This is a genomic window from Streptomyces sp. NPDC048196, assembly GCF_040652715.1.
Lineage (GTDB): Bacteria > Actinomycetota > Actinomycetes > Streptomycetales > Streptomycetaceae > Streptomyces > Streptomyces siderophoricus.
This window is the reverse complement of the sequence record NZ_JBEZMM010000025.1, coordinates 1-57,671: the sequence shown is the minus strand read 5'-3', so window position 1 is coordinate 57,671 and position 57,671 is coordinate 1. Positions and strand designations below refer to the sequence as shown.

At 73.1% G+C, this 57,671-nt stretch carries 37 protein-coding genes and 1 other RNA gene (1 of these 38 running past the window's edge); 17 read left to right on the top strand and 21 right to left on the bottom strand.

The window, feature by feature from the left end:
* A protein-coding gene (murA, locus tag AB0E02_RS23320; protein WP_201807702.1) for a UDP-N-acetylglucosamine 1-carboxyvinyltransferase crosses the window boundary here: on the top strand, positions 1-25 show its 3' portion. It extends 1,322 nt beyond the left edge of the window; 25 of the gene's 1,347 nt are visible here — the last part of the coding sequence; the start codon falls outside the window, past its left edge; its stop codon occupies positions 23-25.
* A gap of 276 nt (positions 26-301) precedes the next feature.
* On the opposite strand, the gene AB0E02_RS23315 is transcribed toward murA, so the two are convergent.
* From AB0E02_RS23315 to AB0E02_RS23285, 7 genes are all read right to left on the bottom strand, one after another.
* A complete protein-coding gene (locus AB0E02_RS23315) occupies positions 302-583 on the bottom strand; it encodes an HU family DNA-binding protein (RefSeq protein ID WP_006605312.1) in 282 nt (93 codons plus the stop codon).
* A 331-nt stretch (positions 584-914) separates the two neighbouring features.
* A complete protein-coding gene (locus AB0E02_RS23310) occupies positions 915-2,348 on the bottom strand; it encodes an NAD-dependent malic enzyme (RefSeq protein WP_362142255.1) in 1,434 nt (477 codons plus the stop codon).
* A gap of 401 nt (positions 2,349-2,749) precedes the next feature.
* Positions 2,750-5,164, bottom strand: coding sequence for a UvrD-helicase domain-containing protein (locus AB0E02_RS23305; RefSeq protein WP_362142253.1), 2,415 nt, complete (start codon positions 5,162-5,164; stop codon positions 2,750-2,752).
* Between the two features lie 197 nt (positions 5,165-5,361).
* Complete coding sequence (locus AB0E02_RS23300; protein WP_362142251.1) at positions 5,362-6,111, bottom strand: zf-HC2 domain-containing protein; 750 nt, start codon at positions 6,109-6,111, stop codon at positions 5,362-5,364.
* On the bottom strand, positions 6,108-6,629 hold the full coding sequence (locus AB0E02_RS23295; RefSeq protein WP_362142249.1) for a sigma-70 family RNA polymerase sigma factor: 522 nt from the start codon (positions 6,627-6,629) through the stop codon (positions 6,108-6,110). Before AB0E02_RS23295 ends, AB0E02_RS23300 begins: the two co-directional genes overlap by 4 nt.
* Before the next feature lie 394 nt (positions 6,630-7,023).
* Positions 7,024-8,151: a uroporphyrinogen-III synthase gene (locus AB0E02_RS23290; RefSeq protein ID WP_362142247.1), complete on the bottom strand. Its 1,128-nt coding sequence runs from the start codon at positions 8,149-8,151 to the stop codon at positions 7,024-7,026.
* Between the two features lie 832 nt (positions 8,152-8,983).
* Positions 8,984-10,360, bottom strand: coding sequence for a nitrate/nitrite transporter (locus AB0E02_RS23285; protein ID WP_362142245.1), 1,377 nt, complete (start codon positions 10,358-10,360; stop codon positions 8,984-8,986).
* A gap of 522 nt (positions 10,361-10,882) precedes the next feature.
* On the opposite strand from AB0E02_RS23285, the gene AB0E02_RS23280 reads away from it, so the two are divergent.
* Positions 10,883-11,176, top strand: coding sequence for a hypothetical protein (locus AB0E02_RS23280; RefSeq protein WP_362142243.1), 294 nt, complete (start codon positions 10,883-10,885; stop codon positions 11,174-11,176).
* A complete protein-coding gene (locus tag AB0E02_RS23275) occupies positions 11,176-13,779 on the top strand; it encodes an asparagine synthase-related protein (RefSeq protein ID WP_362142241.1) in 2,604 nt (867 codons plus the stop codon). Before AB0E02_RS23280 ends, AB0E02_RS23275 begins: the two co-directional genes overlap by 1 nt.
* Positions 13,780-14,080: 301 nt before the next feature.
* Here the strand turns inward: AB0E02_RS23275 and AB0E02_RS23270 are convergent, their stop codons facing one another.
* Positions 14,081-15,067, bottom strand: a complete 987-nt coding sequence (locus tag AB0E02_RS23270; RefSeq protein WP_362142239.1) for a LysR family transcriptional regulator — start codon at positions 15,065-15,067, stop codon at positions 14,081-14,083.
* Positions 15,068-15,439: 372 nt separating this feature from the next.
* On the opposite strand from AB0E02_RS23270, the gene AB0E02_RS23265 reads away from it, so the two are divergent.
* A complete protein-coding gene (locus tag AB0E02_RS23265; protein ID WP_362142237.1) occupies positions 15,440-16,768 on the top strand; it encodes an MFS transporter in 1,329 nt (442 codons plus the stop codon).
* Between the two features lie 272 nt (positions 16,769-17,040).
* On the opposite strand, the gene ssrA is transcribed toward AB0E02_RS23265, so the two are convergent.
* The 5 genes from ssrA to ftsE all read right to left on the bottom strand — a co-directional run bounded on the left by ssrA (position 17,041) and on the right by ftsE (position 21,094).
* Positions 17,041-17,410: a transfer-messenger RNA gene (ssrA, locus tag AB0E02_RS23260) on the bottom strand.
* A 245-nt stretch (positions 17,411-17,655) separates the two neighbouring features.
* On the bottom strand, positions 17,656-18,153 hold the full coding sequence (smpB, locus tag AB0E02_RS23255) for an SsrA-binding protein SmpB (RefSeq protein WP_362142235.1): 498 nt from the start codon (positions 18,151-18,153) through the stop codon (positions 17,656-17,658).
* An 18-nt stretch (positions 18,154-18,171) separates the two neighbouring features.
* The gene (locus AB0E02_RS23250; protein WP_362142233.1) at positions 18,172-19,392 is read right to left on the bottom strand and encodes a S41 family peptidase; all 1,221 of its coding nucleotides are present in this window, start codon (positions 19,390-19,392) and stop codon (positions 18,172-18,174) included.
* Positions 19,393-19,460: 68 nt separating this feature from the next.
* Positions 19,461-20,372: a permease-like cell division protein FtsX gene (ftsX, locus tag AB0E02_RS23245; RefSeq protein ID WP_030414553.1), complete on the bottom strand. Its 912-nt coding sequence runs from the start codon at positions 20,370-20,372 to the stop codon at positions 19,461-19,463.
* 32 nt (positions 20,373-20,404) lie between these two features.
* On the bottom strand, positions 20,405-21,094 hold the full coding sequence (ftsE, locus tag AB0E02_RS23240; protein ID WP_030414554.1) for a cell division ATP-binding protein FtsE: 690 nt from the start codon (positions 21,092-21,094) through the stop codon (positions 20,405-20,407).
* 251 nt (positions 21,095-21,345) lie between these two features.
* Between ftsE and AB0E02_RS23235 the strand changes: the two genes are divergently transcribed.
* Positions 21,346-21,540 carry a hypothetical protein gene (locus AB0E02_RS23235; protein WP_030414555.1) on the top strand — a complete coding sequence of 65 codons (195 nt, stop codon included), beginning with the start codon at positions 21,346-21,348 and terminating at the stop codon, positions 21,538-21,540.
* 184 nt (positions 21,541-21,724) lie between these two features.
* Here AB0E02_RS23235 and AB0E02_RS23230 read toward each other — a convergent pair whose 3' ends face one another.
* From AB0E02_RS23230 to AB0E02_RS23215, 4 genes are all read right to left on the bottom strand, one after another.
* Positions 21,725-22,594, bottom strand: a complete 870-nt coding sequence (locus tag AB0E02_RS23230; RefSeq protein ID WP_362142230.1) for a hypothetical protein — start codon at positions 22,592-22,594, stop codon at positions 21,725-21,727.
* A gap of 330 nt (positions 22,595-22,924) precedes the next feature.
* Positions 22,925-24,031: a peptide chain release factor 2 gene (gene prfB / locus AB0E02_RS23225; protein WP_362142228.1), complete on the bottom strand. Its 1,107-nt coding sequence runs from the start codon at positions 24,029-24,031 to the stop codon at positions 22,925-22,927.
* A gap of 92 nt (positions 24,032-24,123) precedes the next feature.
* Positions 24,124-25,425 carry a serine/threonine-protein kinase gene (locus AB0E02_RS23220; protein WP_362142226.1) on the bottom strand — a complete coding sequence of 434 codons (1,302 nt, stop codon included), beginning with the start codon at positions 25,423-25,425 and terminating at the stop codon, positions 24,124-24,126.
* 210 nt (positions 25,426-25,635) lie between these two features.
* Positions 25,636-27,264 carry a serine/threonine-protein kinase gene (locus AB0E02_RS23215; protein WP_362142224.1) on the bottom strand — a complete coding sequence of 543 codons (1,629 nt, stop codon included), beginning with the start codon at positions 27,262-27,264 and terminating at the stop codon, positions 25,636-25,638.
* A 519-nt stretch (positions 27,265-27,783) separates the two neighbouring features.
* Here AB0E02_RS23215 and AB0E02_RS23210 point away from each other — a divergent pair.
* The 5 genes from AB0E02_RS23210 to AB0E02_RS23190 all read left to right on the top strand — a co-directional run bounded on the left by AB0E02_RS23210 (position 27,784) and on the right by AB0E02_RS23190 (position 38,383).
* Positions 27,784-31,875, top strand: coding sequence for an FHA domain-containing protein (locus tag AB0E02_RS23210; protein ID WP_362142336.1), 4,092 nt, complete (start codon positions 27,784-27,786; stop codon positions 31,873-31,875).
* Between the two features lie 1,372 nt (positions 31,876-33,247).
* Positions 33,248-34,612 carry an ABC transporter substrate-binding protein gene (locus AB0E02_RS23205; RefSeq protein WP_362142222.1) on the top strand — a complete coding sequence of 455 codons (1,365 nt, stop codon included), beginning with the start codon at positions 33,248-33,250 and terminating at the stop codon, positions 34,610-34,612.
* A gap of 174 nt (positions 34,613-34,786) precedes the next feature.
* On the top strand, positions 34,787-36,133 hold the full coding sequence (locus AB0E02_RS23200) for a sugar ABC transporter permease (protein WP_362142334.1): 1,347 nt from the start codon (positions 34,787-34,789) through the stop codon (positions 36,131-36,133).
* Complete coding sequence (locus AB0E02_RS23195; RefSeq protein ID WP_362142221.1) at positions 36,130-37,047, top strand: carbohydrate ABC transporter permease; 918 nt, start codon at positions 36,130-36,132, stop codon at positions 37,045-37,047. Before AB0E02_RS23200 ends, AB0E02_RS23195 begins: the two co-directional genes overlap by 4 nt.
* 367 nt (positions 37,048-37,414) lie before the next feature.
* Complete coding sequence (locus AB0E02_RS23190) at positions 37,415-38,383, top strand: class I SAM-dependent methyltransferase (protein WP_362142219.1); 969 nt, start codon at positions 37,415-37,417, stop codon at positions 38,381-38,383.
* A 118-nt stretch (positions 38,384-38,501) separates the two neighbouring features.
* Here the strand turns inward: AB0E02_RS23190 and AB0E02_RS23185 are convergent, their stop codons facing one another.
* Entirely contained in the window at positions 38,502-39,188 is a 687-nt protein-coding gene (locus AB0E02_RS23185) for a class I SAM-dependent methyltransferase (protein ID WP_362142217.1), read from the bottom strand.
* Positions 39,189-39,456: 268 nt separating this feature from the next.
* Here AB0E02_RS23185 and AB0E02_RS23180 point away from each other — a divergent pair, with 268 nt between their 5' ends.
* The 3 genes from AB0E02_RS23180 to galE all read left to right on the top strand — a co-directional run bounded on the left by AB0E02_RS23180 (position 39,457) and on the right by galE (position 45,993).
* Positions 39,457-43,008: a bifunctional glycosyltransferase family 2 protein/CDP-glycerol:glycerophosphate glycerophosphotransferase gene (locus AB0E02_RS23180; protein ID WP_362142215.1), complete on the top strand. Its 3,552-nt coding sequence runs from the start codon at positions 39,457-39,459 to the stop codon at positions 43,006-43,008.
* A 271-nt stretch (positions 43,009-43,279) separates the two neighbouring features.
* Positions 43,280-44,938 (top strand): glycosyltransferase family 2 protein, encoded by a 1,659-nt coding sequence (locus AB0E02_RS23175; protein ID WP_362142213.1) that lies wholly within the window; start codon positions 43,280-43,282, stop codon positions 44,936-44,938.
* Positions 44,939-45,015: 77 nt separating this feature from the next.
* On the top strand, positions 45,016-45,993 hold the full coding sequence (galE, locus tag AB0E02_RS23170; protein ID WP_362142211.1) for a UDP-glucose 4-epimerase GalE: 978 nt from the start codon (positions 45,016-45,018) through the stop codon (positions 45,991-45,993).
* A gap of 145 nt (positions 45,994-46,138) precedes the next feature.
* On the opposite strand, the gene AB0E02_RS23165 is transcribed toward galE, so the two are convergent.
* A complete protein-coding gene (locus tag AB0E02_RS23165; protein WP_310726127.1) occupies positions 46,139-46,417 on the bottom strand; it encodes a DUF1876 domain-containing protein in 279 nt (92 codons plus the stop codon).
* A gap of 68 nt (positions 46,418-46,485) precedes the next feature.
* Entirely contained in the window at positions 46,486-48,045 is a 1,560-nt protein-coding gene (locus tag AB0E02_RS23160) for a glycosyltransferase (protein ID WP_362142209.1), read from the bottom strand.
* 81 nt (positions 48,046-48,126) lie between these two features.
* Here AB0E02_RS23160 and AB0E02_RS23155 point away from each other — a divergent pair, with 81 nt between their 5' ends.
* Genes AB0E02_RS23155 through AB0E02_RS23145 form a run of 3 tightly spaced genes read left to right on the top strand, consistent with a single transcriptional unit; the run spans position 48,127 to position 52,300 of the window.
* Complete coding sequence (locus AB0E02_RS23155; protein WP_362142208.1) at positions 48,127-50,787, top strand: YfhO family protein; 2,661 nt, start codon at positions 48,127-48,129, stop codon at positions 50,785-50,787.
* A complete protein-coding gene (locus tag AB0E02_RS23150; RefSeq protein WP_362142206.1) occupies positions 50,784-51,770 on the top strand; it encodes a glycosyltransferase family 2 protein in 987 nt (328 codons plus the stop codon). Before AB0E02_RS23155 ends, AB0E02_RS23150 begins: the two co-directional genes overlap by 4 nt.
* Positions 51,770-52,300 (top strand): GtrA family protein, encoded by a 531-nt coding sequence (locus AB0E02_RS23145; protein ID WP_362142205.1) that lies wholly within the window; start codon positions 51,770-51,772, stop codon positions 52,298-52,300. The genes AB0E02_RS23150 and AB0E02_RS23145 overlap by 1 nt, the downstream gene beginning before the upstream one ends.
* Here the strand turns inward: AB0E02_RS23145 and AB0E02_RS23140 are convergent.
* Positions 52,258-54,465, bottom strand: a complete 2,208-nt coding sequence (locus AB0E02_RS23140; protein ID WP_362142203.1) for a PIG-L family deacetylase — start codon at positions 54,463-54,465, stop codon at positions 52,258-52,260. The genes AB0E02_RS23145 and AB0E02_RS23140 overlap by 43 nt on opposite strands.
* Before the next feature lie 247 nt (positions 54,466-54,712).
* Between AB0E02_RS23140 and AB0E02_RS23135 the strand changes: the two genes are divergently transcribed.
* Positions 54,713-57,088: a CDP-glycerol glycerophosphotransferase family protein gene (locus AB0E02_RS23135; RefSeq protein WP_362142201.1), complete on the top strand. Its 2,376-nt coding sequence runs from the start codon at positions 54,713-54,715 to the stop codon at positions 57,086-57,088.
* The last annotated feature ends 583 nt before the right edge of the window (positions 57,089-57,671 follow it).

The following is a 57,671-nucleotide window of genomic DNA, read 5'->3' as shown; positions in this document are numbered from 1 at the left end:
GCCCAACGGGGCGCTGAGCCACTGACGACGCCCGGGCCCCACGGCGCGCCGCGCCGACACCCGTAGGACCACGCCGCAAGGGGCGGCCACCAGCCGGTGGCCGCCCCTTGCGGCTGTCTGGGGCCGTCCGGCGCCACGGGGCGGCCCGGGAGGTGCCGGGCGCCCTTCCCGGCCCCGTACGGCCGTGGTGGCGGCGCGGGAGGGCCGTGAGGACGGGCGCGGCGGGGCCGTACGGTGAGCGGGTACGACGAAGGCGGCCGCCCCCGTCGGGGCGGCCGCCTCGTTACGCCGTTTCGGGGCCTTACTTGCCCTTGGCGGCTTCCTTGAGCTTGGAGCCCGCGGACACCTTCACGCTGTAGCCGGCCGGGATCTGGATCGGGTCGCCGGTCTGCGGGTTGCGCGCGGTGCGAGCGGCCCGGTGGGTGCGCTCGAAGGTCAGGAAGCCGGGGATGGTGACCTTCTCGTCGCCCTTGGCGACGACCTCGCCGGTCACCTCGGCGAGGGCGGCCAGAACGGCGTCGGCGTCCTTGCGGGTCACCTCGGCGCGATCGGCCAGAGCGGCCACCAGCTCACTGCGGTTCATGTTTGTACTCCCGTGTTCTTCTTGCCAATGAGGCGTGCCACGCGGCGGAGCCGCATGTTGGGCACAGCGAAGCCGATGCTGCCAGGGTCCTCGGACAGTCCCCGGACCCGGGTCTGCCTGCCAGACCCTCGCGCCCGAATACGCATCCTGCCCCTACCTGCGGCAGTAAAGCCAATCCGGCGCCCTGGCGGGTCACACGAAAAGCGCCACTGCCACATGGTGATGACGTTCCGCACCGTCCCGCTCCGGGCCGGAGCCACAGGATGGCGGCCATTGCTGCCCGCCACCCTATGGGGGCCGTCGTGACGGCGTGTCCCGCGACGCGCCGTGGTCAGACCGTCGTGGCCGTCGTCACAGCCGGGTCGCTGCCCTTGGCCGCGTCCCGCACCGCACCGGCCACCGCGCCCGCGACCTTCTCGTTGAAGACGCTGGGAATGATGTAGTTCGGGTTGACCTCGTCCTCCAGGACGACGTCCGCGAGGGCGCGGGCCGCGGCCAGCATCATCTCGGTGTTCACCGTACGGGAGTGGGCGTCCAGGAGGCCGCGGAATACCCCGGGGAACACCAGGACGTTGTTGATCTGGTTCGGGAAGTCGGAGCGGCCGGTGGCCACGACGGCGGCGGTCTGCCGGGCGATGGCCGGGTCGACCTCGGGGTCGGGGTTGGCGAGTGCGAACACGATCGCGCCCTCGGCCATCTTCGCCACGTCGTCGCCGTCGAGGACGTTGGGCGCCGAGACGCCGATGAAGACGTCCGCGCCGACCACGGCCTCCTTGAGGGTGCCGGTGACGCCCTCGGGGTTGGTGTTGTCGGCGATCCAGCGCAGCGCGGAGTCCGGGTCGGCGTCGACCAGGTCCGTGCGGCCGGCGTGCACCACACCGTGGATGTCGGCGACGACGGCGTGCCCGACGCCGGCGGCCAGCAGCAGCTTGAGGATGGCGGTGCCGGCCGCGCCGGCGCCGGACATCACGACCCGGACGTCCTCGATCTTCTTGCCGACGACGCGCAGCGCGTTGGTGAGCGCGGCGAGCACCACGATGGCGGTGCCGTGCTGGTCGTCGTGGAAGACCGGGATGTCCAGCGCCTCACGCAGCCGCGCCTCGATCTCGAAGCAGCGGGGCGCGGAGATGTCCTCCAGGTTGATGCCGGCGAAGCCGGGGGCGATGGCCTTGACGATCTCCACGATGGCGTCGGTGTCCTGGGTGTCCAGGCACAGCGGCCAGGCGTCGATGCCGGCGAAGCGCTTGAAGAGGGCCGCCTTGCCCTCCATGACGGGCAGCGCGGCCTTGGGGCCGATGTTGCCCAGGCCCAGGACCGCGGAGCCGTCCGTGACGACCGCGACGCTGTTGCGCTTGATCGTCAGCCGGCGGGCGTCCTCGGGGTTGTCGGCGATGGCCTGGCAGACCCGGGCGACGCCGGGGGTGTAGACCATGGAGAGGTCGTCGCGGTTGCGGATCGGGTGCTTCGACGACATCTCGATCTTGCCGCCGAGGTGCATCAGGAACGTACGGTCGGACACCTTGCCGAGCGAGACGCCCTCGATGTTGCGGAGCTGCGCGACGATCTCGTTGGCGTGCGCGGTCGAGGTGGCCGCGATCGTGACGTCGATGCGGAGCTTCTCGTGCCCGGACGCAGTGACGTCGAGGCCGGTCACCGAGCCTCCGTGGGACTCGACGGCCGTGGTGAGCTGGGAGACCGCGGTTCCGCTCGCGGGCACCTCCAGCCGGACCGTCATCGAGTAGGAGACGCTGGGCGCCGTTGCCATGGCCGACTTCCTCTGCTTTCACCGTTTCGCTGTGTATCGCTGCGTGTCACAGCGTTGTGCCGTCCGATCGTCGCACCTACCCCTGAGTACGCGGTAGCCGCCCGGGGTTCCGTGCGTTGTGTTCACCAGGAGGTGGCGACTTCGGAAACTTACTTCCACCATACGAGAAATGATCAGACAAGCAAAGAGGCCCACGTCACGTGGTGACGTGGGCCTCGAAGAGTTAGCGACACCGACCCGCCATGCTCGCCTCGCGGCAAGTGGTCGCTCGTAGCGACGATGGTTGGGCCCGGGGGCTTGGATCGAGCCGGTGCCGTCACCCAGGCTAACAAACCATCTCCGGAAGCGAATCCCGTCGCGGGGTACGGATTTCAGGTCCCCCCGGACGGGCCCGGCCGGGCTCAGTCCCGCAGCAGGTCGGGCACCCCGGCCGGGTCCGGCTGGTCGCGCTCGGCGGACAGCACGGTCAGCTGCTGGGTGGCCCGGGTCAGCGCCACGTACAGCACCCGCAGCCCGGCCGGGGACTCGTCGGCGATCTCGGCCGGCGACACCACCAGCGTGGCGTCGTACTCCAGCCCCTTCGCCTCCAGGGAGCCCAGCGCCACCACCCGGTCACCGAGCGGGGCCAGCCAGCGGCGGGCCTGCTCGCGGCGGTGCATCGCCACCACGACGCCGACCGTGCCGTCCACCTCGCCCAGCAGCCGCTCGGCCTCCGCCGCCGTGGCGGCGGCCAGCGCGGCCTCGCCGGCGGGTCCGGCACCGTCCCCGACGAGCGCGAAGCGCGGCGAAAGGCCCGTCGAACGGACCGCCTTCGGGGACTGCATCCCGGGCATCGCCAGCGCCAGCACCTTCCCCGCCAGCTCGGCGATCTCCGCCGGATTGCGGTAGTTGACGGTGAGGGTGAAGCGGCGGCGCGGGCGGGTGCCGAGCGCCTCGTCCCGGGCGGCGGCCGCCTCGTCCGGGTCGGACCACGAGGACTGCGCCGGGTCGCCGACCACGGTCCAGGTGGCGTGCCGGCCACGGCGGCCGACCATCCGCCACTGCATGGGCGTCAGGTCCTGCGCCTCGTCGACGATCACATGGGCGTAGTCGGTGCGCTCCTCCTCCAGGCGCTCGCGCCGGCCGCGGCCGGAGCCGTTGCGGTCCGCGTACGTCGTCAGCTCCTCCAGGCCGGTCAGATGCTCCAGCGGGTCCGCCTCGCGCGGCCGGGCCGGGCGCATCGGGGCGCCCAGGATCTGCTGCAGCTCGTCCAGCAGGGCGACGTCGTGCACCGACAGCGGGCCGTGCCCCGAGGCGTCCAACCGGCCCAGCGAACGGGCCAGTTGGCGCACCTCGCGCGGGTTGAGGACGCGGCGCGCCCAGCGGCCCAGCAGCTTCTCGTCGGCCATCGCGGCGAGCACCCCGCGCGGGGTCAGCTCGGGCCACCAGGCGTCCAGGAACTCCTGGAACGAGGTCTCGGTGACGAGGTCCTCGTCGAAGCCCCCACGGGCCTCGGCGGCGAGTTCGGGGTCGGTGTAGCGGCGGCCGGCGCCCGACCTGGCCCACAGGGCGTCCAGGATCAGCCGGCGGGCCCGGGGGCGCAGCAGGTTGACGGGCGCGGTGCCGCCGAGCGCGGACTGCCGGATGGCGCGCAGCTCATCGGCGTCCAGCTCGATCCGGGAGCCGAAGGCGACGACCCGGAGCCGGTCGGTCCGTACCGCCGGCGTGGTCTCCTCGTCGTCACCGAACGCGAGCTGGCCCGCCGGACCGGAAGGGGGCGCGGTGCCGCCCGGGGCCAGTTCCAGGGCGGCCCGGGCGGCCTTGCGCAGCAGCTTCTGCATCCGCGACGAGCCCTTGATGCGGGCCACCGCCGGCGGGTCGTAGGCGGTCGCCTCGGCGCCGTCGACGAGCGAGCCGAGCGCCCGGATGGCGACCTGGCCCTCCTCGCCGAGCGACGGCAGCACGCCCTCGGTGTAGGCGACCAGCAGCGGCGTCGGGGAGACGATCAGGATGCCGCCGGCGTAACGGCGGCGGTCCTGATAGAGGAGGTAGGCGGCACGGTGCAGGGCGACCGCCGTCTTGCCGGTGCCCGGCCCGCCCTCGACCTCGGTGACGGAGGCGGCGGGCGCCCGGATCACCATGTCCTGCTCGGCCTGGATGGACGCGACGATGTCCCGCATGGTGTGGCTGCGGGCCCGGCCGAGCGCGGCCATCAGCGCGCCGTCACCGATCGCCGGGAGCTCCTCGCCGTCCAGGGTGGCGGTGATCTCCGGACGCATCAGGTCGTCCTCGACGCCGAGCACCTTGCGGCCCTTGGAGCGGATCACCCGGCGGCGGACGACCCGGCCGGGCGCCACCGGGGTGGCGCGGTAGAAGGGTGCGGCGGCCGGCGCCCGCCAGTCGATGACCAGCGGGGAGTAGTCCGCGTCGAGGACGCCGAGCCGGCCGATGTGCAGCGTCTCGGCGATCTTGGCACGGTTGTTCACGATCGCGCCCTCGGCGGGCTCGACGGAGGTGTACGCGCCGTCCGGACCCTTCTTGCCGTCCTTGCCGAGGAGCAGATCGACCCGCCCGAAGAGGAAGTCCTCGTACTCGGAGTTCAGCCGGTGGAGATGGACACCCGCCTGGAAGACCTGGGCGTCACGCTCGGCGAGCGCGCCGGGCGTGCCGACCTGGCCGCGCTTGGCGGCGTCGTCCATGAGGAACTCCGCCTCGTGGATCTTCTCCTCAAGGCGCCGGTAGACGCGGTCCAGGTGCGTCTGCTCGGCCTCGATCTCGCGGGCGCGAACCGATTCCGAGGCGTGATCCGGTGCGTGCGTGGCGTTGTGCGCGGCCACCCAGGCCCCCTTCTGCTGTGCGTAGGGCAGCCGTCAACCGTACGCGAACCGGGCACCGTGCGCACCTGGTAAGAAGGACAAATCTGGGCGGATTCGGTCGGATGTTGATGCAGACCGTTACTTCGGGCGTCCTGGGCGGTCACGGGAGGGGCGTTGCGGGGCCGCTCCGCCGCCCCTGGCCGCCCGCTCCGCGCGGCTCACGCCTTCACCGTGGCCAGTCGCCTGCCCTCCAGGGTGCTGATCTCGAAGTGATCGATCTCGTTCCGGTTGAGCGCCGCACCGCCCGCCGCATACAGGGGCTCGCGGTTCCACTTGGCCGCGCTCCCGGGGATGCCGTAGCCGCCCTCGGGAACCGCCCAGGTGGTGACGGTCTGCCGCCGGCCGTCCTTGCCGACCGCGACCAGGGAGCAGCTGAGCGGGCCCTTGACGTGCGCGAGTTGGAGGACGACCTGGGTGCCCCAGGGGCGGGCCGCCATGGACACGCCCGCGGAGACCTTGGTGTCCGGGTCGACGGAGTGGATCTGCTCGCCCTCGGCATACTGGGCGCGGACCGCATTGGCCAGCGGGGGCGCCGCCGTCGGCGGCTGCTCCGTACCGCCCTTGACGACGGAGACGGCGGCCAGCGGCCCGCCGACGATCAGTACGACGGCCGCGGCGACCAGGAACAGCCGGCGACGGGCCCGGCCGCGGCGGGTGGCGGCGACCTCGTCGAGCAGTCCGCCGAGGAGCCGGGGGCCGGGGACGGCGGTGAGCGTGTCCGGGGTGGGGGCGGACTCCTTGAACTCGGCCAGCACCGGAGTCAGGCCCATGAATTCCTCGAGTTCGGCCGCGCACCGGTCACAGCCGACGAGATGCCTCTCGAACCGTTCGGAGTCGGCAGCGTCCAGCACGCCCAGCGCATAGGCGCCGACGTCGCTGTGCCGGTCCGGCTGCGTGGGCGGGATCACTCCGTCACTCCTCGTTCCTCGAGCGAGAGCTTCAGGGAGCGCAGCGCGTAGAAGACCCGGGACCGCACGGTCCCTGCGGGTACGCGCAGCACCTCCGCTGCCTCGTTGACCGTACGCTCCTTGAAGTACGTCTCCACGAGGGCCTCTCGGTGGGCCTGGCTCAGATCGCTCAGCGCCTCGGAGATCGTCATCGTGCGCAGCGCCCGGTCGATCACATCGGCGGCCGGCATCGTCTCCAGCGGTGTCGCATCGACCTCTTGGGGTCTGGCCTTACGGCTCCGGTACCCGTCGATCACTATCCGCCGGGCCACGGTCACCAGCCAGGGCCGGATCGAACCGGTGGCACGCTGCAGCTGATCGGCGTTGCGCCAGGCCCGCACCAGCGTCTCCTGGACCACGTCCTCCGCGCGGTGCCGGTCGCCCGCCACCAGTCGCAGGACGAAGGCGAGGAGCGGGCCCGCGTGGTCGTCATAGAGGGCTCGCATGAGCTCCTCGTCAGGTGTCGTCCTGTCTGCCACGACGGCATCCTTACGCACTCCAACTCCCGGGTCGAGAGCCCGGATCACCCAAGATCGCCGGGGACCTGGCCATGAATCGGACTTGCGGTGAGGAGTACGGACGGGACGGGCGGGGTGTTCAGGGGGCGGGGGGAAGTTTTTTGGAGGTGGGCATGGGGTGGGGTGGGGAGGTGTGGGGTGGGGCATGAGAAGGGGGCGGGAGGGACCTGAGCCAAGGGCCCGGCCCCTGCCCCCGCCCCGCCCTGCCCTGCCCTGCCGTGGAACTCTTACGCCGCCGCGTGCGTGCCCGTGAACTCCCTTACGCCGCGCCGTATTTGTTCGTGGACCCTCTTACGTCGCGCCGCGCTCGCCCGTGCACTGCCTTACGCCGCGTCGCACTCGTCCGTGAACTCTCTTACGCCGCGCCGTACTTGTCCGTGTCCGCGTGCGGGTCCAACGACAGCCGGTAGCCGCGCTTGACGACGGTCTGGATCAGCTTCGGCGCGCCCAGCGCCACCCGCAGCCGGGCCATCGCGGTCTCCACGGCGTGCTCGTCCCGCCCCGACCCCGGCAGCACCCGCAGCAGCTCGGCGCGGGAGACGACCCAGCCGGGGCGGCGGGCCAGCGCCCGCAGCAACGCCATGCCGGCCGGCGGCACCGGCCGCAGCACGCCGTCCACCACGACCGCGTGCCCGCGGATCTCCAGCTGCCGCCCGGCCACCGGCAACGGCCGCGCCCGCCCGGGCAGTTCGCGGCACAACAGCTGCACCAGCGGCCCCAGCCGGAAACGCTCGGGCTGGAACGTGGGCACGTCCTCGGCCTCCAGGGGCAGCGCGGTCACCGGCCCCACACATACGGGCAGCACTCCCTGGCGCAGCGCCGCCAGCACCTCCTCCCGGATGCCGCGCTCACCGGCCCGGCGCAACAGCGACGCGGCGGCGGGTGCGCTGGTGAACGTCACCGCGTCCAGGCCGCCGCCGATCACCGCGTCCAGCAGCCGGTCGACCGGGCCGAGGTCCTCCGGCGGCATCCAGCGGTACACCGGGACGCCGATCACCTCCGCGCCGCCGGCCCGCAGCGCCTCCACGAAGCCGGGCAGCGGCTCGCCGTGCAGCTGTACGGCCACCCGCCGCCCGGACACCCCCTCCGCCAGCAGCCGGTCCAGCACCTCGGCCATCGACTCCGAGGCGGGTGACCACTTCTCGGTGAGCCCGGCGGCCCGGATCGCGCCCCGCACCTTCGGGCCGCGCGCCAGCAGTTCGACGCCAGTCAGCCGGTCCAGCAGCGCCTCGCCCAGCCCCCAGCCCTCCGCTGCCTCGATCCAGCCGCGGAACCCGATGGCCGTGGTGGCCACCACGACGTCCGGCGCATGATCGATCAACGCCCGGGTCACCGCGAGCAGTTCGGTGTCGTCCGGCAGCGGCACGATGCGCAGCGCGGGCGCGTGCATCACCTGGGCGCCGCGCCGCTCCAGCAGGGCACCCAGCTCCTCGGCCCGCCGGGCCGCGGTCACCCCGATGGTGAACCCGTCCAACGGGCGCACGGAGGGAGCAGCGGGAGCCGGGCGGGCGTCCGGCCCGTCCGCCGGGGCGGGGCCGGGCGCGTCCGCCGGGGCGGGGCCGGGCGCGTCCGCCGGGGCGGGGCCTGGTGCCGTTGCCGACCCGGGGCCGGGCGCCGTTGCCGGCGTGGCTCCGCGGGCGGTGCCTGGGGGCTCAGGGACGCCCGGGGAAGTTGAGGCTGCCGCGGACGCCGGGGCATCCGGGGACGCCTGGGCATCCGGGAAAGCCGTAACTCCCGTGGCTGCCGTAATTCCCGCGGACGCCGGGGCTCCCGGGGAAGCCGAGGCTGCCGCTGCCTGCCCGTGGCCGGGCGCCGTTCGCGGCTCCGGCTCGCCGTACTCCTGTTGCTGCTGATCGTGCATGGTCGTCCCGCTCCGCCCAGAGTGGTTGTGCTGCCTCGTGCTCCCCCGCCGCCGCGGCCCGGGCGGCGGGAAGCTCCGGAATCCCGGGATCCCGACGCCCCGGATCTCAGACCCGCGGCCCCGAGGAGCCGCGCCCCAGAGGGGCCATGGTCCCGAGGAGCCGTAGCCCCAAGGAGCCACGGTCCCGAGATGCCGTAGCCCTGAAGAGCCACGGTCCCGAGTTGCCGAGACTCCGAGGACCCGAGGTACCGAGACTCCGAGGACCCGAGTTGCCGAGACTCCGAGGTACCGAGGTCTGAAGTCCGCAGGTGTCCAGCCTGCCGACAGCACATGACAGGCCCGGTCCTCCAGTATTTCCCCCGGGTTACGCCGCCGCGCGGCCACCACGGGCAACCGGCCCCCCATCCGGTCCCGCCGGTCGCGCCGATCCCACCAGCCCTACGCCGCGCCGGCCTCACACCTCGGCGTGGACCGGCCGCCGCTCCGCGTCCCCGGCCGCCGCACCCGCGCCCGACCGTGCCGTACGCCGTGCGCGCGCCGCCGGCCGCAGGTATACGGCCCAGGTCACCACGGTGCACACCGCATAGCAGGCCAGGAACGACACGAAGGCCGGCGTACCCGACCCGGTGGCCAGGAACGACTGCCGGAAGGCCAGGTTGATGGCCAGCCCGCCGAGCGCGCCGACCGCGCCGATCAGCCCCATCGCCGCCCCCGACAGCCGCCGCCCGCTGGCCTCGGCCGCCTCCCCGGTCAGCCCGCGCCGGACCGCCTGCGCCTGGAAGATCCCCGGGATCATCTTGTACGTGGAGCCGTTGCCGAGCCCGGTCAGCACGAACAGCGCGATGAAGCCGACGAGGAACACCGGCAGCGACCGGGCCGCCGACGCGTAGATGACCACCCCGGTGGCCAGGGCCATCGCCAGGAAGTTCCCCAGGGTGATCCGGGCGCCGCCGAACCGGTCCGCCAGCCGGCCGCCGACCGGCCGCACCAGCGACCCCAGCAGCGGCCCGATGAACGTCAGCGACGCCGCCTGCAGGGGCGTGCGCGCGAACTGGATCTGCAGCACCAGCCCGAACGCGAAGCTGTAGCCGATGAACGACCCGAACGTGCCGATGTACAGCAGCGACATCACCCAGGTGTGCGGCTCCCGGGCGGCGTCCAGGGCCGCTCCGGTGTCGTTCCGCACCGGTGCCAGGTTGTCCATGAACAGCGCCGCGAGCACCGCCGCCACCACGATCAGCGGCAGATAGACGGCGAGTACCAGCCGCGGCTGCGCGGCCCCGGCCGTACCGATCACCAGCAGCCCCAGCAGCTGGATCACCGGTACGCCGATGTTGCCGCCGCCGGCGTTCAGACCCAGGGCCCAGCCCTTCTTCCGTAGGGGATAGAAGGAGTTGATGTTCGTCATCGAGGAGGCGAAGTTGCCGCCGCCGACGCCCGCGAGCGCCGCGACCACCATGAACGTGGTGTAGGAGGTGCCCGGCTTCATCACCACCGCGGCCGCCGTCGCCGGCACCAGCAGCGTCAGCGCGCTGATCACCGTCCAGTTGCGCCCGCCGAACCGCGCCACCGCGAAGGTGTACGGCACCCGCAGCACCCCGCCCACCAGGGTCGGGATCGCCACCAGGAAGAACTTCCCGGCCGGATCGAATCCGTACTCCGGCCCCATGAACAGCACCATCACCGACCACAGGCTCCAGATGGAGAAGCCGATGTGCTCGGACAGTACGGAGAAGGCCAGATTCCGCCGGGCCACCCGCGCCCCGGTCTCCGCCCAGAACGTCTCGTCCTCGGGCTCCCACCGCTCGATCCACCGCCCACCCCGCCGCATCCGGCCACCGGGCGTGGGGCCAACGAGTGCAGGGGAAGCGGGTACGGGGGAAGCGGGTGCCGGATCGGCCGCAGGGGCGGACGTCGGCACGGCCGTCGGGACGGATGCCGGCCGGCCCGTTCGCTTTTCATCGGGGCTGTCGCTACTGCTGTCGCTGCTGCTGTCGCTACGGGTGCCTGCCGCGGCCTCGGCCGTCATCGCGCCTCCCAGGGGGTCGGTTCCTCCCTTCGAAGCTAGGGATGGCGGGTTTCCGCACCGTGGCAGCACGTGACCGCGGCGAAACCTTGCGCTCACGCGCCACCGGCCCCTTGCGTGAGCGGCCGCGGACAGGGAGGCGTACACGCCGGACGAAGTGACACCGAAGTGCCTCGCACGCCCTCTGACATCACTCGTTCGAGGCAATGGCAGGCGACCCGAACACTGTCAGCATTTTCATCGAACGCGATGAGTAATCAATCAGACACGCTCCGTGGCGACACACACCCGCGGGTGTTCCCGGGAGAAGAACGAAGGAAGTGAACCATGCCGCATACGCAGCACGTGTCGACCGCCGCCGACACCATGACTGTCACCGCCACCGCCACCGCCACCACTCCCGCCACCGCTCCCGCCACGACCACCGGCTATGCGTCGCCGCAGCTCGTCGAGGTGGGCGGCTACACCGAGCTGAGGCTCGGATACTCGGGCTACCACTGGGACGGACGGCTGGACCGGTTTCTTCGGGTGCTGACGAACGGCAGCCCCACCGGGCCTGGCCCCCCGCCCCCGGTAGGGCTGTGTCCGACGGTCCGGCGGCCACGCCCGCCCCTCCCCTGATGGACAGGTATCCCGTGGACTTCCTCGTCTTCCCCGACCACGCCGCGACCGACACCCTGTGCCGACACCTGCCCGCCGGACCGCCCGCACAGATCCTCCGCCACCCCTCGGGCCGCCCCTGGATCGTGGGCCGATGGTCCGCGGACCAGCTCCTGACGGCAGAGGCGGGCCCGCGCCGCGCCGTTCTCCTCGGCACCACCTCCGCCCGCCCGGACACCCTGGCCCGGCTGCTGAACGGCCCCGACGGCCTCGACGGCATCGCCCGGCGCACCCGCCAACTCCCCGGCAGCTACGCCCTCCTGGCCGCCGTCGGCCCGGAGCTACGCTGTCAGGGCGACCTCGCGACGGTCCACCAGCTCCATCACGCCCGGATCGGCGGCATCACCGTCGCCGGCAACCGGCCCCAGGACCTGGCGGCGCTCGCCCGCAGCGCGGCCACCGGCGGACTGCCGCCCGGCGCCCCCGGCACCGGCCTGCTCGACGAGGACTCCCTGGCGCTGCGCCTGCTGTTCCCGTTCGCCCCGCTGCCGCTCGCCCTGCGCCCGCTGTGGCGCGCGGTACCGGCCGTCCCCCCGGGCCACCACCTCACCGTGGACGCCAACGGGCAGCCCACCGTGGCCCGTTGGTGGCAGCCACCGGAACCGGACGTCCCCCTGGAACGCGCCGCCGAGACCGTACGCCAGGCCCTCATCGACGCCGTAGCGGCCCGCACCCACCGCGCCCGCCGACAGGCCGAGCGGACCGAACGGACCGAGTGCATCGAGCGCCCCGAGCAGACCGATACGGGCAGGAGCGCGGGCGGAGCCACGGGCGGCAGCACCGGCGGAACCGGGTACGGGCCCCTGGGCGAGGCCGCGGGGCGGGCTTCGAAAGGGACTTCGGAACGGACTTCGGAAGGGACTTCGGAAGGGACTTCGGAAGGGACTTCGGAAGCGACTTCGGAAGCGACTCCGGAAGGGTCTTCGGGTGGAGCTTCGGACCGGGCTTGGGAAGAAGCTTCGGGTGGGGCTTCGGACCGGGTTCCGGACCGGGCTGGGGGCAAGGCCGTGGCCCGTCCCACCCTCAGCGCCGACCTCTCCGGCGGCACCGACTCCACCGGCCTGTGCTTCCTCGCCGCCCAAGAGGACGTCCGGCTGATCACCACCTCCTGGGTGCCCCGCGATCCCGGCAACGACGACACCGTGTGGAGCGCCCGCAGCGCGGCATACCTGAGCGCCGCCGAACGCCAACGCGAACAGTCGGCCGCCCCAGGCTCAGGCCCCGGGCTCGGGCCCGGTCGGGATCCACGCGCAGAGGGAGACACCCCCCGCGGCCAGGGAAAGGGCCAGGGCAAGGGCAAGGAGAAAGGCAAGGACAAGAACAAGGGCGAGCGAAGCGCGACGGGCGGGTACAGGACGAGCGGAGCGACCACGGGCGGGAGCAGCAGGAGAGGCAGGGCCAGGAGCAGGGACGGGCGTGCGGGCAACAGTCCGGGATCGCGATCACAACCCCAGGCAGACGAACACCTCTCGCTCCACCTCTCCCTCCCCTACGCCGACGCCCCCACCTGGTACACCCCGCCCCACGACACCCTGCATCCCACCGCCACCGACCCGGCCGCCCCCCTCGCCCTCTTCCGAGAGGCCGCCCGGATCGCTCACCAGGCCCGTCTCGTCGCCGCCCGCGGCTCCCGGCTGCACCTCGTCGGCGTCGGCGGCGACGAACTGTTCACCCACCGCCCGGCCGCCCTCAACTCCCTTGCCCGCAGCGACCTCCGCACCGCCACCCGGCGCGCCTGGACGACGCACCACCTCTGCCGCTGGAAGACCTCCCAGACCCTGCGCACACTGCTGGGCGGCCGCCCGTATCCGCGCTGGCTGGCCGGCAGCGCCTCCCGGGTGACCGCCGGCGGCGATCCCCGGACCTGCGGCGCCGACTGGGAGGTCCTGCCCAGCCTGCCGCCGTGGGCGCATCCGGACGCCGTCGCCACGGTCCGCCGGCTGCTGCGCGAGGCCGCCGCCGAGGCGCCCGAACCGTTCGCACCGCTGCGCTGCCAGCACGACATCATGCGCGCCGCCGTCCGCTCCGGGGAGATCGTCCGCGGCGCCGTCGCCCTCGCTGCCCCGCACGGCGTCGACTACGAGGCGCCGTTCCTCGACAACGCCGTCATCGACGCGGCGCTCACCCTCCGGCTCGCCGACCGCGCCCGACCCGGCGTGTATAAGCCGCTGCTGACCCGTGCGCTGCGCGGCATCGTGCCCGACGCGGTGCTCGGCGGCGGTACGAAGGGCGAGCACAGCGCCGAGGTCTCCGCCGGTCTGCGCGCCCACCGCGGCGCCCTGTCCGCGCTCTGCGACGACTCCCTCCTCGCCGAACGCGGTCTGATCCGCCCCGCCGTCCTCCGGCACCACCTGACGTCGCTCCAGCCGCGGACCGACGCCCTGCGCGCACTGGACCCCACCCTCGCCACCGAGTACTGGCTCCGCGCACTCACCCCGACGCACATCCCCGCACCGTCCCGTCCCGCCCCCTCCCGCCCCGCACCCCCGTTCCCCACACCGCCGGTCCCTGCGCCGCCGTTCCCCGCCCCACCCCTTTCCGCACCGGCCCAAGGCACTTCATGACCCTCGCTCTCGCCCCGCACGTCACCAGCACCACCCTCGCTCTCGCCCCGCACGTCACCAGCACCCGCACGGCCGACGGCACGGTCCTGCTCGACACCCGCCCCCGGCCCGCTACGGGCAGATCAGCGCGACCGCCACCCGCACCGGCCCCTACTGGCAGATGAACGCGACCGCCCCCCGCGTCCTCGACCACCGCCCCGCCGGCGGAACCTGCCGCGCCGCCGCCGAAGCACCACGCGCCCGCCACCCGTCCGCCGGTGACCGCACCCGCGCCGGGTGCCACGCTCACGCACGCCGCCCCCTACCGCCCCTGCCCGCTCTCGCCCACCCCCATCACGGCGGCATCCTCCCGAGGGAGCCAGGCGCCCGCCGGTGCGGTCAACCAGCCGTTCTTCCCTGCCAGTTCCTGCGCGGCAGCGCGTAGGGCGGTCAGGCCGGGGTGGTGCAGGTCGCGGCGCCACACCATCGAGATGGGTGACAGCGGTACGGGGTCCACGACCGGGCGCAGCGCCATCCCCGGTACGTCGATGAATTCCACGCTCGCCAGTACCGACCACCCCCGTTTCCGCACCACTCGTACGAACTCCTGTGAACCCTCGATCTCCGGGAACGGCTCGGCCATCGCGATACCCCGCCCCGCGAACAGCTGGGTCGCCAGCTCCGTCCACTCCTCGGTCTGCGGATTCCCGGCGGCCGCATAGAGCGTCTCGCCGGCCAGCTCCGCGAGCGGAACCTCGGGCCGCGACGCCAGGGGGTGGTCCTCCCGCAGCAGCACCGCCATCGGCTCCAGACGGACCGGCTGGTGTGCCAGACCGGACCGAACGGCGGGCGGCAGCCCCGCGTAGCGCCCGAAGGAGACATCGAGCCGCCCGGCGGCCAGCTCTGCCGCCGCCCCCGTCAGCCCGCTGTGGAAGCGGGCCACCAGCTCACAGCTGTCCGGCACCCGCCCCCTGGCGTCCTCCAGCACCCGGTGCGCGGTACCGATCGGCACCCCGACATCGACCAGCAGTGGCCGCTCGGGCACCGGTCGGAAGGCCGCTGCCAGTTCCTCGTGGGCGGTCAACACCCGGCGGGCGTACGGCAGTAGCCGCTCACCGTCGGCCGTGAGGGCGACCTGGCGAGTCGTCCGTACGAAGAGCGCCGTGCCCACCTCCCGCTCCAGTCGCCGGATGTCACGGCTCAGGGCCTGCTGGGCCACGTAGAGCCGGGCCGCGGCGCGGGTGAAGTGGAGTTCCTCGGCCACGGTGGTGAACGCCCGGAGCAGTCGCGGATCGATATCGAACGGCATCGGACCATCCTTGCAGCGCTCCCCTGCTACCGGCCCCGGAATACGGGGCGGGGAGACTCGCGGGCCGAGTCCCAAAGTTCCAGAGTCCAGGAGTCCCGGCCTCCCGGCCTCCCGGCCTCGCGGCGTCGCAGCGTCACGGCGTCGCAACGTCCTCCGACCCATCGCCCCCTCGCCCCACCGCCCCACTGGCCCACCGACCCACCGACTCGTCGGCCGACGTCGCCGTGCAGATTCCGCCTCCCCCGATCCACATCGCGCGCGAGCCACCGATCTACATCGCGAGTGCGTGAATGCGCCCTGATCAGGTGTTGGACGGATGGTGGAGGTGGCCGGGATCGTAAGAGCGTGATCCTTTTCCTTGCTGCTCGTCCGGTGACCGCTCCGCCCGTACGGCCGGTTGCGCGTCGGCGTCCCCGGCGCTTTCGGCTCTTCGCCCCGTACCGGCGGATCTTTGCCGTCCCCGGCACCCGGGCGTTCACCGCCGCCAATCTGCTGGCCCGCCTGCCCATGGGCATGCTCAGCGTCAGCGCCGTCCTGATGATCAGCGGCTCGCGTGGCTCCTATGCGCTGGCCGGAGCCGTCACCGCGACCGGGCTGGCGGCGACCGCGCTGGTCGGGCCGTGGACCGCCCGGATGGTCGACCGTCACGGTCAGGCCCGGATCGCCGTGCCGGCCACTGTGCTCGCGGTGCTCGGGTCGCTGTCGCTGCTGCTCTGCGCCCGCTTCGGCGCGCCCGACTGGGCACTGTTCGTCTCCTATGCGGCGACCGCCACCACCCCCAACACCGGAGGGATGTCCCGTGCCCGCTGGGCGCATCTCTTCCGCGACGACCCGGCTGCCCGGCACACCGCCAACTCCTTCGAACAGGCCGCGGACGAGCTGTGTTTCATGCTCGGACCGGTGTTCGCGACGCTGCTCTGCACGGTCGTCGCACCCGAGGCGGGCACGGCGGTGGCGGCATTCCTGCTGCTGAGCGGGGTGCTGTTGTTCGCCGCCCAGCGCCGCACGGAGCCGCCGGCGGCCGGGCGGGCGGCCGCCCGTGCCGGCGAGGTCCGCTCCCCGCTGCGGCGGCGGGGCATTCCCCTTCTGCTCGGCACGTTCCTGTGCACCGGCGCGATCTTCGGGTCGATGGAGGTCGTGACCTTGGCCTACGCCGACGGCCTCGGGATGCAGTCCGCCGCGGGCGGGCTGCTGGCCCTCCAGGCGGCCGGGTCGTGCACGGCGGGGCTCCTCTACGGCCTGCTGCGTCCGGCGGGCCGGAGCGGGCGGCGCTTCGTGGTGTGTGTCGGTGCGATGGCCGTGCTGATGCTGCTGCCCCTCCTCGCGGCGTCGACCGGGCGCCCGGGGGCGCTGGCCGCCGCACTGCTGTGCGCCGGGATGGCCACCGCGCCGACCATGGTCACGGGGATGGGGCTGGTCCAATCCCGCACGCCGGCGGCTCAGTTGAACGAAGGGATGACGCTCGCCGTGACGGCTCTGCTCGGTGGTATCGCGGCCGGTTCGGCGGCGGGGGGCTGGGTCGTGGATCACGTGGCGGGGGCTGGGGTTGCGTACGGGGTTCCGGCCGTGGCCGCCGGGCTGGCCGTACTCCTTGCCCTGCCGACGGCCGCCACCTCCCCGTCGTCCGACGCTTCGTCCGGCGCTTCGTCCGGCATCTCGTCCGGCACTGCGTCCGCCACCGGCGACCAGGAGTTGGGTTGAGGTTGCATGCTGTGTCGCGTTCATGCACCCAGCGTGACGAAGCCCGGCCGGATCCACATCGACCCAGGGGTTGTCATACCGAGGGTTGAGAGCGAGAGAGGGCGAGAGGGAGACGAGAGGGACACCCGAAGCGCGGAGACGCGCGGAGAAGCACGAAAAGGCAGCCGACCGAAGCGAGGAGGCAGCGGGAGAGGGGAGGCGAGAGGAGGGAAGGGGGCAAAAAAGCAGCTGCCCCGGCGGGAAATCGCCGGGGCAGCTGCTTTACATGGGATGAGTGGAGATGGCGGGAATCGAACCCGCGTCCAACGGTGCGGAAACAGGGCTTCTCCGAGTGCAGTTCGCTGTGATTTTCTCAGCCCCGGAGATCACGCGAACAAGTCTCCGACGGGCTCAGTCACTGTTTGATTTCCTCCTGCACCCCGTGACCGGGTTCAGGAGTTTAGTCCCCTAGCTGATGCCAGGATCCGGGTCGGGAACAGCCCCGGGCTGACACTTCGCAAGTCGCTACTTAGGCAGCGAGGGCGAAGGAATCGCGCTTGGTGTTGGCGATTATTGGTTTCGGCCTATGGTTTACGAGATCATGGCCGCTTCCTCGACTCGCTTCCCCTGCTTCGACATCCGCTGTCGAAACCGATCATCCCCATGTTGATTTATCAAGATGGACCCCGGCGCCTACACCATGACGCCTGCGGTTCCCGCACCCTCTGTGGGATGCGGAGCCATCGTACGTGAACAACGCCTGAGGTTGCCAGCGTATTCCGCGGGCCGCCGCCCGGCCGGAACCGCCCGCGCCACACCCCGTACCGGCCCGCCGGCCGGAAACCGCGCCGCTTCGACCCGCCGACCCGGGCCCGCCCGCGTCGTGCCCACGCACCGGCCGGCCGTGATCAGGCGCGCTGGCGGCGGCGGGCCGCCGAGACCGCGCGCTCCGCCTCGCGTCGGTCCTGCTGCTCGCGGAGGGTCTGCCGCTTGTCGTACTCCTTCTTGCCCCTGGCCAGCGCGATCTCGACCTTGGCCCGGCCGCCCTTGAAATACAGGGCCAGCGGGACGATCGTGTGGCCGGTCTCCTGGCTCTTGGACTCCAGCTTGTCGATCTCGACGCGGTGCATCAGCAGCTTCCGCTTGCGCCGGGCGGAGTGATTCGTCCAGGTTCCCTGGGCGTATTCCGGGATGTGTACGTTGTGCAGCCAGGCCTCGTTGCCGTCGATCTGGACGAATCCGTCGACCAGTGATGCCCGGCCCTGGCGCAGCGACTTCACCTCGGTGCCGGTCAATACCAGCCCGCACTCGTAGGTGTCCAGAATGTGGTAGTCGTGCCGCGCCTTCTTGTGCTGCGCCACGAGCTTGCGCCCGGGGTCCTTGTCCTTGCCCTTTTGCTTAGCCATAGTGCGGCCATTTTCGCACTACGTGCCGGTCCCGAGGCCACTCAATACTGTGCGGGCCCGCCGCTCGGCATGGTCCTCGACGACCAGGTCGGGGGTGAGCCCGGCGTCGTCGACGGTCCGCCCGGAGGGGGTGCGGTAGTGGCCGACGGTGAGCTCGGCCACCGAGCCGTCGGGCAGCCGGCTGGGCATCTGCACCGAGCCCTTGCCGAAGGTCGGGGAGCCGACCACGATGGCCCGGCCGCGGTCCTGGAGGGCGCCGGCGAGCAGTTCGGCGGCGCTCATCGTGCCGCCGTCGACGAGAACGACGAGTGGCAGGCGGGTGTTCCCGCCGCGCTGTGCGTACAGGGCGCGCTGGCTGCCCCGTACGTCGTAGGTGGCGACCAGGCCGCCGTCGAGGAAGGCGGAGGCGGTGGCGACGGATTCGGTGACCAGGCCGCCCGTATTGCCGCGCAGGTCGAGCAGCACGCCGCCGTGCGGGGAGGCGTCGCGGACGGCACTGCGGACCGCGGCGCCGGTGCCCTTGGCGAACGAGGTGATCTTGACGCGGGTGGGGCCGTGCGGACCGGCCGGCCGGTCGACGGTGACGTTCCGGGTGCGCAGCCGGGTGCGGTGCAGGGTGAGGCTCCACCGCCGGGTGCCGCGCTGGAGGTCGAGGCGTACCGGCGTGCCGGCGCCGGCGGCGGCCGTGCGCGAGCCGTCCGGGGCGTCGCCGCGGAGCCGGGCGACGGTCTCGGTGACCGGCTGCCCCTGAGTGGTCCGGCCGTCGATGGCGCGCAACCGGTCGTGGACGGCGATACCGGCGCGGGCGGCGGGGCCGCCGCGCTGCACCCGGGAGACCTCGGTGCGGCCGCCGGCCAGCTGCCGCACCCACAGGCCGACGCCGACGTAGGCGCCGCCCAACTGCCGCTGGAAGTCCTCGAATTCGCCCTGGGTGTAGATCGTCGACCAGCGGTCGCCACTACGGCTGACGACCTCGGCGGCGGCCTGAGAACCGGACTTGCCGTCCTCGATGGCCTCGGCGGCGGCCCGCTCGACGGCCGCGCGGTCGGCGGTGGCGGCCTCCGGGGGGCGCGCACCGGACGCCGGGCGCTTGGGGATGCCGTGGCCCACCGCGCCTTCGGCCTCGTCGCTCCAGGTGCCGGTCACCGCGCCGGTGGCGAGCACCCCGGCGAGGAACAACGTGAGGGCCGCCCCGCGGCGGTAGCGGCGGGGCCGGTCGTACGAACACGGGCCCGACATGCGGGTGAGTCTAGGGGACGAAAGGGCGCCGTACGGCGAGTTGTCCGTACGGCGCCCGTTGGCGAAGCTCACACCTTGAGGTACTTGCGCAGCGCGAAGAACGCGGCGAGCGCGGGCATCAGCAGCCCGATCAGGAGGACCAGCGGGAGCACCGCCGCCACCGAGTCCCAGCCGATGAAGTTGATCACCTGGATCTTCTTCGCCAGCCAGTTGTTGACGAGGAGGTACTTGCCGCCGACGATCAGCACACAGGCGAATCCGGCGCCCAGCAGGCCCGCGATGGCGGCCTCCAGGATGAACGGCATCTGGATGTAGAAGCTGGACGCTCCCACGAGCCGCATGATGCCGGTCTCCCGCCGGCGGCTGAACGCCGACACCCGCACGGTGTTGACGATCAGCATCAGCGCGACGACGAGCATCAGCCCCATCACGCACAACGCGGCGATGTTCATGCCGTTGAGGAGGTTGAACAGCGGCTCGACGGTGTCGCGTTGGTCCTGCACCTCCTGGACACCGGGCCGCTCGGAGAACGCCGACTTGATGACCTTGAACTTCGTGGGGTCCTTCAGCTTGACGCGGAACGACTCGGGAAGCTGGTCGGGCGTCACCAGGCCGGCGACGGGGGTGTCGCCGAACTGCTCCTTGTAGTGCTTGTAGGCCTGGTCGCTGGACTCGTACTGCACGTTCGCAACGATCGGCAGCCGGTTCAGCTCGGCCTTGATGTCGTCCTTCTGCTGCTGGGTGGCGGCGCCCTTGGCGCAGTTGGCGCCGGTCTCGGCGTCGTTCTTGTTGCAGAAGAAGATGGAGACGTTGACCTTGTCGTACCAGTAGCCCTTCATGGTGCTGACCTGGTCGCGCATCAGCAGCGAGGCGCCGAACAGGCCGAGCGAGAGGGCTACGGAAACGATGACGGCGAAGGTCATCGTGAGGTTTCGGCGGAGACCGACGCCGATCTCCGACAGGACGAACTGGGCGCGCATGGCGTCCTTTCAGTACTGGGGGCCGTACACGCTTAGTGCTGGTAGCCGTACACGCCGCGCGACTGGTCGCGTACGAGCCGGCCCTTTTCGAGTTCCATGACCCGCTTGCGCATCTGGTCGACGATCTGCTGGTCGTGGGTGGCCATGACCACCGTGGTTCCGGTCCGGTTGATCCGGTCCAGCAGCTTCATGATGCCGACCGAGGTCTGCGGGTCGAGGTTGCCGGTGGGCTCGTCCGCGATGAGCAGCAGCGGACGGTTGACGAAGGCCCGTGCGATGGCGACGCGCTGCTGCTCACCACCGGAGAGTTCGCCCGGCATGCGGTCCTCCTTGCCGCCGAGGCCGACGAGTTCGAGGACCTCGGGGACCGTCTTGCGGATCTGGCCGCGCGGTTTGCCGATGACCTCGAGGGCGAAGGCGACGTTCTCCCCGACGGTCTTGTTGGGGAGCAGCCGGAAGTCCTGGAAGACCGTGCCCACCTGGCGCCGCATCTGCGGGACCTTCCAGTTGGAGAGCTTGCCGAGGTCCTTGCCGAGTACGTGCACATGGCCATGGCTGGCCCGCTCCTCGCGCAGCAGCAGCCGCAGGAAGGTGGACTTGCCGGAGCCCGAGGAGCCCACCAGGAAGACGAACTCGCCGCGCTCGATCTCGAGCGAGACGTCCCTGAGTGCAGGACGGTTCTGCTTCGGGTAGGTCTTGGAGACGTTGTCGAATCGGATCACTGATGCACCACGGTCGACCTGGATAGGGGCACGGGCTGCCGAGTTGCGGCTCCCGTCGGTGTGCGTGACCATACGCGAACCTCGCGCGGCGGTGCAGTCGGCGGAGGGGTTGGTGCGGTTATTCACGGCACCTACGGGGACAAAAGGGCGCACAATTCCGGGGCGCGCGCCGTTCCGCCGGGGAGCTGGCACAGTGGAAGAGGGAACCAATGCACCCTCCGGGGCGTTGGTGCAGTGGAGAAGGAGGTCGCATGACGTACGACCGACTGGTGTGCGCCAACTGCGCGGCCCCTGTGAGCGAGGGCCGCTGCCCCGTGTGCCGAGCGAGCAGGGAACGGCTCCAGCAGCAGGCAGGCGGTGTGTTCGCCCAGCTCAGCCCGGCGATGCTGGTGGCTTTGACGGTCCTGCTGCTCGCGGTGGGACTGCTGCTGCACCAGACCGTCTGACGCCGCTCGGACGAAGCCGGCGCGACGTGGCCGGGTGATCATGCGAGTGGACCACTGTCCGTTACGCCGCGCTTACGGTGGTGTTCGCCCGGTGACGGGCGGCCCGGAGTGATGCAGCGGCCGGAGGAACGCCGAGGGCCCGGAGCGCATGCGCGCCCCGGGCCCCTGTGCTACCGCGTCAGCGTCAGGCCGCAGCCGCGCCGCCGCCGTTCTTGTTGATCAGGCGGGGCAGCATACGGAAGCCGACACCGCCCGCGATCATCGTGGCCGCACCGATCAGCAGGAAGGTGGTGCCGGAGGAACCGGTCTCGGCCAGCTCCCCGCCCTTCGCCTGCTGCTTGGCCTGGCCGGGCGTGTCAGCGATCTGCTCCTTGCCCTTGCCGGGCTGCTCGATCGGCTTGGAGCCCTCGTTGTCGGTGCCGGTGCCGGTGGAGTCGCCGCCGGTGGTGCTGCCGCTCTGGCCGCCGTTGCCGCCGTTGCCGCCACCGCTCTGGCCGCCGTTGTGGCCGCCACCGTTGTTGCCGCCGTCCTGGCCGCCGTTCTGACCGCCGGCCTGGCCGCCGTTCTGACCGCCGGCCTGGCCGCCGTTCTGACCGCCATCCTGGCCGCCGTTCTGGCCACCGTTCTGACCGCCGGCCTGGCCGCCGTTCTGGCCACCGTCCTGGCCGCCGTTCTGACCGCCGTCCTGGCCGCCGGCCTGACCACCGTCGTCGGTGCCACCGACCTGGCCGCCGTCGTCCGAGCCGCCGATCTCGCCGCCGGCCTGACCGCCGTCGTCCGAACCGCCGATCTCGCCGCCGATCTGGCCGCCGTCGTCCGAGCCGCCGACCTGACCGCCGTTGTCCGAACCGCCGGCGTCGCCACCGGAGTCGCCGCCGGAGTCGCCGCCGCCGATGATCCCGCCGATGATGCCGCCGATGATCCCGCCGTCGGAGCCGCCGGTCTCACCCGGGCTGGCCGCGGAAGCGGCGCCGGCGGCGGTGAGCGACGCACCGGCCGCGATCACCGCACCAGCTGCAATGCGCGCCACGCGCAGCCGCGTCTTCTTCGTCATGTACTGCTACCCCCAGTAGCTGAACTCGTCATGGGTGCACCGCTGCACGGGGCGACCAGCGCTGGGGGTAGGCGAGTTCCGGCCACGGATGCCGACTGGCCGCTCATCTCCCCGTTACTGCACGCGCCCCGGAACATACGCATGCCGCGCTCAGCCTTCCCAGTACGGCCGATATCGTCAAGGTCGAATAAAGACCGGATGCCCGAATTACTGAGAGTTGGGCGGTACATGGACATACGACTGTGACCAAACCGCCACAGCAAAAACAACTGCCTCCATGACGGAGGCAGTTGTTCCGGTGTCAGGTGGCCCGGACGCGGGGCCGTCGGGCTACTTCTCCTGCTGCTTGCGCCAGCGGATTCCGGCCTCCAGGAAGCCGTCGATGTCACCGTCCAGCACGGCCTGCGGGTTGCCGACCTCGAACTCGGTCCGCAGGTCCTTGACCATCTGGTAGGGGTGCAGGACGTACGAACGCATCTGGTTGCCCCAGGAGTTGCCGCCGTCGCCCTTGAGCGCGTCCATCTTGGCCTGCTCCTCCTGGCGGCGGCGCTCGAGGAGCTTGGCCTGGAGGACGTTCATCGCGGTCGCCTTGTTCTGGATCTGCGAGCGCTCGTTCTGGCAGGAGACGACGATGCCGGTGGGGAGGTGCGTCAGCCGGACCGCGGAGTCGGTGGTGTTCACGCCCTGACCGCCGGGGCCCGAGGAGCGGTACACGTCCACCCGCAGGTCGGACTCGTCGATCTCGATGTGGTCGGTCTGCTCGACGACGGGCAGCACCTCGACGCCGGCGAACGACGTCTGGCGGCGGCCCTGGTTGTCGAACGGCGAGATGCGCACCAGGCGGTGCGTGCCCTGCTCGACGGAGAGCGTGCCGTAGGCGTACGGGACGTTGACCGCGAAGGTGGTCGACTTGATGCCGGCCTCTTCGGCGTACGAGGTCTCGTAGAGCTCGGTCTTGTAGCCGTGCCGCTCGGCCCAGCGCAGGTACATCCGCTGGAGCTTCTCGGCGAAGTCGGCGGCGTCCACGCCACCGGCCTCGGCGCGGATGTTGACGACCGCCTCACGGGAGTCGTACTCGCCGGAGAGCAGGGTGCGGACCTCCAGCTCCTCCACGGCCTTGCGGACGTCGGCCAGCTCGCCCTCGGCCTCGACGCGGGCGTCCTCGTCGCCCTCGGCCTCGGCCAGCTCGAAGAGCACCTCGAGGTCGTCGACCCGGCCCCGCAGCTCCTCGGCCCGGCGCAGCTGGCCCTGGAGGTAGGACAGCTGGCTGGTGACCTTCTGGGCACTCTCGGGGTCGTCCCACAGGGACGGCGCCGCCGCTTGTTCCTCAAGCACGGCGATGTCGGCCCTCATCTTGTCGAGGTCCAGGACGGCCTCGATCGACCCCATGGTCGAGGAGAGGGACTTCAGCTCTTCGGATACATCGACGACTGCCACGCACCCAGCCTAACGGCTACCACGCCGAACCTGACCCGGCCCCGGCAGGACGGGCCTGCCGGGGCCGGGCCGGGAGCGGCCCCCGGGGGGCGTCAGGGGGTCTCCTGCTCCGACTGGTGGACGCCCGGCGGGGCCTCGCCGGCGTCGTCGTCCCCGGAGGCCAGCCAGCCGCCCAGGCCGGCCGCCACGACCACCACGGCCGCGGCCGCCCCCAGCTTGATCCGGCGGCGGCGCACCGCCTCCGCCGAGCCCCGGTGCCGCGCCGAGCCGGCCCGGCGTTCCCCGGCCGCCCGCGGGGCCCGGGCGGTGCCGTGGGCGCCGCCGGCCAGCTCGTCGGGGCCGGGCACCCGCATGCTGGTGTGCGTCTCCCGGTTGGAGTCGGGCGCCGACCCCTGCACCAGGGGGACGGCGCCGCGCTGCGGAACGGTCTCGCCCGCCGACGGGTAGAACGGTTCCTCACGGGTCCCCGGGGCCGCGCCGTCCGGCTCGTCGTCGGGGCGGTCGCCCTCCGGCTCGTCGATGTCCAGCGGCGGCATCCCGGCCAGCCCCGGCAGCAGCTCCCGCAGCCGGGCGGCCAGCTCCGCGGCGCGCAGCCGGGACGCCGGCGCCTTGGCCAGGCACTGCAGCAGCAGCTGCCACAGCTCGTCGGGGATACCGGGCAGCGGCGCCACGCTCTCGGTGACGTGGCGGCGCAGTACGGCCCCGGGGTGGCCGCCCCCGAAGGGCGTGAACCCGGCGAGCAGCTCGTACAGGACGGTCGCCAGGGCGTAGATGTCCACCGAGGCGCGCGGCGGCAGACCCTCGATGATCTCCGGGGCGAGGTAGTCGGGGGTGCCGATGACCCTGCTGGCATGGCCTCTGCCCTGGGCCGCGGATCCGTGGGCGAGGGTCCGGCGCGGCGAGTCGACGAGCCGGGCGATGCCGAAGTCGGTGAGCAGCGCGGGGTGCGCGCCACCGGGTCCGAGCGGCCCCTGCATGTCGAGCAGGACGTTCTCGGGCTTGACGTCGCGGTGCACGATCCGCGCGGCGTGCGCGGCGGCGAGCCCGTCGGCGACGTCGGCGACGATCGCGACGGCGGCCTCCGGGGCCAGCCGGCGCTCGCGCTCCAGACGGGTGCGCAGGTCGGTGCCGCGCACCAGGTCCATCACCAGCGCCAGGTCGTTGCCGTCGACGACCAGATCGCGGACGCCGACGACGTGCGGGTCCGCGAGGCCCAGCAGCGCCGCCCGCTCCTGTACGAAGCGGCCGACGAGCTCCTGGTCGGAAGCGAGGTCCTCACGCAACAGCTTGATGGCCACGGCCCCTTCGGGCCCCTCGCCCAGCCATACCGTGCCGGCACTGCCGCGCCCCAGGATCTGGTGGGCGGTGTACCGGCTGCCGATCTTCCGTGCCAAAACTGCTCCGACGTGTCGGGCCCCCGAGCGTCCTGCGGGGGCTGAGGTTGGCGTCAAAGCTACGCGGATGCCACCGGGTTCCGTGCCCCGGAAGGCGGCAACCTTCACTTCTGAGAGCGAAATTGCCCGCCAGAAGTCGACAAATCAACTGAGCCGCCCCGGGACCGGCGGTCCTGGGGCGGCTCGTCAGCCGCTGAGGGGCGGCCCGTGTCAGCCGCTGAGCTTGTTCACGAAGCGCTCGACCTGGTTGTACATGTGGCCGATCTGCGAGAAGAAGCCGCGGGTCGTGCCGATCCACTCCTGGAGCGGGGTGAGCTCCCAGATCAGCCACGCGGCCACGAACAGCAGTATCAGCGTGACCAGACAGCCCTTGAGGCAGCCCAGGCCGGGGATCCGCATCGGGTTGGCGCTGCGCGGACGGGGCTCGCGCCGCGGACGGGGCTCCGGGGCCGGCGGCCGCTGCGGCTCGTACCGCTGCGGCGGCGGCTCCTGGCGGCGCTGCGGGGCCTGCGCGTACGGCACCGGGGCCGGCTGCCGGTACGGGGGCTGCTGCGGCGGCTGCTGGGGCGCGGCCGGACGGCGCTGCGGACGGCGGCGCAGCGGATCCTCGTTCGGGTCCAGGTACTGCACCTGCGTCTGCTCGTTGCGGTCCCGGGCGGCGCGCATCTGCGACTCCCACGGATGCGGGCCGTCGGGCTGCTGCACACCCGCGGCGGGTGCACCGGCCGGCATGGGCGGCACCGGCGGCATCGCCCGGGTCGGATCGGCGCCCCGGCCGCCCGGTGCGCCCGGAACGCCCGTCGAGGGCAGCACGCTGGTCGCCGCGGCCGGGTCGTACGAACCCGCGCCGGACGGGAGGACCTGGGTGGGGTCGGCGTCACCGCTCCCCTGGCCGCCGTCGGTGCCGGGGACGGTCGCGGGCGCCGGGTCCGGGGCCAGCAGCGCGGCGACGCCCAACGCGGCCTCGGCCTGCGCCGGGGTGGCGTGCACCCCGACGCCGGAGGCGACGGTGCGCAGCGCACGGGCGAGGTTCTCGGCGCTGGGCCGCTCCTCGGGGCGCTTGCGCAGACAGCGCTCAATGACGGTCCACAGCGGTTCGGGGAGCGTGCCGGGGCGCTGCGGCTCCTCGCTCAGGTGCCGGTGCAGCACCTCCAGGGCCGTCGATCCGGCGAACGGCGGGCGGCCGGTCACCAGCTCGTACAGGAGGATGCCGGCACCGTAGATGTCCACGGCGGAGGTCTGCGGGCGGCCCTCGGCGGACTCCGGCGCCACGTAGGCGGGGGTGCCGACGAATTCGTGGGTGCGGGTCAGGCCCGGGGAGTCGGCGAGCCGGGCGATGCCGAAGTCGGTCAGCATCGGGTGCATCTCGCCGCCGCCGTCGGACCCGGCGAGCAGGACGTTCGCCGGCTTCAGGTCGCGGTGGACCACGCCGTCCGCGTGGCTGGCGGCCAGTGCGTCGGCGATCTGGGCGGTGAGGAGGGCGGCCGCCACCGGGCTGAAGGGGCCGTTGTCGCGCAGGTAGCGGTGCAGGTCCGGGCCGTCGACCAGGTCCATGACCAGCGCGAGCAGATCACCCTCGACGACGAGATCGCGGGTGCGGACGATGTTCGGGTGGGTGAGCCGCAGCAGGACCGAGCGCTCACGCAGGAAGCGCATCACCACGTCCGCGTCGTGCGCCAGCTCCTCCTTGAGGACCTTGATCGCGACCGTCTCACCGGGCTCTCCCGCCACGGCGGCCTCGGCGCCCGCCGTCTCCCGCTGGCGGGCACGCCAGACGGTGCCCGTGGCGCCGCGTCCCAGCGGCTCCTCAAGCAGGTACTTGCTGCCTACCGGCCGCACGTCATGCGCTCCCTGGTCGTGGTGGATCTCCTGCCGGCCCACCGGACCGGCCGTTCGGCTCCGCGCCGTCCGGTCATGGTCACCGTCGCGCGGTCCGTCCGATCCACTGTAGGGCCTGCGGCCCGCCACGCCGTCGCACAAGCTTTTCGTTCCGGCGGGCCGGGCTCGTGGGAAGACGCACGTTCCGGGCGGATGGTTGCGCGCCGCCCGCGGCCGGCCGCGGACCGGCGCACCACCCGGACAAGACGGTTCGGAGCTGATCACGACGTTCCGAACCCGTCCGGCCACGGCCCGCAACCAGGCACTTTTTCGTCCGGACACGACAAAACAAGATCACGGAGTGGCAGTCGGCGGGCGTGTTGTCAGTCCCAGGTGCGAGGATGCACCCAGCACGATGCGGTGGGGGCGCGCGGTCTTTGTCGCGACGTGCACCTGGGACTTGTCCGTGCCGACGTGCCCGGGCGGGCGGGGGAGCGAACGGCCCCTGCCGGCCCCCGGCAGAAGGGACCGTTGACGGCGATGCAGATCCGGCTGACCGTCCTCGGGCCGCGCAGCGGCCCCACCACACGGGCCTGCGACGTGCTCGTGACGGCCCCCGCCGGGACCGCGCTGGCAGCGGTGGCCGGCTCCCTGGCGGCCTCCGTCGCGGGCCCGGGCGCGGACACCGGCGCGGGCGGCGGCAGCGGCCCCGTCGTGCTCTACGCCGGCACCGAACGCCTCGACCCGCAGCGCGCCGCAATCGGCGAGCCGCCCCTGATCGACGGCGCGGTGCTCTCCGTCCAGGGCCCCGGCCCCGCCCCGGCACACGGCCTGCCGCACGGCACCGCCCGGCTGCGCGTCATCTCCGGACCCGACGCCGGCGGCGTCCACCTGCTGCACGGCGGCCAGATCCGCATCGGCCGCTCCGCCGACGCCGACGTCCCCCTCGACGACCCGGACGTCTCCCGGCTGCACTGCGCCGTGACCGTCGAACCGGACGGCTCGGTCCACGTCGCCGACCTGCGCTCCACGAACGGCACCGCCGTCGACGGCACCGGCCTCGGCGACCTGCCCGCCCCGCTCCCGCCCGGCGCCCTGCTGCGCATCGGCGAATCCACCCTCCGCCTGCAGCCCGCCCCCACCACCCCGGACCCCGCCCTGGAGACCACCCCGGACGGCGAGGGCCGGCTGCGCATCGCCACGGGCGCGGGGGGCGGGTACGCGCGGGTCGCCGAGGGTGGCGGAGGCGGCGGGACCGGTGGGACCGGTGGGGCTGGTGCAGCTGCTGGAGCCGGTGGGGCTCAGGTGACCGGTGGGGCCGGTGCGCTCGGTGCTCCCGGTGCGCACGGTGCTGCCGGCGGGCTCGGTGCGCCGGCACCGGCTTTCGGGCCTCCCCCGGCAAGGGCCACGGGACCGGCCGCCCCTCTGCCCGCTCCTCGTACGGCCTGGTCACCGGACCCGGCCGGCCGGCGTGACACCCCGCTGCGCGGCACTCCGGCCGGGCCGGCCCACCCGGACGCCGCCACGGCTCATGGACTGGGCCACGGCCCGGGCCTGGCAGCCGGCCCCGGCATCCACGAGCACCCGCACGGCGAACGCCCCGACCGCGAGCCGCAGAACCGCGCGCACCCCGGCCATCCGGGGCCCGAGCATCCGGGCCACGAGCTTCCCGGTCACGAGCTTCCCGGCCACGCACTTCCTGGCAACGACCGCCCGTACGGCGACCATCCGTACGGCGAGTATCCGTACGGCGAGTATCCGGCGCCTGGGTATCCGCACGACGCCTCGACGGCCGGCGCCCAGGGCCGGCCGTACGGCGAGGACCGTACCCACGGCGGCCAGCAGAGCCTGGCGCCCGCCGAGGACACCGACGCGGAGGACGCGTCGCGTTACGGCACCGCGCCCCGCAAGGGCGGCCGGCGCGGCGGGATCGGGGCCTGGGCGCGCCGGCTGACCGGCGCCCGGCCCACCACGGACCGGCCCTACGACGACCTCCCGGCATCCAACCTGCCGGCGTCCAGCGCATCCCAGCCCTCCCCGGTAGCGCCGCCCGGTGACGGAGCGATGGCCCCGGCCGCCTCCGGAACCGCCCCGGACGAACGATGGCCGGATGCCGCCGCCGTCCTGCTCACCGCGCTGGGCCCGGGCCCCCGGCTCTGGGAGCGCGGCCCGGACCACCCCGACACCCTCACGGTCCGGCTGGGCACGGCCGGCCGCGACGGCGGCCGCACCGCCCTGCCCGTCACGATCGGGCTGCGCCGGGCCGGCTCCCTCGGCCTGGCCGGGCCGCGCGCCCGCCTCGCCGGACTCGCCCGTTCCGCGATCGCCCAGCTCGCCGCCCTGCACTCCCCCGCCACCCTGGACATCGTGCTGATCAGCACCGACCGGGCACGCACCACCGAGGAACGGGTCGCCGACTGGTCCTGGCTCGGCTGGCTGCCACACCTCCACCCCGCCCACGGCCAGGACTGCCGGCTGCTGCTCGCCTACGACAAGGAACAGGCCACGGCGCGCACCGCCGAACTCGTCCGACGGCTCGACGACTGCCCGCTGGGCCCCGGCTGGGCCAGCGCCGAACGCGCCGAGATCGCCCTCGCCGCCGCCCGCCACCAAGGACCGTTCACCCTCCTGATCGTCGACGGCGACCCCGGCTCGTCCGCACTGCGCGAGACCACCGCGCGGCTGGCCACCGCCGGCGCGGCAGCCGGCGTCCATCTCCTCTGCCTGGCCGAAACCCCGGCCGCCTCCCCCGCCTTCCCGCTGGCCGCCACGTACGAGGCGGCCCGGGCCGCGTCGCCCGCCTTCGGGGAGTGCGGCGCGGTGGCGGTCCTCAGCGGCGACGTCGCCACCGCGGTCCGCGTCGTCCAGCCCGGATCCGGACCGAACGGGACGATCGCCACGGTCGACGCGGTCTCCGCCGCCTGGGCCGAGCGGTTCGCCCGCGCCCTGGCGCCGCTGCGCGAGGCCGAGACCACGGCCGGCGGCGCCCGCACGACGCCCCGCGCGGCCGTCCCGCTCCCCGCAACGGCCCGGCTCCTGGACGAACTCGGACTGGCCCGCGCCACCCCCGCCTCCCTGATGGCCCGCTGGGCCGCCACCCTGGACACCGACCGGCCCGGCGCCACCGCCGTACTGGGGGCCGGACCGCACGGACCGGTGTGCGCCGACCTGGCCGCCGAGGGCGCCCCCCTCCTCGTCGAAGGCCCCGCCGCCGGCGGCAAAACCGAACTGCTCCGGTCCCTGGCTGCCTCCCTCGCCGCCGCCGACCGCCCCGACCTGCTGTCCCTGGTGCTGGTGGACGGCGGCGGCACCGACCGCGGCGAAGGCCTGCGGGTGTGTACCGACCTGCCGCACGTCACGACGTACCTCGCCGCGTCCGACCCGGTCCGCATGCGCGCGTTCGCCCAGGCCCTCTCCTCCGAACTCAAACGCCGCGCCGAAATACTGTCCGGCACCCCCTTCACCGACTGGCGCACCAAACACCTCCCGGCCCCCCGCGTCATCGCCCCCCGCCGCCCCACCGAAGGCCGCACGGGCGAAAGCCGCGTGGGCGAAGGCCGCGTGGGCGAAGGCCGCGTGGGCGAAGGCCGCATGGGAGAGGCCCGCGCTTCGGGTGACCATGGACCGCAACGTGCACAAGGTGCACGGGCACAAGGTGCACGGGCACAAGGTGCACAGGCACAAGGTGCACAGGCACAGGGTGCACAGGCACAAGGTGCCACGCCCACCGCACCGCAAGGCCGTACCTACGGCGAGACAAACGCCGAGCAGCACGACGCGCCGCCGACGAGCCACACCCCCGAGCCCGGCGGCACCCCCGCCTACACCTCCCAGCCCACCGAGACCGCCGGGACCCCCAGGACCTCCGGAACCACCGACTACACACAGTACGGAAATAGTCACGGAGAGCAGGAACTAATCACGCTCCGTAATCGTTGCCGTAACGAAGGAGGCAGCACAGCGGCGGCGGACCCGTCCGACACCGGCACCCTGGCGAGCACGGGCACCCTCCGCCTCCGCTCCCGCCCCGGAGCCCCGACGCCCACCCCAACCACCCCCGCATCCGACCCCGACACCACCCCCACCGCCCCGCCCACCTCGCTCGACCCCGCGGCCCCGATGCCGCGCCTCTTCATCCTGGTCGACGACTTCGACGCACTGGTCGCCCCCGCACTCGGCAGCCCCGGCCGCCCGGCGGCCGGCTCCGTGGTGCGCGCGCTGGAGGCAGTGGCGCGGGACGGGGCTGCGCTCGGCGTCCATCTCATAGCCACGACCGGCCACCCGGACCGCACGGCCGACACCGCGACCAGCGAACTGGCTGCGCTGCGCGTCGAGTTGGGTACACCCGAGGACCCGTCAGAGCCCGCCCCGGTCGGCCGCGGGCGGCTCCACCGTGTGGCGGACAGCTCCGCCACACCGTTCCAGGCCGGCCGGGTGACCGGCCGGATACCCCGTACGTCCACGCTCCGGCCGACGGTCGTCCCGCTGGAGTGGCAGAGGATGGGCGACCCACCGGCCCGACGCCCGCTGCGCGAACTCGGCAACGGCCCCACCGACCTCGCCCTGCTCGCCAGTGCGCTCCACCGGGCTGCCCAGTCCTCGGGGGCATCGCCGGCGGCACCGCTGATCTGAGTGCCGAGCGCTTACCGCTGGCGTGAGCGCTTGGGGTGGTCTGGTCTGTGCGCTTGGGGCGGGCGTGGCTGAGCGCTTGGGGTGGGCGGGACTGAGCGCTTGGGGTGGGCGGGGTGGCTCGGAGCTCCGAGCATCGGGGTGCCCGCTGTGGGGCTGCCCACTGTTGGGGTGCCCGCTGTTGGGGTGCCCGCTATAGGGGGCACCCACTGAGGCAGGAGGTACTGCTGCGGCTGGTTATGCCGCTGGGGACGGGCTGGCGGTGGGGGTGTAGGGCGAGGCCGCGGGACAGGGCCGCGGGGCGGGGCGGGTGGCGGGTCTGCTTGGTGGGGGCTGAGGGTGGGCCTTCCGGGCTACACCGGTTGGGCCTGGAGCTGTGCCGGTTTGGGCCTGGAGCTGCGCCGGGGTGGGGGCTGGGAGCTGTGCCGGGTTGGGCCTGGAGCTGCGCCGGGGTGGGGGCTGAAGCTGCGTTCGGGGTGTGGCTGGGCTGCGTTCGGGGGTGTGGCCGGTGCTGGGTTCGGGTTCGGGGTCGGGGCTGGGTTCGGGTTTGAGGCGGGGACTGCGGGGGGTTTGGGGCGGCCGTAACAGCACCATTACGAAAGGTGAGTTGGTGCTGGACGCGGTATTGCGGAGGCCGGGGGCGGGGCGTAGACCTGTCGCACACCGTGTCGGGCTGGGCGTGTCGGGGCTGGGCGCGGGCTGAGGCAGTGCGGGCCGGCCGGTAGCCGCGTGGCAGCGGCGCACTGTGGCGTCGGGGCCACCCCGAGCCGTGCCGAGCCGGCATGGCATGGCCGCGCCGAGGCGAGCCGCCCCGGCATGACGTCGGCAGGCCATATGCACGGGCAGGCCACATGTACGGGAGCGCACGGGAGCGGCAGACCGCACGACCACAGTTACGCACCACCGCACTCGCGCCATCGCACACGCACCACCGGACTCGCACCATCGCACACGCGCCATCGCACACGCACCATCGCACACGCACCACCGCACTCGCGCCATCGCACTCGCACTCGCACTCGCACTCGCACCATCGCACTCGCGCCATCGCATCTCACGAGATCGCAGCAGCAATAGCTCGTACCACCGCAACCGCACCTTGTACCACCGCAGCAGCGCTACGGCGGCCCTCGGGGAGCCGTGTGCAGAAAAGGCTACGGAAGAGCCAGAGCGATTCAGTAATACCGAGCGATTCAGCAATACCGGGGGCCAGCAACCCAACGGGCAGCGGGCCAGCAAACCGAAGGGCAGCGGGCCAGCGAGCCAGTGGTCCGGGGCGATTCGGCAAACCACGGAACGACGGTGCGGTGCGGCGCAGGTTGAGGGAATTGGTGGAACTGAGGGAATTGGGGGTTTGGGGATGAGAGGTCGAGGGATGGGTTGGCGGCGGCGGGGGGCGGCCGGGGTTGTGGTGGGGGTGGTGCTGGCCGCGGGGGTGGCCGGTTGTGGGAGTGGTGCGGGTGGCGGGAAGAAGGGTGAGGGGGGCGGGGGTGAGGGGGGTGAGCGGAATGCCGTTACGGTGCGGTTGCCCGAGTTGGCGGGGCAGCGGCTGCAGGTGACTGCGGTGTGGACGGGGGCGGAGCGGGAGAATTTCGTCAAGGTGCTGGACGAGTTCGAGAAACGCACCGGGGCGAAGGTGGATTTCGTGCCCAGTGGTGATGACATGGCCGGCTTCATCGGGTCGAAGATCGCCGGGGGTGGGCCGCCGGATGTGGCGATGCTGCAGCAGGTCGGGGTGCTCAACGAGTTCGCCGGTAAGGGCTGGCTGAAGCCGCTGGGGCCGGAGGCCAAGGCGCAGTTGGCGAAGAATTACGGCAAGGGGTGGCGGGATCTCGGGGCTCATAAGGGCACCGAGTACGGGGTGTATTTCAAGGCCAGCAACAAGTCGCTGGTGTGGTACAACGCGCAGGCGTTCGGGAGCGCCGGTGTGCGGGAGCCGAAGACCTGGGCGGAGTTCCTGAAGGCGGCGCGGACGATTTCCGAGTCGGGCGTGGAGCCGGTTTCGGTGGGTGGGTCGGACGGCTGGACGCTGACCGACTGGTTCGAGAACATCTATCTTTCGCAGGCCGGGCCGGAGAAGTACGACCAGCTGGCGCAGCACCGGATCGCGTGGACGGATGCCTCGGTGAAGCAGGCGCTGTCCACGCTCGGCCAGCTTTTCGGGCGTAAGGATCTGCTGGTGGGCGGTAATGCGGGGGCGTTGCAGACGGATTTCCCGACGTCGGTGACGCAGACGTTCAGTGGTGGTGACGCGCCGAAGGCGGCGATGGTGTCGTCGGCGGATTTCGCGGCGGCCAGTATCGCGCAGACGAAGGCGAAGATCGGTACGGACGCCAAGGTGTTCCCGTTCCCGGCGGTGGGTGCGAAGTCGCCGGTGGTGACGGGTGGGGATGTGGCGGTGGCGCTGAAGGGCGGTAAGGCGGCGCAGGCGTTGCTGACGTTCCTGGCGTCGACGGATGCGGCGCGGATCTGGGCGCGGGCGGGTGGGTTCATTTCGCCGAACAAGGAGCTCGACCGGGCGGCGTACGGGGATGCGGTGATGCGGCGGATCGCGGGGGCGCTGATCGCGGCCGGTGATGATTTCCGCTTCGACATGTCGGATCAGGCGCCGGCTTCGTTCGGTGGGAAGCCGGGTCAGGGTGAGTGGAAGGACTTGCAGGACTTCCTGAAGAACCCGAAGGACGTGGCGGGGACGCAGGTGCGGCTGGAGCGGGACGCGGCCAAGTCGTTCGGCGGGTGAGGGAGTTGGGGGGCGGTCGGCGTCTCTGCCGTCGGCCGCTCGTTCCGCCCTTTCCTGTTCCGCTCCGTTGTCTTGCGCTTCTTGCGCTGCGCCCGTCCCGTTTTGTGCCCCTCTTTTTCCGGGTTCCTTTTCTGTTTTTCTGGGCCGTTTCACCTGTGCCGGGGGTTTCTCACGATGAGCAGCAGCAGGACCGCGGAAGTCGGTGGCGGTGCGGCGAAGGTCGGTGGTGGGCGGCGGGTGACGGGGACGCGGCGGTGGGTGGCTGCGGTGTTCTTGTTGCCGGCGTTGGTGTTGTTGGGTGCGCTGGTGGTGTATCCCATCGGGTTTTCCGTGTACCGGAGTCTGTTCGATGCGTCCGGTGACGGGTTCGTGGGGCTGGGGAATTACGGGGAGTTGTTCGCGGACGACGGTATTCGGACCGCGTTGCGGAACAACGTGGTGTGGGTGGTGGTGGCGCCGACGGTGTCGACGGCGCTGGGGTTGATCTTTGCGGTGCTGACGGAGCGGGTGCGGTGGGGTACGGCGTTCAAGTTGGTCGTTTTCATGCCGATGGCGATTTCGATGCTGGCGGCCGGGATCATTTTCCGGCTGGTGTACGACCAGAATCCGGAGCGTGGGGTGGCCAATGCGGTGTGGGTGGGGGTGCATGACACGTTCGCGGAGCCGGCGCCGTTCCCGGGGGCGAGGCCGCGGCCGAACGGGGTGCTGCGGTCGTCGGGGGGCGGGGGGTTCAGTACGCGGTCGGTGGTGCGGGTGGGGTCGCCGGTGCTGCTGCCGTTGGTGGCGGTGCGGCAGGACGATGTGCGGGGTGCGCGGCGGGCGGCCCATGCGGTGGCGCGGCCGGGGAGTGTGACGGGGACGGTGTGGCTGGATTTCCTGCGGGGTGGTGGGGGCCGGCCGAATGTGGTCGACGGGTCGGAGCGGGGTCTGGCCGGGGTGCGGGTGGAGGCGGTGCGGGGCGGCCGGGTGGTGGCGTCGGCGAGGACCGCGGCGGACGGGACGTTCGTGTTGCCGGGTGGGGCGGCGGAGGGGGCGCGGTTGCGGTTGCCGGCGGGGAATTTCGCGGTGGCGTACGGCGGGGTGGAGTGGTTGGGGCCGGCGTTGGTGACTCCGGCGATCATCGGGGCGTATGTGTGGATGTGGGCGGGTTTCGCGATGGTGTTGATCGCGGCGGGGTTGGCGGGGGTGCCGCGGGAGTTGTTGGAGGCGGCGCGGGTGGACGGGGCGGGTGAGTGGCAGGTGTTCCGCCGGGTGACGGTGCCGTTGCTGGCGCCGGTGCTGGTGGTGGTGCTGGTGACGTTGATGATCAATGTGCTGAAGATCTTCGACCTGGTGTACATCATCGCGCCGGGGTCGAGCCTGCGGTCGGCGAATGTGCTGGCGTTGCAGTTGTTCCAGTCGTCGTTCGGGACGGATGTCGATGAGGGGCTGGGCAGTGCGATCGCGGTGTTTCTGCTGCTGCTCGTGCTGCCGGTGATGTGGGTGAATCTCCGGCGGATACGGAAGGAGCGTCGCCGATGACGGCGGTGGAGGGGGTCGCCCGGGCCGGTGGTGGGGGCGGGGCGGGTGCGGTGGTGCGGGGGCGGCCGTCGGTGGTGGCGCGGCTGGCGGCGCGGGCCGGTGGTGGTGCGGTGCGGGTGTTCCTGGTGCTGGTGGCGTTGTTCTGGTTGATGCCGTCGGTGGGGTTGCTGTTGTCGTCGTTGCGCAGTCCGCAGCGGATCGGTGAGTCGGGCTGGTGGCGGGTGTTCGCGGAGCCGGCGCAGATCACTTTCGACAATTACGGGCGGTTGTTGTCGAACGGCAAGGTGATGGGTTCGCTGCTGACGACGGCGGAGATCACGGTGCCGGCGACGGTGCTGGTGGTGGTGATCGGGGCGCTGGCGGGTTATGCGTTCGCGTGGATGGATTTTCCGGGGCGGGACGGCTGGTTCCTGGTGGTGGTGGGGCTGCTGGTGGTGCCGGTGCAGGTGGCGCTGATTCCGGTGGCGAAGTTGTTCGGGGCGGTGGGGCTGTTCGAGACGACGGCGGGGGTGGTGCTGTTCCATACGGCGTTCGGCCTGCCGTTCGCGGTGTTCCTGCTGCGGAATTTCTTCGCGGAGATTCCGCGGGAGCTGCTGGAGGCGGCGCGGCTGGACGGGGCGGGTGAGCTGCGGCTGTTCACGCGGGTGGTGCTGCCGTTGGGGGGCCCGGCGATCGCGTCGTTGGGGATCTTCCAGTTCCTGTGGGTGTGGAACGACATGCTGGTGGCGTTGATCTTCGCGGACAGCGGGCGTCCGCCGATCACGGTGGCGTTGCAGCAGGAGGTGCGGCAGTTCGGCAACAACATCGATGTGCTGGCGCCGGGGGCGTTCCTGTCGATGGTGGTGCCGTTGATCGTTTTCTTCGCGTTCCAGCGGCAGTTCGTGTCCGGGGTGATGGCGGGCGCGGTGAAGTGAGGGTGGTGTGAGGGGTGGCGGCCGCGGCGGACCGGGGCCCGTGTGTCGTACGGCGTACGGGGTCGATTGCGGGTCGTGCCGTTGTTATCCCGCGTTCATGTCCGTCCCCCTACGATGTCGGTCACTGCCGTGAAACGCATGGTGCGACGGGGCTCCGTCGTGGAGACTGCGTAGCGGCGCCGGCGCGTTTTTCGTGCCGGACGAGGGTGTGTCCGTCCCTGCGTGGGCGGGGCCCGTGCGCCGCCCCGCACCGGGGCCGGGCGTGTTCATAACTGCACACTCCGTATGCGTTCTGTATGTGTCCCCCCACATTGCTTCGCCTGTTGCATTCCGCCTACGTTCCCGACCGTCTGGAGACGGACCGCACATGACTGCCCCCACCGCAGACCAGAGTGCCGAGCAACTCCCGCGCCCTGCCCGGTTGTCCGAGGTGAAAGGCTGGTTCTTCACTGCCGATCAGCTGCTGTTCGACTGGTTCCTGGCGTATCAGAAGGCGCGTTCCGAGGCGGGTGATCTGCTCGAACTGGGCGCGTACATGGGGAAGAGCGCGATTTTCCTCGGTGCGCGGCTGGGCGCCGGTGAGCGGTTCACGGTGTGCGATCTCTTCGATTCGCCGGCCGAGGACGCGTCGAACTCCAAGGAGATGAAGAAGTCGTACGCGTCGCTGACGCGGCGGGCTTTCGAGGCCAACTACCTGTCGTTCCACGACGAGTTGCCGACGATCGTGCAGGGGCTGAGTTCGATCGTCAGCGAGCACGTCGAGAAGGGCTCGGTGCGGTTCGCGCACATCGACGCGTCGCATCTGTTCGAGCATGTGCACGGGGACATCCTGGCGGTGCGGGAGTTGCTGACCGGCAGTGGTGTGGTGGTGCTGGACGACTACCGCGCGGAGCACTGTCCGGGGGTGGCGGCGGCGACGTGGCAGGCGGTCGCCAATGAGGGGCTGCGGCCGGTCTGCATCACGGGCACGAAGTTCTACGGCACGTGGGGTGATCCGGAGCCGTTGCAGAAGGCGCTGGTGGGGTGGATCACGGAGCGCGGTGACATCTGGCACGAGGTGCAGTACGTGAACGGGGCGCCGCTGGTGCGGTTGAGCGCGAAGGGTGCGAAGGAGCCGGTGCAGCCGGTGTCGCGGCACCGTCCGGCGCCGTCGGCGGCCAGGGCGGGTGCGGCCCGGCCCGAGGTGGTGGCGGCGCCGTCGGGGCCGGTGGTGCGGCCGGTGCGGCGGGCGCCGGTTCCGACGGGGTCGACGGTGCGGAAGGTGGCGCGGGAGGTGCTGCCGCCGATCGTGGCGCGGGCGATCGTGAAGGCCCGTAGGCGGGCGCGCGGGCGCTAGCCGCTGTACGGGGAGAGAGCCGGGGCGGGCCGCCTTCAGGGGCGGCCCGCCCCGGCTTTCGTGTGCGCGGCCCCGTGCGCCTGCTGCGGTGCCTGGCTGTCCCTGCCGCGGTACGTCCCTATCGCGGTACCTGTCCCACCAGGACGAACACGTTGGGGCGCAGCAGCATCCCGGCGGGGCGGGGCAGGGGGTGGGAGTAGGTGCGGCGGACGGTGAGGCCGGCGGTGGCGGCGAAGGCACGCAGCAGGGTGAAGTCGGTGAAGCGGACGGGTGGGGGGCCGGCGCGGTGGCCGGCTTCCTGGGGGGTGATGAGGAGGACGCCGCCGCCGGGCCGGACGTAGGGGACGTAGGCGCGGAGGAGTTCTTCGGCCTGTTCGTCGTCGAGGTGCTGGAGGACGTGGGCGGACAGGAGGGCGTCGAAGGCGCCGGGTCGGGCGTGCGGGCCGGCGAGGAAGGCGTCGGGGGTGTAGGCGGTCAGGCCGCGGGTGCGGCAGCGGGCGACGGCGTCGGGGTCGTGGTCGATGCCGACGCTGCCGGGGGTGCAGCCGGCGAGGGTGTCGCCGTCGCCGCAGCCGATTTCCAGGACGCGGCCGGCGCCGATGCGCCGTAGTTGCCGGCGGTAGGGGGTGTGGGCGGGCAGCAGGCGGGCGAGGCCGGGGCGGGTGGGTTCGGCGGGGAGGCGGGCGGTGGAGGCGGCGGGGGCGGTGCCGGTGGGGCGGGGGGTGCGGAGGGTGCGGGGTTCGCCGGTGGGTGGCTGGGCATCCGGGCTGTCGGTGGGGGCGTGGCTGTCGGTTCGGCCGGGCATCGGGATGCGGTCACCTTCCCTGGGACGCGGCGCCGGGGGCGCCGTAACGCTGCGCGACGGGTGTACGGCTTCGGGTCTACGGCATGGGCCGGGGCGGGGTGGCCGCGGCGCGCCGACCCGGTGGGCGGAAGGTCTCGGGGCGGGCGGTGGGTGCGGGCGGGGGGTGGGGCCGCGGGTGGGGGGCTCACCCTTTCAGCGCAGATCCGGTGACCGTGCCGCCGGTGGTGAGTTGAACGCCCACAAGAAACAGGAAGGGCGTGGTCCGTCTATGAAGCCCCGGCTCACCGTCGTCGTCCCGGTTCCTCGTGGTGCGGGGGCGGAGGGGAATCTGGAGGAGTGCCTGGCGTCGGTGGCGGCGCAGACGCTGACGGAACTGGATGTGGTGCTGGTGGAGGGCGGGCCCGCGGGTGCGGGCCCGCCCTCTGCTGTGGCGCATGCCGTCGCGGAGCGGGATCCGCGGTTCCGGATCGTGCACCTGACGGGTGGTGAGGTGGCGGGGTGTGGTGCGGCGCGGAACGCCGGTGCCCGGCACGCCTTTCCGCACACCGGGTATCTGGCGTTCCTGGATGCGGACGATGTGCTGCTGCCGCGGGCGTACGAGGATCTGGTGGGGGTGCTGGAGAGGTCGGGGGCGGATCTGGCGACGGGCAATGTGTACCGGCTGGGGGCGGCGGGGCGGAGTCAGTCGGCGCGTCATCCGGCGGGCCGGCAGACGGTGCTGGGGACGCATGTGACGGAGGATCTGACGCTGCTGGCGGATTCCTTCGCCCGGAACAAGGTGTTCCGCCGGGAGTTCTGGGACCGGCACGGTTTCGCCTTCCCGGAGGGGGAGTTGTGCCTGGACGAGGCGGTGACGGTGCCGGCGCATTTCCTGGCCGGTGCGGTGGACGTGCTGCGGGAGCATGTCTGTTACTGGCGGCTGCCGGAGGGTGCGGCGCGGCACCGGCGGCCGGATCCGCGGGGGGTGCGGGACCGGTTCGCGGCGGTGGCGGCGATCCGGCGGTTCCTGGGTGAGGCGGCGCGGCCGCAGCTGCAGGCGTACCGGCGGGACTACGACCGGTTCCAGCTGACGGAGGGGCTGGCGGATCTGGTGGCGGCGTTGCCGGGGGCGGCGCCGGAGACCCGGACGGCGTTCCTGGACTGTGCGCGGGATTTCCTGGCGGGGGTGGATCCGCGGGTGTTTCCGGAGCTGCCGGTGGAGTTGCGGATGCGGTGGTATCTGGTGCGGGCGGGGCGGGCGGCGGATCTGCTGACGTTGCTGCGGCACGAGGCGCGGAATCCGGCGGGGTTCGCGGTGGCGGGGCCGCCGTTGCGGCGGCGGGCGGTGGTGCCGGTGAGTCCGCCGCTGGAGCTGCCGCCGGGGGTGACGCGGCTGGGCCGGGAGGACTTCCCGGTGTGCGCGCGGGTGCGGGAGGCGGTGTGGCGGGACGGGGTGCTGGTGCTGCGGGGGCATGCGTACGTGCGGAACGTGGATGCGGCGCACCGGCACACGGTGGGGGTGCGGACGGCGGTGCTGTCGTGCGGGCGGCGGCGGATCGTGCTGCCGCTGCGGACGGTGGCGATGCCGGAGGCGACCGCGGAGTCGGGGCAGGAGCTGCACTGTTACGACTGGTCGGGGTTCGAGCTGCGGGTGGATCCGGCGCGGTTGCGGCGGGGCGGGCGGTGGGAGGAGGGGGACTGGTCGGTCGGGCTGGTGCTGGCGTCGGCGAGTGCGGTGCGGGTGGCGTCGCCGTTGGCGCCCGAGGCGGGGTCGGGGGCGGCGCCGGTGGCGTCGGAGGTGGCGGACGAGGGGCCGCGGGGCGTGGTGCGGGTGACGCCGTGGTACGAGGACGGGCGGTTGCGGCTGTCGGTGGCGCGGCGGACGCGGTGGCTGGCGGGGCACCGGTCGGTGGCGGCCGGTGCGCTGGAGGTGTCGGTGCGGGCGCCGGGGCCGGTGCCGTCGGGGCTGCGGCTGACGCATCGGGGAACGGGCACGGTGGTGTCGTTCCCGGCGGGGGCGGAGGCCGCCGAGGGGGGTGGGGTGGCGTTCCGGGTGCTGGCGGAGGCGGTGGCGGCGGCGCGTCCGCCGCGGGACGGGGCGCCGGCGGCGATCCCGCCGGCGCACACGGAGAGCTGGCTGGCGGAGCTGGTGCTGGCGGACGGCGGGACGGACCGGGTGGCGTGTGATCCGGCGCTGGAGCCGGTGGCGTATCCGTTGCCGCACGGCCGGGAGCTGGTGGTGGCGGCTTCGCCGGCGGGGGATCTGGTGCTGCACGACCGGACGCCGCAGCCGTATGCGGACCGGGTGCTGTGGCGGTCGGACGGGACGCTGCTGGTGGCGGGCGGGCTGCCGGCGGCGGCACCGCACGCGACGGAGCTGGTGCTGAAGCACGGGGAGCATGCGGCGGAGCTGACGTTCCCGGTGACGCATGACGAGGGCCGGTTCCACGGGCGGCTGCCGCTGGGGGCGTTGCCGTCGCTGGCCGGCCCGGTGCCGCTGCGGGAGGGCGCCTGGTCGCTGCACCTGCGGGAGCGGGGGGCGGTGGGCTCGCCGCTGGACGCGCCGGTGCGTCTGGCGCCGCGGGTGCTGGCGGGGCTGCCGGCGTCGTGCACGGTCCGGGGGAAGCCGCTGGTGGTGGACCGGCACCGGGGGGACGAGGTGCTGGTGGTGGCGGGTCCGGCGGTGCCGGCCGCGGACCGGGGCCCGTACCGGCGGCGGCTGCTGCGGGAGCAGCACTATGTGCTGCACCGTTCGCGTCCGCTGCGGGACACCGTGCTGTACAGCAGTTTCGGTGGCCGGTCGTACGGGGATTCGCCGCGGGCGGTGCACGAGGAGCTGGTGCGCCGGGGGATGGACGTGGAGCACCTGTGGGCGGTGCGGGACGGGCAGACGGCGGTGCCGGCGACGGCGCGGGCGGTGGTGGTGGGCAGCGCGGAGTGGCACGGGGCGCTGGCGCACAGCCGGTGGGTGGTGACGAACACGCATCTGCCGTGGTGGTTCACGCGGCGCGGCGGTCAGCGGATCGTGCAGACGTGGCACGGTACGCCGTTGAAGCGGATCGGTGCGGATCTGGCGGGAACGCTGTGTGCGGGGCTTGCGCATCTGGCGCCGCGGCCGCGGGTGAGCCGGCAGTGGAGCGTGCTGCTGTCGCCGAACGGGCACAGCACGCAGGTGTTGCGGTCGGCGCTGGGCTTCGCGGGGCGGGTGCTGGAGACGGGGCTGCCGCGGACGGATGTGCTGTTCGCGGCGGACCGGGAGTTGCGGGCGGCGGCGGTGCGGGAGCGGCTGGGGCTGGAGCCGGGCCGGCGGGTGGTGCTGTACGCGCCGACGCCGCGGGACGACGTGGCGTACGACGCGCGGCACCACCGGCTGCCGCTGCCGTTGGACGTGGAGCTGGCGCGGCGGGAGCTGGGCGACGGGCATGTGCTGCTGGTGCGGGGGCATCCGCTGGTCGCGGACCGGTTGCCGGGGCATCTTGCGCCGTTCGCGGTGGACGTGTCGGCGTATCCGGACGCGATGGAGTTGCTGCTGGTGGCGGATGTGCTGGTGACGGACTATTCGTCGCTGGCGGTGGATTTCGCGAACACGGGCCGGCCGATGCTGTTCCTGACGCCGGACCTGCCGCATTACCGGGACGTGCTGCGCGGGTTCACGCTGGATTTCGAGGCGCGGGTGCCGGGGCCGTTGCTGTCGTCGACGGGTGAGCTGGTCGAGGCGCTGGGTGATCTGGGGGCGGTGGCAAAGGCGAGTGCCGGGGCGTACGCGGATTTCCGGGCGATGTTCTGTCACCGGGACGACGGTGGTGCGGCGGGACGGGTCGCGGACGTGATGGAGCGGTGAGGGTTGCCGGTCCGCGGCAAGTGATGGTGCGCGGATCGGCATCGCACGCCATTCGCGTCGTTACAGCATGTGCAGGGGTCCGCGGCGGGCTGGCGGGGCCTTGCGCACCCGAGCCCGGTGCTCTGCCCGGTCACGAGACGGCAATACGGCGGAAAAGCGGGGCGAGGAGTGCAACCGCTCGGCGGGTTTCGCCCTCTGACCCATCGGATATGGGTTCGGATCCCGCTCGCGCCAAGAGATGCTGTCGACACGAAATGTAGATTTAGTGACTGTGAAAGAAGCCCCTGAGCAGCTGCCGGGGCCCACCATCACGCCCTCCGCGCAGGTCAGCATCGTCGTCATCGCGTTCAACGATGCCGGCCATGTCGGTGATGCGGTGCGTTCCGCGCTCGCCCAGGAGGCTCCCGGTGACACGGTCACCGAGGTGATCGCGGTGAACGACGCCTCCACCGACGGCACCGGCGCCGCCCTGGACGAGCTGGCCCGTACCGAGCCGCGGCTGCGGGTGATCCACCGCAGCGAGAACAGCGGTGGTTGCGGCACGCCCCGCAACGAGGGGCTGCAGGCCGCGACGGGCCGGTTCGTGATGTTCCTGGACAGTGATGACGTGCTGCCGCCGGGTGCGGTGCGGGCGCTGCTGTCGGCGGCGCTGCGGTACGACGCGCCGGTGGTGTCGGGTGCGTGCGTGCGGCGGGAGCTGCCGGCGCGGCGGGACGTGCCGTGGCAGCCGGGGCTGTACCGGGAGGCGGCGGTGCACGAGTCCGCGGAGGCCAGTCCGCAGCTGGTGCGGGACACGCTGTGTGTGAACAAGCTGTACGAGCGGGAGTTCCTGGCGAAGCACGCGATCGTGTTCCCGGAGGGCCGGTTCACGTACGAGGACTTCGTGTTCACCGCGCGGGTGCTGGCGGCGGCGCCGCGGATCGCGACGGTGCCGGACAGTGTCTACGTCTGGCATGTGCGCCGGTCGGCGGCGCGGCAGTCGATCTCCTTGAACCGCAAGGACGTCGCGAACTGGGCGGCGCGGATCGCGGCGCACCGGGCGAGTGTGGAGATCTTCCGGGAGGCGGGACTGGAGGTGCTGGCGCAGGCGGCGGCCACCAAGTTCCTCGATCATGACCTGCGGATGTACGTGCGGGAGCTGCACACCCGCGGTGCGGACTACCGGGCGGAGTGGTGGCGGCTGACCCGGGAGTACCTGGGGGATTTCGACGAGGCGGCGCTGCGGGCGGCGCGGGCGCCGGCGCGGTGGCTGGCGCGGGTGGTGCTGGCGTCGCCGGCGCCGCGGGACCTGGACCGGATCACGCAGCTGGCGAGCCGTCCGGGGCGGCTGCTGCCGCCGTACGCGGAGGCCGACGGGCGGGCGGTGTGGTCGCCGGACCTGCCCGAGGTGGAGCTGGACGCGCTGGGGACGAAGCCGATAGGCCGGCTGCCGGTGACGATCGACGCGGAGCCTTCGGTGGGCGGCCGCAGTGTGCTGCGGCTGCGGGTGCACGATCTGTACGGGCGGCTGGCGGCGGCGGGGCCGGAGAGCATCGATGTGGAGCTGCGGCGGCGCCGGGACGACCGGCGGGGCCCGGTGCACACCGCGGCCCTCACCCGGGCCGCCGCGGGCGGCCCGGGCGGTGCGACGGTGTGCTGGACGGCGGAGGTCGTGCTGGATCTGGAGGCGCTGACCGAGCGGGGCGGCGAGGCGGCGGCCGATCCGGAGCCGTGGGATCTGATGGCGCGGGTGAGCTGTGCCGACGGGGCGGGTTTCCGGGCCGCGCTGCGGGCCACCGGGCCGGGTCTGCGGCGGCGGGTGCTGCCGAACCGGCGGCATGCGGTGCTGCTGGTGCAGCCGTATGCGACGACGGGTGGTGCGCTGTCGCTGCGGGTGGCGTCGGGGCTGCGCAGCGTCTGGCGGATCGCGGCGCGCCGGCTGCGCCGCTGACCTTGTCGTCGTCCGTCGGCCGTGGACCGTTGTCCGTTGTCCGTTGTCCGCGTGTTTCCCCTCCTAGGATGGGCGTCATGTCTTACTTGATCACGGGTGGTGCCGGTTACATCGGCTCCCATGTCGTACGGGCCCTGCGGCAGGCGGGCGAGCGGGTCGTCGTGCTCGACGACCTGACGACGGGCGTGGCCGCCCGGATCCCCGAGGGCGTGCCGCTGGTCGTGGGTTCCACGCTGAACCGTGCGCTGCTGGATGCGGCGATCGCGGAGCACGGGGTGACCGATGTGGTGCATCTGGCGGCGAAGAAGCAGGTCGGCGAGTCCGTCGAGATGCCGCTGCTGTACTACCGGGAGAACGTGCACGGGCTGCAGACGCTGCTGGAGGCGATGGCGGCGGGCGGGGTGGGCCGGCTGGTGTTCTCGTCGTCGGCGGCGGTCTACGGCATGCCGCACGTGGAGCTGGTGACCGAGGACACGCCGTGTGTGCCGATCAACCCGTACGGGGAGACGAAGCTGGTCGGGGAGTGGATGGCGCGGGCGGTGGGGAAGGCGCACGGCATTTCCACGGCCTGTCTGCGGTACTTCAACGTGGCCGGTGCGGCCGCCCCGGAGCTGGCCGACACGGGGGTCTTCAACATCGTGCCGATGGTGTTCGAGCGGCTGACGGCGGGTGCCGCGCCGCGGATCTTCGGTGACGACTACGACACGCCGGACGGCACCTGCATCCGCGACTACATCCATGTCGCCGATCTCGCCGAGGCGCATGTGGCGGCGGCCCGGAAGCTGGCCGGGCCGGGCCCGGTGCGGGACCTGACGCTGAACATCGGGCGCGGCGAGGGCGTTTCGGTGCGCGAGCTGATCCGTCTGATCGCGGAGGTCACCGGCTACGAGGGCGTGACGCCCGAGGTGACGCCGCGCCGGCCGGGTGACCCGGCGCGGGTGGTGGCGGCCGCCGACCGGATCGCCGCGGAGCTGGGCTGGAAGGCCCGGCACGACGTGCGGGACATGGTCACGTCGGCGTGGGCGGGCTGGCGGCACCACCACCCGGAGGCCTGATCCGCCCCCGGGTGTGACCTACGGCCGGCCGGCGTGATCCCGCGGCCGGCCGGCGGGCCCCGGCTCGCCGCGGGCCCCGGCGCTGCGCGGGCTCGACCCGGCGCTGCGCGGGCTCGGCCCGCCGCGGGCTCGGCCCGGCGGGCGGTCAGCGGGTCGTCAGCGGGTACGACGTCCGCCCGGACGCCTCGTCGATCTCGTCGTGGGCCTTGGTCAGCAGTTTCATCGCCAGGTCGTTGAGCGCCCTGGCCCCGGCGACCTCCTCGCCGACCCGCGGCTGGTTGGAGTCGGCGGGGTGGCGGCTGGCGTACCCGTGGGACCGGACCTCGGTGCCGTCCGGGAGCCGCACGAGGGCGGCCGCGCGCGTGCGGTGGGTGTCCTCCTCGAATTCCATCTCGACGTGCCATCCGACAGCTGTCTGCAGCATCACCATCACCTCCGGAACCGCTCCTACCAGAGTGCTCCCGCCGGGCGGCCCCTGCACGGTGTGGCGGCTCATGCCGGGGCGGCCAGCCGCAGGTGGAGGTGGCCGTGCGGGTCGGAGAGGAACAGTGCGGCGGTGGCCGGGCCGGGCGGCACGGGGCGCGGGGCGAGGTCGGCGGCGGGCGGGGTGCATTCCAGGACGAGCCAGGCCGCGCGGTGCACGGCCGGTCCCCGGTCGCCGTCGGTGGTGGTGCCGCGTCCGGTGACGTCGATCTTGAGGCCCCAGAGGCCGTCGGTGAGGGGCGCGCCGCCGGCCGCGGTGGCCGGGTCGAGTGCCGCCCGCCAGTGGCCGTCCGCGTAGTGGGCGGGGAGGCGGTGGATGGCGCCGGCGCGGTGCAGGACGAGGGTGACCGCGGTGGTGTGGAGGTGCGGCAGGGCGGCGGTGCCGGTCAGGTGGAGGACGGTGCCGGTCCAGTGGCAGCCGGTCAGTCGCTGGCGCAGCACGACGCGGTCGGTGAGGTCGTAGGTGGCGTCGGGCAGCGGGTGGTGGGGGTCGCGGAAGTACGGGTAGCGGGCGTGGATGCGGCCGTCGGGGTCGACCTCGGTGGGGGCCGGGCCGGTGTCGGCGCGGACGACGGCGGTCAGGGCGTCGTCGAGGCCGGCGTCGAGGCAGTGGGCGCGCAGCCGGAGGCGGGGCGGCAGGGCGGCGCGTATCCGGTCGGTGAGGTGGCGGCGGACGAGGGGGCGGGCGGCGGCCGTCATGCGGCGGCGGCCGGCGGGGGTGCGGGCGAGGTAGGCCGCGCCGAAGGGCATGAGGATCTCGCCGTGGAAGTGACGCGTCATCAGTTTGTCGCGGTCGGGGCCGGGCGGGACCTCGGCGGCGACGGTGTCGAGGACGCCGCCGATGTAGTGGAGGTAGTCGGGCCAGTCGATGTCCTGGCGGCTGGCGTTGCTGTCGTCGGCGCGGCCGTGGAGGTAGTAGCAGTCGTAGTCGGCGAGGACGGAGACGGTGCGGGCGCGCAGCAGTGCGGCGATGCCGAAGGGGAGGTCCTCGCCGAGCAGGCGGCCCTCGACGAAGCGCAGGTGGTGGGTTTCGAGGAAGGCGCGGCGGAAGAGTTTGTAGGCGGCGAGGGACCAGTAGACGGGCGAGTCGAAGACGGACACGGCGGGGCTGGTGGTGCGCAGGTCGACGGGGGCGGCGCGGCCGTCGGCGCCGACGATGCGGCCGTAGACGACGTCGGAGCCGTGGGTCTGGGCCATGCGGGTGAGGCGGTCGAGGGCTTCGGGGCCGAGGTGGTCGTCGGAGTCGAGGAAGAAGACGTAGTCGCCCCTCGCCCGGGCGAGGCCGGTGTTGCGGGGTTTGCCGGGGCCGCCGGAGGGGGGCTGGTGGACGACGGTCAGGCGGGGGTTGCGGCGGGCGGTGTCGGTGAGCCGGTCGGCGCTGCCGTCGGTGGAGCCGTCGTCGACGGCGATGATCTCGATGCGGTGCGGGTCGAGGGTCTGGGCGAAGACGGAGCCGAGGCAGCGGTCGAGGTAGGGCAGCGTGTTGTGGACCGGCACGATCACCGAGACGGCCGGGGCGGTGCGGGTCATCGGTGTGGTGCGGGGGTTGTCCTCGGTGTCCCTCGGCATATGCAGCACTCCAGCGAGGCAAAACAGACTATTAAGACATATAACGTTGACTGAACGTTCGCCGACCGTGGAGGAGTGCCGGTGGCCCCGACGCCCGCCACCCCCCAAGAGGCGGTCCGGCCCCGGGAGGTTGTCCGGCCGCTGCCCGGGGCGGACCGCCCGGCGGCGGACCGGCCGCCACGACGGTGGACCGCCCCCCTCACGGCGGCGGCGCTGTCCACGGTGGCGTACTGCCTGGGGCTGGCCCTGTACGGCAGTTACCCGTTCGGGCCGCGCTCGCGCGCCGTCAACGACCTCGGCAACCAATTCGTGCCCTTCCACGCCCGGCTGTGGGACCTGCTGCACGGACGGACCACCGGCGATCTGTTCTTCAACTGGAGCAGCGGGTACGGAGTGCCGTTCCTCGCGGACTTCGTCACGTATCTGATGAACCCGTTCTCGCTGCTCGTGGGCCTCTTCCCGCGCGAGCTGGCCGACCTTCCGGTCTTCCTGGTCACGCTGTGCAGCATCGGCCTGGCCGCCGCCCTGATGACCGTCCTCCTCGGCCGGCTGCACCCGGGCTCCGGGACGCTGCGGGCGCTTCTGTCGGTGGGCTACGCGCTGTGCGCCTGGGTGCTGAACGACGGTGCCGCGGACCCGATGTGGATGTGGGGGCCGGTGGCGCTGCCGCTGCTGGGGATCGCCGCCGACTGGTGCCTGCGGCGCACCCGCTGGGTGGCCGCGGCGCTGCTGGTCGCCCTGGCCTGGGCGGGCAACTTCTACACGGCGGCGATGGCCACCCTGGCGACCGGCCTGGTGCTGGCGGTGCGGCTGGCCACGGCGGCCGGGACGCCGCCGGGCGCGCGGCTGCGGGCGGCCGGCCGGGCGGTAACGGCGGCGCTGACCGGCATCGGGCTCGCGGCGCCCGTCCTGACCGTCACCCTCCGGGCCAGCCAGGCGGCCCAGCCCGCTCCCCCGGTCTCCTACGAGGAACGGCCCACCGTGCTGTACCAGCTGGCGCAGCTGCTGCCCGGCGGCCACGGCCAGGTGCCCACGCCCAACATCTTCGTCGGCATGCCGGGGCTGCTGCTGGTCGCCGCCTTCCCGTTCGTCCGGGCGGTGCCGGTGCGGGCCCGGACCGCCTGGTACGCGCTGGCGCTGGGGGTGGCCGCCTCGTTCGTCTGGAGGCCGACGATCCTGCTGTGGCACGGGCTGGCGCTGCCCAACGGCAGCCCGTACCGGGCCGCGTTCGTGCTCAGCGGGATCCTGGTGATGATCTCCTGGCTGGCGCTGGCGCACCGGCCCCGGCCCGGCGAACTGGCCGTCGGCGGGGCGCTGGTGGCGCTGCTGGCGTGGGCCTGCCGGGACCAGGGCGCGGTCGGTGCGGCCACCTGGCTGCTGGTGGCCGGCGGCGGCACCGCGGCCCTGGCGGCGCTGGTCGCGCTGGCGGCGCCGGCGGCGCTGCCCTCGGCCGGCGACCGGACCGGGCGGCGGACCGCACTCACCGCCGCACTGGCCGGCACGGTGCTGCTCACCTCGGCGTACACGGTGTTCTCGGTGACGGCCGTACGGGGCAAGATCGCCTGGTTCCGGCCCAAGATCACCATGACCCGGGGGTCCCTGACGGCCCGTGCCGGGCTCGCCGCACGCGACGACTGGCCGCGCTCGCGCACCGACCCGGGGCCGCACGAGTTCGCCAACAACGACCCGCTGCTGCTCGGCGGCGAGGGCGGCGCCTACTACAGCAGCTACGTGCCCGCGGCCACCGCCCGCGCCCTCGCCGGCCTGGGCGCCGGCTGGTACATGAGGGGCCGTCACACCCTCAGCTTCGAGGACCCGGTGGGCCGGGCCCTGATGGGCGTCAGCAGCTCGCTGTTGCCCGCGCCGCAGGACCCCCGCGGCGCCTTCACCGTGGACCGCGCCCGCCCGGCGCCGGCCCCGCTGCTGACCGTACGCAGCCGCCTGGCGGCCCCGCCCCGCGGCCCGGAGAGCGTGTTCGCGCGCCAGGAACGGGTGCTGGGCACGGCGGTCTACGAGGTGCCGGAGCTGACGCCCACCGCGGGCACCGCGCCGGTGCGCGGGCGCGGCGGCTGGCTGCTGCCGCCGTCCGCGCTGCCCGCCGCGGCCGCCCCCCTGGCCGGCCCGAACGGCGCGGGCACCACCTTCACCGCCCGCTGCACCCCCGGCGGCACCGTCGTCTGGTACGCGCCCTGGTTCTGGGGCCAGGTCAGCGGGCTGGGCACCCGCACCAAGGGCATCGGCCGGGCGGACACCACCGCCAACCCGGTACGGGTGCTGGGGCGGGTGCCGGACGACGGGACGGTCGCGGTGCGGTTCATCGGCCGGGGCCGCCAGTGGCTGCCCGCGCGCCCGCTGGGCTGTCTGCCGCCGGGCGCGCTGGACCGGGCGGTGCGCGCGCTGCGCGGGCCGGTGGCGCTGTCCGCCGGCGGGCACCGGCTGACGGCCCACCTGCCGCGCGGCAGGTGGGGGCACGCGGTGCTGGCGCTGCCGGCCGTCCGGGGGTGGGGCTGTGCGGTGGACGGCGGGCCGCGGCGCGCGCCGGCGTCGTACGGCGGGCTGCTGACGGTTCCGCTGCGGCCCGGCGCGACCCGGCTGACCTGCACCTACGTGCCGCCGGGCCTGAGTGCGGGGCTGGCGGCGAGCGGGGCCGCGGGGCTGGCGGCCGGGGCGGTGGCGGTGGGGGGTCAGCTACGGGGCCGCGGCCGGCCCCGGCGTCGCACCACCAAGGAGACCCGCGGATGAAGCTCTCCATCGTCGTCCCCTGCTACAACGAGGAGGCCGTACTGGCCCGCTTCGACGAGGCGGTCCGGGCGGTCCTCGCCCGCCTCGGCGTCGCCCACGAGCTGTGCTACGTCGACGACGGCAGCACCGACGGCACCCTGGCCCGGCTGCGCGGCCTGGCCCAGCAGCACCGGGGCACCACCCGTTACCTGTCGTTCAGCCGCAACTTCGGCAAGGAGCCCGCGATGCTGGCCGGTCTGCGGGCGGCCACCGGCGACGCGGTGATCCTCATGGACGCCGACCTGCAGCACCCCCCGGACCTCATCGGGAAGATGCTCGACCTCTACCAGCTGGGCCACGACCAGGTCGTCGCGCGGCGCAGCCGGGACGGCGAGCGGCGGCTGCGGTCCGCGCTGAGCCGCTGCTACTACCGGGCCGTCAACACCTGGGTGGACGTCGAACTCGCCGACGGCGTCGGGGACTTCCGGCTGCTGTCGCGCAAGGCGGTGGACGCGATGCTGGCGCTGCCGGAGTACAACCGCTTCTCCAAGGGCCTGTTCTCCTGGATCGGCTTCGACACCGTCACCTTCGACTACCGCAACGCGGTACGGGAGGCCGGCGAGACCAAATGGCGGCTCGGCGCGCTGGTCAACTACGGCATCGACGGGATGCTCTCCTTCAACAGCCGGCCGCTGCGGCTGGCCATCTACGCCGGCCTGGGCCTCGCCGGGCTCGCCGGGCTGTACACCCTGTGGATCGTCGCGGCGGCCGTCGTCGGCGGGGTCACCGCGCCCGGCTATGTGACGCTGGTGGCGATCGTCGTGGGCCTGGGCGGGCTGCAGATGGTGATGCTCGGGCTGATCGGCGAGTACATCGGCCGGATCTACCACGAGGCCAAGCGGCGCCCGCACTACCTGGTCAAGGAGGGCAACGCCGCCGAGGCCGCGCTGAGCGCCGCCGCCGGGCCCGCGGACGCCGCCACCGCCGGGTCGCAGGCCGGCTGATGGCCGGCCGGTCGGTGGGCGGGCGCTTCGCCCAGCCGGTGCGCTTCGCCGCCGTCGGCGGGGTCAACACCGCGACGTTCTACGCCTGTTACCTGCCGCTGCACCGCCTGCTGCCGTACTTCGCCGCCTACAGTCTCGCCTTCGCGCTGAGCATGACCGGCTCGTTCCTGCTCAACACCTACTTCACCTACCGCACCCGCCCGACCTGGAAGAAGTTCCTGCTGTTCCCGCTGACCCAGGTCACCAACTACGGCATGCAGAGCGCCGGGCTGGTGGCGCTGGTCGGCTGGTGCGGGATGAACAGCACGCTGGCGCCGCTGGCCGCCGCCGCCTTCGCGCTGCCGGCCGGCTACCTGGTCTCGCGGCGGATCCTGCGGCCGCCCGCCCGGGCCGGCGCGACAGCCGACGCGACAGCCGACGCGACATCCGGCCCTGCATGCGGCCCGGAATGCGGCCCGGCCACCGACCCCGCACGGGACGCCGCCGGTCAGGCCGGGGCCGCGCCGGTCCGCTCCGGCGATCCGGCCTGAGGCCGCCAGGCGCCGAACAGCGCGGTCTGCCCCACCGACGTCTGCCGGGCCGCGTAGAGCCGGCCGTCGGTGCCCAGCGCGACCACCACCGCCCGCCCGGCGGCGTCCTGCGCGACGCCGGCCGCCGCGGAGTGCGAGACCCGGCCCGGCTGCCAGGGCTTGGGGGCGTCCTGGGCCATCGCCGTCCGCACCTCCCCGGTGTCGTCCCGGGCCGCCAGCACCATCCGGTCCCCGTGGCCCACCGGGGCCGCCGCCACCCGCCCGTAGCCGCCGACCGGCGCGCACTGCGCCGCCACCCGCCAGCCGCCGATCCGCCGGTGCCGCTCGGCGATCAGCACCTGCGCGGTGACCGAGCGGCGGTAGACGGCCCGCACCACGCCGTCGGCCAGCGGGACGAGACTGACCGGGCCGCCCGGCTGCGGCAGCCCGGTGGCCGCGGCCGGCCGCGGTGTCCGCCCGGCCTCCTTCGACACCCAGTGCGCCACCGTCCCGATGCCCGGCGCGACCACGTGGATCAGCCCGTCGGAGTCCACACAGGCGTCCAGCCCGTCGACGACCTGCGGGGACGCCTTCAGGGTGCTGACCGTGCCCTCCAGCCGCTCCCACGGCGTGAAGCCCGTGCCGCCCGGGCCCGCGCGGTGCGCGACGTTGCCGTCCCAGGTGCGGACGAAGACGTGCACCGTGCCGTCCGGGGCGGCCACCGCGGCCGGGAAGCCGATTTCCAGCGAGCGCTCCGGGTCCGGGTCCGGCGAGCCCAGCGACTCCCAGCGGCCGAACAGCGGTGTGCCGTCCGGGGCGGTGCCGCGCTGGGCCGCGGTCATCAGCTCGCGGCGGTGCACGGCGGTACGGCCCGGCAGCACCGTGCGTGAGGCGAACAGCTGCAGCGGCCCGTCGGGGCGGCGCACCGCGTGGATCTGCCCCTGCAGCATGGTGCCGCCGGCCGGCACCGGCGCCCCGAACCGGCCGCTGCCGGGCCGGGTCTCGGCCCAGCAGTACGCGGTGCCGCCGAGCACCGCGAAGGCCACCAGCCGGCCGTCCTGCGCGGGCCGGAGCCAGGCGTTGGAGCCGGGGGCGCGCAGCCGGGTGGAGCGGGTCCAGTTGCGGGAGCCGCCGTCCAGCGCCGAGCCGCCGACCTTGCGGTCGCCGCAGCCGGCCGGGTCGCCGCAGCGGCGGTGGTCGGCCCAGCCGTACACCGACAGCAGCCGGGCCTTGCGCCGGGCGGCCTTCGGGTCGACGTCGTTGGGCAGCGCGTCCGCCTCGTAGCCGAGGTAGTTCTCCACGATGGGCGGGCGGCCGCCGCGCGGCCGGTAGGCGGCCAGCGCGGCCTGCGCGAAGTAGGCGGAGGCGGTGTGGTCCTGGTGGTCGTAGTAGCGCAGCCCGGCCAGCCGGGGGTCGCGGTCCGGGCCGGCCGGCGGCCGTTTGCGGGAGTGCACCGCGTTGGGGTCCAGGGTGCGTACCACCGTGGGGCGGGCCCGGTCGAGCACCGCCACCAGGGCCGCGACGACCTGCTCGCGGCGGTAGAGGAACTGGTGCCGTACGGGTGAGCCGGCCGGGCGCAGCGTGGGCAGGAAGGGCGTGGCGCCGAGCCACAGGCCGCGCAGGCTGGTGGCGCGGGCCTGCCAGACGGCCCGGGCCTCCACCAGCTCCAGGAACAGCAGCTGTTGGTTCGGGGCGGCCTGGAGGGTGTGGAGTTCGGCCTGGAAGTCGGGGAGCAGGGATATCGCGGTCAGGTGCCAGGGCGCGGCGGGGTCGCCGAGGGCCATCTCGGCGTGCGCGGCGCGCAGCCCGTTGGTGCGGGCCCGGGCGAACGCGGGCCGGTTCCTGGGGACCCGGTCGGCGTAGGCGGCGTGCCTGCTGACGTTGTGTCCGTCGGACTCGCCGCCGGTGAGGCAGACGGTGACCGAGCGGGCCCCGGCGCGGACGGCCTGCTCCAGGTCGGGGTTCATGAAGTACAGGCCGTCGTCCGGGTGGGCGATGACGTGCAGGAAGGACTGGTCCGCCGGGTCGACCAGGGGCGGACCGGAGCCGGCCGGTTCGCCCGTCGGTGGGCCCTCGTCGGCGAGGTGGGCCCAGACGCCGGTGCCGGCCGCCGCGGCGAGCAGCCCGCCGCCGGTGAGCTGGAGCAGCCGGCGGCGGGTGACACGGGGCGGGCGCGGCGGTGACACGTCCTCAGTATTCGGCGCGCCGGGGTCTTCCGCCTGTCCCGCTCGTCCGGAAGCGGTGCCCGGGCGGCATTCGGCCCGTCCGAAAATTCGCCACTTACCCGCATCCGTGATGAGCGCCACAGAACTTTCAGGTTACGAACAACAACCTTTTCGGGTGAACAGCGGTCAGGAGGGCTGACAATGCAAGGAACCCCTTTGGGGCTTTTTTGCGTTCTGTACTCAGCTCGTCACGAGGAGTAAGCACCGCATGTCCGAGACAGTCCTCGACCCTGTCGTACCCCGCTTCAGCATCATCGTGCCCGTCTTCAGAGTGCAGGGCTTCCTGCGCGAGTGCATGGATTCGGTGCTGGCGCAGGACTTCACGGACTTCGAGGTGATCGCCGTCGACGACTGCTCACCGGACCGCAGCGGCGCCATCCTCGACGAGTACGCCGCCCGCGACGAGCGCGTGCAGGTCCTGCACCTGCCGGAGAACGTGGGCCTCGGCCTGGCCCGCAACGCCGGCCTGGAGAAGATCCGCGGTGAGTACGTCCTCTTCCTGGACAGCGACGACACCCTCACGCCGGGCGCGCTCGGTGCGCTGGCGGAGCGGCTGGACGCCACCGGCGGCCCGGAGATCCTGATCTTCGACTACGCCCGGACCTACTGGGACGGCTCGGTCCGCCGCAACCTCCTCGCCGACCGGCTCGACGAGTCCGGCGCCCCCAGCTTCACCCTCGCCGAGCGCCCCGAGATCCTCGACCTGCTGCAGATCGTCTGGAACAAGGCCTACCGCCGCGACTTCGTCGAGGAGCACGGCTTCACCTTCCCGGTCGGCTACTACGAGGACGCCCCCTGGACGTTCTGCACCCTGATCACCGCGAAGTCCATCGCGGTCCTCGACCGGGTCTGCCTGCACTACCGCCAGCGCCGGCAGGGCGGCAACATCCTGCGCACCACCAGCCGCAAGCACTTCGACGTCTTCGACCAGTACGAGCGGGTCTTCGGCTACCTCGACGCCCACCCGGAGCTGTCGCGCTGGCGCCCGCACATGTTCCGCAAGATGATCGACCACTACCTGACGGTCCTGGACAAGCCGGGCCGGCTGCCGCAGAACGCCACCGCCGAGTTCTTCCACCGCGCCGCCCGCGACTACCGCCGGCGGCTGCCGGCCGGCTTCGTCCGCCCCGGCGGCGTGGCCGGCGGCAAGTACGCGCTGCTCGCCAAGGACGCCTACCCGGCGCTGGCCGGCCTCAAGGTCGCCGGCAAGGTGCAGCGCACGGTCCGCAAGCACGCCGGCAAGAAGGTCCGCCAGGCCAAGAAGAAGGCCATGGACCTGCGCTACCAGGCCCTGCTGCGGCAGCCGCTGGACGAGAACCTCGCGGTCTACTCCGCCTACTGGAACCGGCTGCCGGCCTGCAACCCGCTGGCGATCTACGAGAAGGCCAAGGAGCTCGCCCCGCACGTCCACGGCGTGTGGGTCGTCAAGCAGCAGCTGGCCGACTCCGGCGAGATACCGGCCGGCGTCGACCACGTCGTGCTGAACTCGCCGCGCTACTGGGAGGTCATGGCCCGCGCCAAGTACCTCGTCAACAACGTGAACTTCGCGGACGGCGTGGTCAAGCGCGAGGGCCAGGTGCACCTCCAGACCCACCACGGCACCCCGCTGAAGTCGATGGGCGTCGACCAGAAGCGCTACCCGGCCGCCGCCAAGGGCATGAGCTTCCGCAAGCTGCTGGCCCGCGCCGACCGCTGGGACTACTCGCTCTCCTCCAACCAGCACACCACCGAGCAGTGGGAGCGGGTCTACCCCTGCAACTTCGAGTCGCTGGACGCCGGTTACCCCCGCAACGACGTCTACTACCGGGCGAGCGCCCAGGACGTCCTGGACATCCGCGAGCGCCTGGGCGTCGCCCCCGGCAAGACCGCGATCCTGTACGCACCGACCATGCGCGACTACCAGGTCGGCTACGTGCCGCGGCTGGACCTGGAGAAGATCTCCCGCGAGCTCGGCGAGGACTTCGTCCTGCTGGTGCGCACCCACTACTTCTACGACCAGGACGCCCGCCTCCAGGAGCTCCAGGAGCGCGGCGCGATCATCGACGTCTCCGGCCACCCGGTCGTCGAGGAACTGTGCCTGGCCGCCGACGCCCTGGTCACCGACTACTCGTCGATCATGTTCGACTACGCCAACCTCGACCGGCCGATCATCAACTACGCCGACGACTGGGACACCTACGTCCGCTCCCGCGGTGTCACCTTCGACCTGCTGTCGGGCAAGCCGGGCGACACCCCGGGCGTGCTCGCCACCTCCGAGGACGAGCTGATCGACGCCTTCCGCAGCGGCCGCTGGGACGACGAGCGGGCCACCGAGCTGCGCGCCGCGTTCCGCGCGCGGTTCTGCCAGTGGGACGACGGGCACGCCGCCGAGCGCGTGGTCCGCCGGGTCTTCCTCGGCCAGGAAACGACCCCCGAGCCGCTGCCGCAGGAGGAGCGCACCGTGGCCCCGGCCCCCCGCACCGCAGCCGCCGCGGCCGGCCTGATCAAGCTCCCGGCCCCGCGCGCCGCGGCGGACGACGCCGAGGCGACGGGAGCCGCTGCCTCGGGCACGTCGGGCTCCTCCGACGTCGAGCTGGCGGGCTGAGCCCCCAGGGAGCCACCCGCGTAAGAACACACGCACACTGCCCCCGGCCGGACTTCCGGCCGGGGGCAGCGTGCGTGCGTGGAGTGCGGACCGCGCCGGGTCGCGTGCGGGCCGGGCCTTGTGGCGCGCGGGCCGGGCCGGGCCGCGTGTGGGCCGCGCCCTGTCCGTGCGGGCCGCGCCGTGTCGCGTGCGGGCCGGGCCGTGTCGCGTATGGACCGCGCCCTGTCCGTGCGGGCCGGGCCGTCTCGCGTATGGACCGCGCCCTGTCCGTGCGGACCGCGCCGGGTCGCGTGCGGGCCGGGCCGGGCCGCGTGTGGGCCGCGCCGGGTCGCGTGCGGGCCCGGCCGTGTCGCGTATGGGCCGCGCCCTGTCGCGTGCGGGCCCGGCCCGGGCCGTGTCGCGTGCGGGCGCCGGAATACCGCCCCTCTCCTCACGGTTGTGGACCCGCAGGGGGCCCTCGCGACCCCTACGGGATCCGTTCGAACCCTCCCTAGGTGTATTGATCACGAGCGTTGTTAACGGTCGCTGGGTCTTGATCATGGCGAAGACCTCCGGTGTGGTGGAGGTGTCTAGGCTCCACACC

Coding starts and splice junctions, on each gene's coding strand:
- AB0E02_RS23315 (WP_006605312.1), bottom strand. CDS start 583: ATGAACCGCAGTGAGCTGGTGGCCGCTCTGGCCGATCGCGCCGAGGTG.
- AB0E02_RS23310 (WP_362142255.1), bottom strand. CDS start 2,348: ATGGCAACGGCGCCCAGCGTCTCCTACTCGATGACGGTCCGGCTGGAG.
- AB0E02_RS23285 (WP_362142245.1), bottom strand. CDS start 10,360: ATGCGGCGGGGTGGGCGGTGGATCGAGCGGTGGGAGCCCGAGGACGAG.
- AB0E02_RS23280 (WP_362142243.1), top strand. CDS start 10,883: ATGCCGCATACGCAGCACGTGTCGACCGCCGCCGACACCATGACTGTC.
- AB0E02_RS23275 (WP_362142241.1), top strand. CDS start 11,176: ATGGACAGGTATCCCGTGGACTTCCTCGTCTTCCCCGACCACGCCGCG.
- AB0E02_RS23270 (WP_362142239.1), bottom strand. CDS start 15,067: ATGCCGTTCGATATCGATCCGCGACTGCTCCGGGCGTTCACCACCGTG.
- smpB (WP_362142235.1), bottom strand. CDS start 18,153: ATGGCTAAGCAAAAGGGCAAGGACAAGGACCCCGGGCGCAAGCTCGTG.
- AB0E02_RS23250 (WP_362142233.1), bottom strand. CDS start 19,392: ATGTCGGGCCCGTGTTCGTACGACCGGCCCCGCCGCTACCGCCGCGGG.
- ftsX (WP_030414553.1), bottom strand. CDS start 20,372: ATGCGCGCCCAGTTCGTCCTGTCGGAGATCGGCGTCGGTCTCCGCCGA.
- AB0E02_RS23235 (WP_030414555.1), top strand. CDS start 21,346: ATGACGTACGACCGACTGGTGTGCGCCAACTGCGCGGCCCCTGTGAGC.
- AB0E02_RS23230 (WP_362142230.1), bottom strand. CDS start 22,594: ATGACGAAGAAGACGCGGCTGCGCGTGGCGCGCATTGCAGCTGGTGCG.
- AB0E02_RS23210 (WP_362142336.1), top strand. CDS start 27,784: ATGCAGATCCGGCTGACCGTCCTCGGGCCGCGCAGCGGCCCCACCACA.
- AB0E02_RS23205 (WP_362142222.1), top strand. CDS start 33,248: ATGGGTTGGCGGCGGCGGGGGGCGGCCGGGGTTGTGGTGGGGGTGGTG.
- AB0E02_RS23200 (WP_362142334.1), top strand. CDS start 34,787: ATGAGCAGCAGCAGGACCGCGGAAGTCGGTGGCGGTGCGGCGAAGGTC.
- AB0E02_RS23195 (WP_362142221.1), top strand. CDS start 36,130: ATGACGGCGGTGGAGGGGGTCGCCCGGGCCGGTGGTGGGGGCGGGGCG.
- AB0E02_RS23190 (WP_362142219.1), top strand. CDS start 37,415: ATGACTGCCCCCACCGCAGACCAGAGTGCCGAGCAACTCCCGCGCCCT.
- AB0E02_RS23185 (WP_362142217.1), bottom strand. CDS start 39,188: ATGCCCGGCCGAACCGACAGCCACGCCCCCACCGACAGCCCGGATGCC.
- AB0E02_RS23180 (WP_362142215.1), top strand. CDS start 39,457: ATGAAGCCCCGGCTCACCGTCGTCGTCCCGGTTCCTCGTGGTGCGGGG.
- galE (WP_362142211.1), top strand. CDS start 45,016: ATGTCTTACTTGATCACGGGTGGTGCCGGTTACATCGGCTCCCATGTC.
- AB0E02_RS23165 (WP_310726127.1), bottom strand. CDS start 46,417: ATGCTGCAGACAGCTGTCGGATGGCACGTCGAGATGGAATTCGAGGAG.
- AB0E02_RS23160 (WP_362142209.1), bottom strand. CDS start 48,045: ATGCCGAGGGACACCGAGGACAACCCCCGCACCACACCGATGACCCGC.
- AB0E02_RS23150 (WP_362142206.1), top strand. CDS start 50,784: ATGAAGCTCTCCATCGTCGTCCCCTGCTACAACGAGGAGGCCGTACTG.
- AB0E02_RS23145 (WP_362142205.1), top strand. CDS start 51,770: ATGGCCGGCCGGTCGGTGGGCGGGCGCTTCGCCCAGCCGGTGCGCTTC.
- AB0E02_RS23135 (WP_362142201.1), top strand. CDS start 54,713: ATGTCCGAGACAGTCCTCGACCCTGTCGTACCCCGCTTCAGCATCATC.